The 56,714-nt window shown below is 65.0% G+C and carries 49 protein-coding genes, 2 tRNA genes, 1 pseudogene and 1 riboswitch (2 of these 53 running past the window's edge); of the genes and pseudogenes, 16 read left to right on the forward strand and 36 right to left on the reverse strand.

What is annotated here, in order from left to right:
- From rpsR to rnr, 4 genes are all read right to left on the reverse strand, one after another.
- A protein-coding gene (gene rpsR / locus EJA05_RS25395; RefSeq protein WP_003249563.1) for a 30S ribosomal protein S18 crosses the window boundary here: on the reverse strand, nt 1–190 show its 5' portion. It extends 41 nt beyond the left edge of the window; only the first 190 of its 231 coding nucleotides appear in the window; its start codon is at nt 188–190; its stop codon lies beyond the left edge, outside the window.
- A gap of 28 nt (nt 191–218) precedes the next feature.
- On the reverse strand, nt 219–644 hold the full coding sequence (rpsF, locus tag EJA05_RS25400) for a 30S ribosomal protein S6 (protein WP_110996123.1): 426 nt from the start codon (nt 642–644) through the stop codon (nt 219–221).
- Between the two features lie 328 nt (nt 645–972).
- Nucleotides 973–1,719, reverse strand: a complete 747-nt coding sequence (rlmB, locus tag EJA05_RS25405; protein WP_110996124.1) for a 23S rRNA (guanosine(2251)-2'-O)-methyltransferase RlmB — start codon at nt 1,717–1,719, stop codon at nt 973–975.
- Entirely contained in the window at nt 1,716–4,292 is a 2,577-nt protein-coding gene (gene rnr, locus EJA05_RS25410; protein ID WP_125860650.1) for a ribonuclease R, read from the reverse strand. The genes rlmB and rnr overlap by 4 nt, the downstream gene beginning before the upstream one ends.
- A gap of 271 nt (nt 4,293–4,563) precedes the next feature.
- Between rnr and EJA05_RS25415 the strand changes: the two genes are divergently transcribed.
- The 4 genes from EJA05_RS25415 to EJA05_RS25430 all read left to right on the forward strand — a co-directional run bounded on the left by EJA05_RS25415 (nt 4,564) and on the right by EJA05_RS25430 (nt 7,615).
- A tRNA-Leu gene (locus EJA05_RS25415) sits at nt 4,564–4,650 on the forward strand.
- 86 nt (nt 4,651–4,736) lie between these two features.
- Nucleotides 4,737–4,823: transfer RNA gene (locus EJA05_RS25420), tRNA-Leu, on the forward strand.
- A gap of 213 nt (nt 4,824–5,036) precedes the next feature.
- Complete coding sequence (locus tag EJA05_RS25425; protein WP_125860652.1) at nt 5,037–6,050, forward strand: extracellular solute-binding protein; 1,014 nt, start codon at nt 5,037–5,039, stop codon at nt 6,048–6,050.
- Entirely contained in the window at nt 6,050–7,615 is a 1,566-nt protein-coding gene (locus EJA05_RS25430; RefSeq protein ID WP_125860654.1) for an ABC transporter permease, read from the forward strand. Before EJA05_RS25425 ends, EJA05_RS25430 begins: the two co-directional genes overlap by 1 nt.
- 78 nt (nt 7,616–7,693) lie before the next feature.
- On the opposite strand, the gene EJA05_RS28970 is transcribed toward EJA05_RS25430, so the two are convergent.
- The 13 genes and pseudogenes from EJA05_RS28970 to EJA05_RS25490 form a co-directional block, all read right to left on the reverse strand.
- Nucleotides 7,694–8,578 (reverse strand): methyl-accepting chemotaxis protein, encoded by an 885-nt coding sequence (locus tag EJA05_RS28970; RefSeq protein WP_374045904.1) that lies wholly within the window; start codon nt 8,576–8,578, stop codon nt 7,694–7,696.
- A 21-nt stretch (nt 8,579–8,599) separates the two neighbouring features.
- A pseudogene (locus EJA05_RS28975) lies at nt 8,600–9,292 on the reverse strand (methyl-accepting chemotaxis protein); the annotation flags it as partial.
- 633 nt (nt 9,293–9,925) lie between these two features.
- Nucleotides 9,926–11,218 carry an adenylosuccinate synthase gene (locus EJA05_RS25440; protein ID WP_003249542.1) on the reverse strand — a complete coding sequence of 431 codons (1,293 nt, stop codon included), beginning with the start codon at nt 11,216–11,218 and terminating at the stop codon, nt 9,926–9,928.
- A 56-nt stretch (nt 11,219–11,274) separates the two neighbouring features.
- On the reverse strand, nt 11,275–12,462 hold the full coding sequence (locus EJA05_RS25445; RefSeq protein WP_110996129.1) for an ATP phosphoribosyltransferase regulatory subunit: 1,188 nt from the start codon (nt 12,460–12,462) through the stop codon (nt 11,275–11,277).
- Between the two features lie 281 nt (nt 12,463–12,743).
- The gene (gene hflC, locus EJA05_RS25450) at nt 12,744–13,613 is read right to left on the reverse strand and encodes a protease modulator HflC (RefSeq protein WP_110996130.1); all 870 of its coding nucleotides are present in this window, start codon (nt 13,611–13,613) and stop codon (nt 12,744–12,746) included.
- Nucleotides 13,613–14,803, reverse strand: a complete 1,191-nt coding sequence (hflK, locus tag EJA05_RS25455; protein WP_125860656.1) for an FtsH protease activity modulator HflK — start codon at nt 14,801–14,803, stop codon at nt 13,613–13,615. The genes hflC and hflK overlap by 1 nt, the downstream gene beginning before the upstream one ends.
- Before the next feature lie 96 nt (nt 14,804–14,899).
- Nucleotides 14,900–16,201 carry a ribosome rescue GTPase HflX gene (gene hflX, locus EJA05_RS25460; RefSeq protein WP_125860658.1) on the reverse strand — a complete coding sequence of 434 codons (1,302 nt, stop codon included), beginning with the start codon at nt 16,199–16,201 and terminating at the stop codon, nt 14,900–14,902.
- A gap of 18 nt (nt 16,202–16,219) precedes the next feature.
- Nucleotides 16,220–16,480, reverse strand: coding sequence for an RNA chaperone Hfq (hfq, locus tag EJA05_RS25465; protein WP_110996133.1), 261 nt, complete (start codon nt 16,478–16,480; stop codon nt 16,220–16,222).
- A gap of 93 nt (nt 16,481–16,573) precedes the next feature.
- Nucleotides 16,574–17,545, reverse strand: coding sequence for a tRNA (adenosine(37)-N6)-dimethylallyltransferase MiaA (gene miaA / locus EJA05_RS25470; protein ID WP_125861431.1), 972 nt, complete (start codon nt 17,543–17,545; stop codon nt 16,574–16,576).
- 1 nt (nt 17,546) lies between these two features.
- Nucleotides 17,547–19,448: a DNA mismatch repair endonuclease MutL gene (mutL, locus tag EJA05_RS25475; protein WP_125860660.1), complete on the reverse strand. Its 1,902-nt coding sequence runs from the start codon at nt 19,446–19,448 to the stop codon at nt 17,547–17,549.
- The gene (locus EJA05_RS25480) at nt 19,445–20,878 is read right to left on the reverse strand and encodes an N-acetylmuramoyl-L-alanine amidase (protein ID WP_125465759.1); all 1,434 of its coding nucleotides are present in this window, start codon (nt 20,876–20,878) and stop codon (nt 19,445–19,447) included. Before EJA05_RS25480 ends, mutL begins: the two co-directional genes overlap by 4 nt.
- Before the next feature lie 12 nt (nt 20,879–20,890).
- Nucleotides 20,891–21,355: a tRNA (adenosine(37)-N6)-threonylcarbamoyltransferase complex ATPase subunit type 1 TsaE gene (tsaE, locus tag EJA05_RS25485; protein WP_371923667.1), complete on the reverse strand. Its 465-nt coding sequence runs from the start codon at nt 21,353–21,355 to the stop codon at nt 20,891–20,893.
- Complete coding sequence (locus EJA05_RS25490; RefSeq protein ID WP_125860662.1) at nt 21,352–22,212, reverse strand: NAD(P)H-hydrate dehydratase; 861 nt, start codon at nt 22,210–22,212, stop codon at nt 21,352–21,354. The genes tsaE and EJA05_RS25490 overlap by 4 nt, the downstream gene beginning before the upstream one ends.
- A 65-nt stretch (nt 22,213–22,277) precedes the next feature.
- Here EJA05_RS25490 and queG point away from each other — a divergent pair, with 65 nt between their 5' ends.
- Complete coding sequence (gene queG / locus EJA05_RS25495; RefSeq protein ID WP_125465761.1) at nt 22,278–23,342, forward strand: tRNA epoxyqueuosine(34) reductase QueG; 1,065 nt, start codon at nt 22,278–22,280, stop codon at nt 23,340–23,342.
- Nucleotides 23,343–23,525: 183 nt separating this feature from the next.
- Here queG and EJA05_RS25500 read toward each other — a convergent pair whose 3' ends face one another.
- Together EJA05_RS25500 and orn are read right to left on the reverse strand one after the other, a co-directional pair.
- Nucleotides 23,526–24,137 carry a trimeric intracellular cation channel family protein gene (locus tag EJA05_RS25500; RefSeq protein WP_110996140.1) on the reverse strand — a complete coding sequence of 204 codons (612 nt, stop codon included), beginning with the start codon at nt 24,135–24,137 and terminating at the stop codon, nt 23,526–23,528.
- Between the two features lie 134 nt (nt 24,138–24,271).
- Nucleotides 24,272–24,814, reverse strand: coding sequence for an oligoribonuclease (gene orn, locus EJA05_RS25505; protein WP_110996141.1), 543 nt, complete (start codon nt 24,812–24,814; stop codon nt 24,272–24,274).
- A 108-nt stretch (nt 24,815–24,922) separates the two neighbouring features.
- Between orn and rsgA the strand changes: the two genes are divergently transcribed.
- A complete protein-coding gene (gene rsgA / locus EJA05_RS25510; RefSeq protein WP_125465763.1) occupies nt 24,923–25,954 on the forward strand; it encodes a small ribosomal subunit biogenesis GTPase RsgA in 1,032 nt (343 codons plus the stop codon).
- 201 nt (nt 25,955–26,155) lie between these two features.
- Here rsgA and motB read toward each other — a convergent pair whose 3' ends face one another.
- Both motB and motA read right to left on the reverse strand, forming a co-directional pair.
- Complete coding sequence (gene motB, locus EJA05_RS25515; protein ID WP_125860664.1) at nt 26,156–27,175, reverse strand: flagellar motor protein MotB; 1,020 nt, start codon at nt 27,173–27,175, stop codon at nt 26,156–26,158.
- A gap of 3 nt (nt 27,176–27,178) precedes the next feature.
- Entirely contained in the window at nt 27,179–28,030 is an 852-nt protein-coding gene (gene motA, locus EJA05_RS25520; RefSeq protein WP_125860666.1) for a flagellar motor stator protein MotA, read from the reverse strand.
- A 130-nt stretch (nt 28,031–28,160) separates the two neighbouring features.
- Between motA and EJA05_RS25525 the strand changes: the two genes are divergently transcribed.
- Genes EJA05_RS25525 through asd form a run of 3 tightly spaced genes read left to right on the forward strand, consistent with a single transcriptional unit; the run spans nt 28,161 to nt 31,423 of the window.
- On the forward strand, nt 28,161–29,696 hold the full coding sequence (locus EJA05_RS25525; RefSeq protein WP_125860668.1) for an HDOD domain-containing protein: 1,536 nt from the start codon (nt 28,161–28,163) through the stop codon (nt 29,694–29,696).
- Nucleotides 29,697–29,740: 44 nt separating this feature from the next.
- On the forward strand, nt 29,741–30,550 hold the full coding sequence (locus EJA05_RS25530; RefSeq protein WP_125860670.1) for a rhodanese-like domain-containing protein: 810 nt from the start codon (nt 29,741–29,743) through the stop codon (nt 30,548–30,550).
- Between the two features lie 9 nt (nt 30,551–30,559).
- The gene (gene asd / locus EJA05_RS25535) at nt 30,560–31,423 is read left to right on the forward strand and encodes an archaetidylserine decarboxylase (RefSeq protein WP_110996147.1); all 864 of its coding nucleotides are present in this window, start codon (nt 30,560–30,562) and stop codon (nt 31,421–31,423) included.
- A gap of 62 nt (nt 31,424–31,485) precedes the next feature.
- On the opposite strand, the gene EJA05_RS25540 is transcribed toward asd, so the two are convergent.
- Nucleotides 31,486–32,931, reverse strand: a complete 1,446-nt coding sequence (locus tag EJA05_RS25540; RefSeq protein WP_125860672.1) for a histidine kinase — start codon at nt 32,929–32,931, stop codon at nt 31,486–31,488.
- 135 nt (nt 32,932–33,066) lie between these two features.
- On the opposite strand from EJA05_RS25540, the gene serB reads away from it, so the two are divergent.
- Nucleotides 33,067–34,281 (forward strand): phosphoserine phosphatase SerB, encoded by a 1,215-nt coding sequence (gene serB, locus EJA05_RS25545; RefSeq protein WP_125465768.1) that lies wholly within the window; start codon nt 33,067–33,069, stop codon nt 34,279–34,281.
- A gap of 90 nt (nt 34,282–34,371) precedes the next feature.
- Here the strand turns inward: serB and EJA05_RS25550 are convergent, their stop codons facing one another.
- The 9 genes from EJA05_RS25550 to EJA05_RS25590 all read right to left on the reverse strand — a co-directional run bounded on the left by EJA05_RS25550 (nt 34,372) and on the right by EJA05_RS25590 (nt 43,755).
- Nucleotides 34,372–35,082: a PqiC family protein gene (locus EJA05_RS25550; protein WP_125860674.1), complete on the reverse strand. Its 711-nt coding sequence runs from the start codon at nt 35,080–35,082 to the stop codon at nt 34,372–34,374.
- A gap of 175 nt (nt 35,083–35,257) precedes the next feature.
- Nucleotides 35,258–37,516 carry a DNA topoisomerase IV subunit A gene (gene parC, locus EJA05_RS25555; protein WP_125860676.1) on the reverse strand — a complete coding sequence of 753 codons (2,259 nt, stop codon included), beginning with the start codon at nt 37,514–37,516 and terminating at the stop codon, nt 35,258–35,260.
- 10 nt (nt 37,517–37,526) lie between these two features.
- Nucleotides 37,527–38,045 (reverse strand): retropepsin-like aspartic protease family protein, encoded by a 519-nt coding sequence (locus EJA05_RS25560; protein WP_125860677.1) that lies wholly within the window; start codon nt 38,043–38,045, stop codon nt 37,527–37,529.
- Nucleotides 38,042–39,028 carry an esterase-like activity of phytase family protein gene (locus tag EJA05_RS25565; RefSeq protein ID WP_125860679.1) on the reverse strand — a complete coding sequence of 329 codons (987 nt, stop codon included), beginning with the start codon at nt 39,026–39,028 and terminating at the stop codon, nt 38,042–38,044. Before EJA05_RS25565 ends, EJA05_RS25560 begins: the two co-directional genes overlap by 4 nt.
- On the reverse strand, nt 39,025–40,929 hold the full coding sequence (parE, locus tag EJA05_RS25570) for a DNA topoisomerase IV subunit B (protein WP_110996466.1): 1,905 nt from the start codon (nt 40,927–40,929) through the stop codon (nt 39,025–39,027). The genes EJA05_RS25565 and parE overlap by 4 nt, the downstream gene beginning before the upstream one ends.
- A 35-nt stretch (nt 40,930–40,964) precedes the next feature.
- The gene (locus EJA05_RS25575; RefSeq protein ID WP_125860681.1) at nt 40,965–41,573 is read right to left on the reverse strand and encodes a YqiA/YcfP family alpha/beta fold hydrolase; all 609 of its coding nucleotides are present in this window, start codon (nt 41,571–41,573) and stop codon (nt 40,965–40,967) included.
- 232 nt (nt 41,574–41,805) lie between these two features.
- Nucleotides 41,806–42,609, reverse strand: coding sequence for a 3',5'-cyclic-AMP phosphodiesterase (gene cpdA, locus EJA05_RS25580; protein ID WP_125860683.1), 804 nt, complete (start codon nt 42,607–42,609; stop codon nt 41,806–41,808).
- A gap of 85 nt (nt 42,610–42,694) precedes the next feature.
- The gene (locus tag EJA05_RS25585; protein ID WP_110996469.1) at nt 42,695–43,147 is read right to left on the reverse strand and encodes a DUF1249 domain-containing protein; all 453 of its coding nucleotides are present in this window, start codon (nt 43,145–43,147) and stop codon (nt 42,695–42,697) included.
- A complete protein-coding gene (locus EJA05_RS25590) occupies nt 43,138–43,755 on the reverse strand; it encodes an NUDIX domain-containing protein (RefSeq protein ID WP_125860684.1) in 618 nt (205 codons plus the stop codon). The genes EJA05_RS25585 and EJA05_RS25590 overlap by 10 nt, the downstream gene beginning before the upstream one ends.
- Before the next feature lie 185 nt (nt 43,756–43,940).
- On the opposite strand from EJA05_RS25590, the gene EJA05_RS25595 reads away from it, so the two are divergent.
- On the forward strand, nt 43,941–44,687 hold the full coding sequence (locus EJA05_RS25595) for an RsiV family protein (RefSeq protein ID WP_125860686.1): 747 nt from the start codon (nt 43,941–43,943) through the stop codon (nt 44,685–44,687).
- On the opposite strand, the gene cytX is transcribed toward EJA05_RS25595, so the two are convergent.
- Nucleotides 44,656–45,939, reverse strand: coding sequence for a putative hydroxymethylpyrimidine transporter CytX (cytX, locus tag EJA05_RS25600; protein WP_125465777.1), 1,284 nt, complete (start codon nt 45,937–45,939; stop codon nt 44,656–44,658). The genes EJA05_RS25595 and cytX overlap by 32 nt on opposite strands.
- A 136-nt stretch (nt 45,940–46,075) precedes the next feature.
- Nucleotides 46,076–47,956, reverse strand: coding sequence for a phosphomethylpyrimidine synthase ThiC (gene thiC, locus EJA05_RS25605; RefSeq protein ID WP_110995819.1), 1,881 nt, complete (start codon nt 47,954–47,956; stop codon nt 46,076–46,078).
- A 157-nt stretch (nt 47,957–48,113) separates the two neighbouring features.
- Nucleotides 48,114–48,220: riboswitch (TPP riboswitch) on the reverse strand.
- A gap of 160 nt (nt 48,221–48,380) precedes the next feature.
- On the opposite strand from thiC, the gene EJA05_RS25610 reads away from it, so the two are divergent.
- Entirely contained in the window at nt 48,381–49,814 is a 1,434-nt protein-coding gene (locus tag EJA05_RS25610; RefSeq protein ID WP_125465779.1) for a TolC family outer membrane protein, read from the forward strand.
- Between the two features lie 114 nt (nt 49,815–49,928).
- Here EJA05_RS25610 and waaA read toward each other — a convergent pair whose 3' ends face one another.
- Both waaA and EJA05_RS25620 read right to left on the reverse strand, forming a co-directional pair.
- Nucleotides 49,929–51,200 carry a lipid IV(A) 3-deoxy-D-manno-octulosonic acid transferase gene (waaA, locus tag EJA05_RS25615; protein ID WP_125860688.1) on the reverse strand — a complete coding sequence of 424 codons (1,272 nt, stop codon included), beginning with the start codon at nt 51,198–51,200 and terminating at the stop codon, nt 49,929–49,931.
- Between the two features lie 11 nt (nt 51,201–51,211).
- Nucleotides 51,212–52,102, reverse strand: a complete 891-nt coding sequence (locus EJA05_RS25620) for a LysR family transcriptional regulator (RefSeq protein WP_125860690.1) — start codon at nt 52,100–52,102, stop codon at nt 51,212–51,214.
- Nucleotides 52,103–52,192: 90 nt separating this feature from the next.
- On the opposite strand from EJA05_RS25620, the gene EJA05_RS25625 reads away from it, so the two are divergent.
- The 4 genes from EJA05_RS25625 (at nt 52,193) to EJA05_RS25640 (ending at nt 55,663) form a co-directional block, all read left to right on the forward strand.
- A complete protein-coding gene (locus tag EJA05_RS25625) occupies nt 52,193–52,525 on the forward strand; it encodes a DMT family transporter (protein ID WP_011535981.1) in 333 nt (110 codons plus the stop codon).
- A gap of 150 nt (nt 52,526–52,675) precedes the next feature.
- A complete protein-coding gene (locus EJA05_RS25630; RefSeq protein ID WP_125465782.1) occupies nt 52,676–53,851 on the forward strand; it encodes an NAD(P)/FAD-dependent oxidoreductase in 1,176 nt (391 codons plus the stop codon).
- Nucleotides 53,848–54,660: an aldo/keto reductase gene (locus tag EJA05_RS25635; protein ID WP_125860692.1), complete on the forward strand. Its 813-nt coding sequence runs from the start codon at nt 53,848–53,850 to the stop codon at nt 54,658–54,660. The genes EJA05_RS25630 and EJA05_RS25635 overlap by 4 nt, the downstream gene beginning before the upstream one ends.
- Nucleotides 54,661–54,697: 37 nt before the next feature.
- Nucleotides 54,698–55,663, forward strand: a complete 966-nt coding sequence (locus EJA05_RS25640; protein ID WP_125860694.1) for a metal ABC transporter ATPase — start codon at nt 54,698–54,700, stop codon at nt 55,661–55,663.
- An 86-nt stretch (nt 55,664–55,749) separates the two neighbouring features.
- Here EJA05_RS25640 and hldE read toward each other — a convergent pair whose 3' ends face one another.
- On the reverse strand, nt 55,750–56,714 hold the 3' portion of the coding sequence (gene hldE / locus EJA05_RS25645; RefSeq protein ID WP_110995812.1) for a bifunctional D-glycero-beta-D-manno-heptose-7-phosphate kinase/D-glycero-beta-D-manno-heptose 1-phosphate adenylyltransferase HldE. 457 nt of this gene lie beyond the right edge of the window; 965 of the gene's 1,422 nt are visible here — the last part of the coding sequence; its start codon lies beyond the right edge, outside the window; it ends in the stop codon at nt 55,750–55,752.

A 56,714-nucleotide genomic window follows, 5' to 3' on the forward strand; every position in this document is an offset into this window, starting at 1 on the left:
AGCGGGCGCGCTTGATAGCGGTAGCCAGCTGACGCTGATAACGAGCTTTGGTACCGGTGATGCGGCTTGGAACGATCTTGCCGGTTTCGGATACGTAAGCTTTCAGGGTGTTGAGATCTTTGAAGTCGATCTCTTTCACGTCTTCAGCAGTGAAGCGGCAGAATTTACGACGACGGAAGAAACGTGCCATGTGATTGGCTCCTCAAAAGGTCCGTGGATTACTCGTCAGCGTTATCGCTGTTGTCGCTGTCATTGCTGTCGTCGCCATCGACGCCATCAGCACTGTCAGGACGTTCGCGACGCTCACGGCGCTCGCTGCGGTTCTCTTCTGCCTTGAGCATCTCGGACGGGCCGGTAACGGCTTCGTCACGACGGATGACCAGGTTACGGATCACGGCATCGTTGTAGCGGAAGTTGTCTTCCAGCTCGGCCAGGGCCTTGCCGGTGCACTCAACGTTCAGCATCACGTAGTGAGCCTTGTGAACATTGTTGATTGCGTAGGCCAGTTGACGACGGCCCCAGTCTTCCAGGCGGTGGATCTTGCCACCATCTTCTTCGATCAGCTTGGTGTAACGCTCAACCATGCCGCCGACTTGCTCGCTCTGATCCGGGTGGACCAGGAAGATGATTTCGTAATGACGCATGAATGCTCCTTACGGGTTAGTAGTCTGCCAGCGTATCTGGTCAGACAAGGAGTGAATGACACTGTAAGTCTTGCCCCGGCGTGTAGGCGCATGCGCACCGGCCAGCTGGCAAGGGGCGCAATTGTAGAGAAGGCCAGGGGGACAAGCAAGGTAATTGGCGAATATTTGAACAGCCGGAAACATATTCGCCCGACGGGCAGGTTCCTGCGGGAGCAGACCCGTGAGGCGGGGTTCGTGGGAGCGGGCTTGCCCCGCGATACGATGGCAAACCCACCACCGCCATCGCGGGGCAAGCCCGCTCCCACAAGCCCGCCCTGCAGGTAACGAATCAGCGCTTGGCCTGGCGCTGTCTCACTGCCTCGAACAGGCACACCCCGGTCGCGACCGAGACGTTCAGGCTGCTGACGCTACCGGCCATCGGCAGCTTGACCAGGAAATCACAGTGCTCGCGGGTCAGCCGACGCATGCCCTTGCCTTCGGCACCCATGATCATCACCAGCGGGCCGGTCAGGTCCTGCTGGTAGATCTCCTGCTCGGCCTCACCGGCGGTACCGACCACCCACAGCCCGCGCTGCTGGAGCTTCTCCAGGGTGCGGGCCAGGTTGGTCACGGCCACCAGCGGGATCACTTCGGCGGCGCCACAGGCCACCTTGCGCACCACGGCAGTCAGGCTGGCCGACTTGTCCTTGGGGATCACTACTGCAGTAGCGCCCGCGGCATCGGCGGTGCGCAGGCAGGCGCCGAGGTTGTGCGGGTCGGTGACGCCGTCGAGGACCAGAATCAGCGGCGGGGTTTCAGTGCGCTCGAGCAACTCCTCGAGCATCAATTCACCCCACACCTGGCTCGGGCTCACCTCAGCCACTACGCCCTGGTGCACACCCTCGACCCAGGCATCGAGCTCGCGGCGCTCGGCCTGGCCGACCTGAACGCGGTTTTCCGCGGCCAGGGCCAGCAAGGTCTGCAGACGCGGTTCGCTACGGCCTTCCGACAGCCAGATCTGCTTGACCCGCTTGGGATGGTGCTGCAGCAACGCCTGGACGGCGTGCACGCCGTAGATCTTTTCCAGCTGACTCATGACTTGTTCTTGCCTTTACGTGGCGCGCCGGACTTCGACGGCCCCTTGCGATGCTTGGTCGGTTTACCGGAAGCCGACTTGCTGCCTTTCTCCGACTTGCTGGCGGCGTGCCCGGTGCGCGCATCGCTCATCAGCGCTTTCTTCATCTCGCGGCTCTTGCGCACTTCGGCGTTACGCTGGACAGCGTCTTTCGGGAAGTAGGCTTCGGCGGTTTCGCCCTTGCGGCTGCGCGGCTTGGGCGAGATTTTCGCTTCGCCGGCAGGCGCCGGCTGGGCGGCCGGCTCGGCGGCACCGGCGCGCGTCTTGCGGCCAACCGGCGCGGTGACGGTCTGCTCGGACATCTCGAAGTCGATCTTGCGCTGCTCGAGGTCGACACGCATGACCTTGACCTCGACCGTGTCGCCAAGGCGGAAGCTGCGCCCGGTGCGCTCGCCCGACAGGCGATGATGAACCGGATCGAAGTGGTAGTAGTCACCCGGCAAGGCACTGACATGCACCAGGCCTTCGACATAGATGTCGGTCAGCTCGATGAACAGGCCAAAGCCGGTCACAGCCGTGATCACGCCCGGGAAAATTTCCCCGACACGGTCACGCATGTACTCGCACTTGAGCCAGTTGACCACGTCACGGGTGGCCTCGTCGGCGCGGCGCTCGGTCATCGAGCACTGCTCGCCCATCTGCTCGAGGGCGTTCTCGTCGTACGGGTAGATACGCGCCTTGGGGATGCTCATGGCACCGGCACGCTTGACGTGCGGGGTATCGACCTTGGAGCGGATCACGCTGCGGATCGCCCGGTGCACCAGCAGGTCCGGGTAACGACGGATCGGCGAGGTGAAGTGGGTGTAGGCTTCGTAGTTCAGGCCGAAGTGGCCATTGTTCTCGACGCTGTACACCGCCTGGCTCAGGGAGCGCAGCATGACGGTCTGGATCAGGTGGAAGTCCGGGCGCCCGGCGATGCTCGCCAGCAGGGCCTGGTAGTCCTTCGGCGACGGATCCTTGCCCTTGTGCAGGCTCAGGCCCAGTTCGCCGAGGAAGGCGCGCAGTTTTTCCAGGCGCTCCGGCGGCGGGCCGTCGTGCACGCGGTACAGCGACGGCACATTGTGCTTCTGCAGGAACGCGGCGGTGGCGACGTTGGCCGCCAGCATGCATTCCTCGATCAACTTGTGGGCGTCGTTGCGCACGGTCGGACGAATTTCGTCGATCTTGCGGTCTTCGCCGAAGATGATCCGGGTTTCCTGGGTCTCGAAATCGATCGCGCCACGGGTGTGACGGGCCGCCAGCAGCACCTTGTACAGCGCGTACAGGCTCTTGAGGTCTGGCAGGACAGCACTGTACTCCTCGCGCAGGGCCTTGCCTTCGCGGGTACGGGAATGCTCGAGCATGCTGCTGACCTTGTTGTAGGTCAGGCGCGCATGGGAGTGGATGACCCCCTCGTAGAACTGGTAGTCGACCATCTGGCCGGCCTTGTTGATGGTCATTTCACAGACCATGGCCAGGCGATCGACGTGCGGGTTCAACGAGCACAGGCCGTTGGACAGCTCCTCGGGCAGCATCGGGATGACGCGCTCCGGGAAGTACACCGAGTTGCCGCGCTGCTGTGCTTCGGTATCCAGGGCAGAACCCAGGCGCACGTAGCTGGACACGTCGGCGATCGCCACATAGAGGCGCCAGCCGCCAGAGAACAGGCGCAGCTTGCCCAGCGGCTCGCAGTAGACGGCATCGTCGAAGTCACGGGCGTCTTCACCGTCGATGGTGACGAACGGCAGGTGACGCAGGTCGATGCGCTTCTCTTTGTCCTTTTCTTCGACTTCGGAGCGGAACTTGCGCGCTTCCTTGATCACGTCCTGCGGCCAGACATGGGGAATGTCATAGCTGCGCAGGGCGATATCGATCTCCATGCCCGGGGCCATGTAGTTGCCGATCACCTCGACAACGTCACCTTGCGGCTGGAAGCGCGGGGTGGGCCAGTGGGTGATCTTGATCGAAACGAACTGGCCGATCTTCGCACCACCGTTACGCCCGGCGGTGACCAGCACTTCCTGCTGGATCTTCGGATTGTCCGGCGTCACATAACCGATGCCGCCTTCTTCGAAGTAGCGGCCGACCACGCTCTCGTGGGCACGGGAGATGACTTCAACCAGCACGCCCTCGCGGCGGCCACGGCGGTCGACACCGGAGACCCGGGCAAGGCCGCGGTCACCGTCGAATACCAGGCGCATCTGCGAGGGGCTGAGGAACAGATCCTCACTGCCGTCGTCGGGGATCAGGAAGCCGAAGCCGTCGCGGTGGCCGGAGACACGGCCGCAGATCAGGTCGAGCTTGTCTACCGGGGCATAGGTGCCGCGCCGGGTATAGATAAGCTGGCCATCACGCTCCATGGCGCGCAGGCGGCGACGCAGGGCTTCGATCTGGTCTTCTTCATACAGACCGAACTCTGCCGCCAGTTCTTCGCGGGCAGCCGGTTCGCCACGGTCGGCGAGGCGCTGCAGGATCAGCTCACGGCTGGGAATAGGATTGTCGTATTTTTCCGCTTCGCGAGCGGCCTCGGGATCGAGGGATTGCCAATCGGCCATCAGAAGGGGTTCACCTTGGGGTATATAGATATGAATTCTGGCATAGGCCTATTGAAACCGGAAATGTCAGCCTTGGACAGCCCCAGCACAGCGTCCGCTGCCCAGTAATAGGCCTGCGGAATCAACAAGTTGAATTTTTTGAAATTTTTTTCGCTCGGGGGCTTTACAGCCTCCAGGACCGTCCGTATAGTGCGCACCACAACGACGGACAACCCCGAAGTTGTAGTAGAGATGAACGGCGCTGTAAAGCATCTTGTAATCTCGAATGTGTGCCCAGGTGGCGGAATTGGTAGACGCGCTGGTTTCAGGTATCAGTGACTTAACGGTCGTGGAAGTTCGAGTCTTCTCCTGGGCACCAAGATTTTCAAGTAATAGATGACCAAGGATCTATTACTACTGTGTGAAAGCGAACGATAGTCGCCTCACCAGATGATTCAAAGCTTTGCCCAGGTGGCGGAATTGGTAGACGCGCTGGTTTCAGGTATCAGTGACTTAACGGTCGTGGAAGTTCGAGTCTTCTCCTGGGCACCATATAAAAACCCACTAGCTTGCTAGTGGGTTTTTTCTTGCCTGCGATTTTTGCTTGCCCCCTCTCCCGCCGAAAGTTCTCTAGCGCGCTCGATCTCACAGACACAGCAGGGATCACGGCGAACCCCCATGAATTTCCCGTCATACGCCCATTTGAGAAACGATTTCGTTTACCATTGTTTCCAAATATGTAGCCGTAAGCGAGGAAGTACCCGCATGACGATCCGCCCGCAACCGCTGATGCGCAGCCTGGCCGCTGCAGTGCTGAGCCTGGTGATCGGCGCCCCGGCCGCCCTGGCAGACGCCCCGGCCAGCCTGACCATGTACAACGGTCAGCACAAGGAAATCGGCGAAGCCATTGCCAAGGCCTACGAGGCCAAGACCGGCATCCACATCAATATCCGCAAAGGCAGCAGCAACCAGCTGGCCAGCCAGATCATCGAGGAAGGCGACCGCTCGCCCGCCGACATCATCTATACCGAAGAGTCGCCACCGCTGAACAACCTGGGCGAACTGGGCCTGCTGGCGAAGATCGACGACGCCACCCTGAATATGCTGCCAAAGGAATACGTAGGCGCCAATGGCACCTGGATGGGGGTCACTGCCCGCACCCGCGTGGTGGTGTACAACCCGAAAAAGGTCGACGAGAAAGACCTGCCCACCACAGTGATGGACTTCGCCAACCCCGAGTGGGAAGGCCGGGTCGGTTACGTGCCCACCAGCGGCGCCTTCCAGGAACAGGCCGTGGCCATCCTCAAGATGCACGGGCGCGAAGCCACCGAGGAATGGCTGACCGGCTTGAAAGCGTTCGGCAAGACCTACACCAACAACATGGTGGCCCTGAAGGCCGTGGAAAAAGGCGAAGTCGCCGCCGTGCTGGTGAACAACTACTACTGGTACGCCCTGGAGCGCGAGCGCGGCAAGCTCGATTCCAAGCTGTACTACCTGGCCGATGGCGATGCCGGCAACCTGGTGACCATCTCCGGCGCCGCTGCGGTGAAAGCCAGCAAGCACCCGAAAGAAGCCCAGGCCCTGCTCAACTGGATGGCCAGCGAAGAAGGCCAGCGTGTGATCACCCAGACCACCGCCGAATACCCGCTGCACAAGGGCATGGTCTCGGACCGTGGCCTGAAGCCGTTCGAGGAGCTGCGCCCGCCGAAGATCTCGCCGGCCGACCTGGGCAACGCCGAGGAAGCCATTGAGCTCGAACGTGAGGTTGGTCTGCTCTGATGACCGCCGCCCTGCCCTCGCCCGCCGTCTCCCGCTTCGTCCCCAAGCGCAAGCGCCCGTCTGTCTGGGTGCTGCTGCCGGTGCTGTTCCTGGTGGCGATGAGCCTGCTGCCATTGCTGTATGTCGGGCTCAAGGCCTGGGAAGCCGGCGCTCACGAGGCCCTGCGCCTGCTCTGGCGCCCGTTCGTCTGGGGCCTGCTGCGCAACACCCTGCTGCTGATGGCCGGCGTCACCGCGCTGTGCCTGGTGGTGGGCGTGGCCCTGGCCTGGCTGCTGGAGCGCAGCGACCTGCCGGGCCGGCGCCTGTGGGGCGTGGTGCTGTGCCTGCCGTTCGCCGTGCCGTCGTTCGTCAGCAGCTTCACCTGGGTGTCGCTGAGTTCGGACTTCGAAGGGTTGGGCGGGGCGATCCTGGTGATGGCGCTGTCCAAATACCCGCTGGTGTTCCTGCCGGTGGCCGCCACCCTGCGCAACCTCGACACCGCGCTGGAAGAATCGGCGCGCACCCTGGGTTGCAGCCGCTGGGGGGTGTTTCGCAAGATCACCCTGCCACTGCTCTGGCCGTCGATGCTGGGCGGCGCCTTGTTGATCGCCCTGCACATGCTGGTGGAGTTCGGCGCCCTGTCGATTCTTGGCCTGCAGACCTTCACCACGGCGATCTACCAGCAGTTCGAACTGGAATTCAGCAACGCCAACGCTGCCATGCTTTCGGCAGTGCTGCTGGCGCTGTGCCTGGTGATGCTCTGGCTGGAGCTGCGGGTACGCGGCAAGGCCCGCCATGTGCGGATCGGCCAGGGCGTGGCGCGTCGCGCCCAGCCGGTCAACCTGCGTGGCTGGATGCCACTGGGGCAACTGCTGTGCATGGCGCTCGCGGTGCTGGGCAGCGGTATTCCACTGGCCATGCTTGGCTACTGGCTGAGTGTCGGCTCGTCGGCGGCCTTCCCGGTGGCGGCCATCGGCAAGGCACTGGCCACCTCGCTGTCGGTGTCGCTGGGCGGCGCAGGTTTCTGCGTGCTGCTGGCATTGCCGATCAGCTTCCTGGTGGTGCGCTACAAGGGTCGCCTGGCGATCTGGGCCGAACGCCTGCCGTACCTGCTGCACGCCCTGCCGGGCCTGGTGATCGCGCTGACCCTGGTGTTCTTCGCCCTGCACTACGTGCCGGCGCTGTACCAGACCACTGCCCTGCTGATCCTGGCCTATGCCCTGCTGTTCCTGCCGCTGGCCCAGTCGCCGGTGCGCACGGCACTGAACAAGGCTTCACCGACGCTGGAAGAGGCGGCGCGCACGCTGGGTGCGAGCAGCTTCGCGGCGTTCTGCCGGGTGACCCTGCCGATCATCTTCCCGGCCATGGCGGCGGCATTTGCGCTGGTGTTCCTGGATGCAATGAAGGAGTTGACCGCCACCTTGCTGCTCAGCCCGACCGGGATGACCACGCTGGCAACCGAGGTGTGGGCGCATACCGCCAACGTCGAGTTTGCGGCGGCCGCGCCTTATGCGGCGCTGTTGATCGTGGTGTCGGGGTTGCCGGTGTATCTGTTGACCACACGGATGTATCTGAACAAGGCGTAAGGCCCTTTCGCGGGGCAAGCCCGCTCCCACGCCGCCGTTTGTAGGTCGCGTGGGAGCGGGCTTGCCCCGCGATGCTTTTCAGGCCCGGAACTGCCCCAGGCTCGCGCGCAACTGCGCCGCCAGGTCATCCAGCACCTTGCTGCTGGCCGTGGTCTGCATCACCACCTCGGCTGACCGCTCGGCCTGAGCATGGATGTTCTCCACTCGCCCACGCACCGCCTGCGCGCCATTGGCCTGCTGTTCCGCCGCGCGGGTAGCCAGGCCGATCGCCGCATGCACCTGCTCCACCGCCGCCTGCACCGACTGCTGACGCCGCTCGTTGTCACGCAGCACCAGCAAGCCTTCGCTGGCCTGGCGCCCGGCCTGGCTGATGGTGGCGACCGCCTCCTTGGCACCCTCCTGCAAGGCGGTGATGTGCGACTGGATATCGCCAGTCGAACTCTGCGTCTTGCTCGCCAGCGCCCGCACCTCGTCAGCCACCACGGCGAAGCCACGCCCGGTCTCGCCCGCCCGCGCCGCCTCGATGGCGGCATTGAGCGCCAGCAGGTTGGTCTGCTCGGCAATGCCGTGGATAACCGTCAGCACCACTTCGATCTGCTCGCTTTGCTTGGCCAGCCGCTCGATCACCTGGGAGCCGGTTTCTACTTCACCGGCCAGGTTCTCGATCAGCCGTGCCAGCTGCGTGGACGCACGGCTGTTCTCATCGGTGGCCTGGCGGATATCCACCACCTGCTGCAATGCGGCCTGCATGGCATGGCTTTCGGCCTGGGCCTCGTCGGCCATGCTCGACAGGTCGCGCAGGCTGGCGGCCACTTCATCGCGCTGCAGCGCCGCCGCAGCATCGGCCCCGGCATTGCGCTGGGTCATGCTGCCGATCTCCACGCCAGTGCGCTGGGCCACCTCACCGGCCTCACGCACGATGGGCTGCAGCTTGTCGACGAAGCGGTTGACCGCCGAAGCCATGTCGCCGATCTCGTCGCGGCTGTCGAGGGTCACACGCTTGGTAAGGTCGCCCTCACCCGCAGCCAGGTCGTTGAGCGCGGTAATCAGCAGGCGCAGCTTGCTGAGCACCCGGCGCCCAAGCACCACGGCGACCACCAGCAATACCCCCAGCCCGACCAGCACCAGGCCCAGACCGATCCGCCAGCGCAACTCGCCGGCGGCGTCACGCACGGTCTGCGCAGTATTGGCCTGCATCGCCGTGGCGCTGTTCTGGGCGGTTTCCAGGCGGGCGCGCAGGGCCTTGCCACTGTCGGCGGCGGCGGCCACCAGGCTGTCGCCGACCAACTGCTCACCACTGCCGATCAACGCGGCAAAACGCTGGTCGAGCGCCTTGAGCTCCTGATCGACGCCCGCCGTGGAAACCCCCATCAGCACCTTGCCGATCTCGGCGCCATTGGGGCTGATGGATGCTTCGACGAAGTACACCGACGGGTCCTTGCGCGCCGCATCCAGCACCTTGTCCAGCGCCCGCTCGCCCTGGCCCTTGTCCATCAGTGCCTGGTTGATCGGGTTCTGCCGGTTGAGGTAGCGGGTCAGGTGCTGGCCCTGGGCGTCGTCATAGATCACAAACAGCACGTTGGGATTGCGCTGGGCGCGCCGGGCGAAGTCCGACAACATCGGCACGTCGTTATCCCAGATGGCGCGCGGCGCAACCGACGCCAAGAGTTCGGCCATGTCGTTGGCCGAGTCCTTGAGGTTCTTTTCCAGGGTGGCGCGCAGTTGCTGCTGCTCGCTTTGCAGCCGCTCGGAAAGGCCGGCACTCAGGCGCTGGCGGGTACTGGCAGAGAGGCTGTCGAGCCCGGCGCGTACATCCTGGCCGGCCTGTTCCAGTTCTGCGGCCAGTTTCTGGCTGTCATGCCCCAGGCGCTCGCCCAAATCGGCCTCCAGGGCGGTGACCGTGCTCCGCGTCAGTGCAACGGCGACCAGCACCTGCACCAGAAGAGCGATACCAAGCGCAACAAACACAGGCCGCAACAGGCGGCTTCGTAACAGTGAAAGGATGGCAGACACGTTGTAACCCTCGTGTTTCTGGCGCCATTACTTTGATGGCATCTACGGAAACTTCTTACAGCAAGGGTTGTGCCTGAGGCAGGAGGTATAAACGCCAATTTGAAGAGCGTAGTGAGGCGTTTCTGCAATGTTGCTTGTATTGCACTATCGCTGGCAAGCCGGCTCCCACACACAGCGCATGCCAGAGCCTGTGGGAGCCGGCTTGCCGGCGATGGGGCAACGCCCAACTTGACGATACAAATGAAAACGCCGCACCCCCTTGCGGGAGCGCGGCGTTCGATCAGCCGGAAAGGCTAATCAGGCAAACGGATGACGCAGCACGATGGTCTCGTTGCGGTCCGGGCCAGTCGAGATGATGTCGATCGGCGCGCCGACCAGCTCCTCGATGCGCTTGATGTAATCGCGCGCGGCCTGTGGCAGCTCTTCCAGGGTTTTAACGCCCAGGGTCGACTCGCTCCAGCCTGGCATCTCTTCGTACACCGGCTCCAGGCCGATGTAGCTGTCGGCATCGGAAGGTGCGTCGATGACGGCACCGTTCTCGTTCTTGTAGCCCACGCAGATGTTGATGGTTTCCAGGCCGTCCAGTACGTCCAGCTTGGTCAGGCAGATGCCCGAGATGCTGTTGACGTCGATGGCGCGACGCAGGATTACCGCATCGAACCAGCCGCAACGACGGGCGCGGCCGGTGGTGGAACCGAACTCGTGACCACGCTTGGCCAGGGTGGCGCCGGTTTCGTCGAACAGTTCGGTCGGGAATGGACCGGAACCGACACGGGTGGTGTAGGCCTTGGTGATGCCGAGGATGTAGTCCAGGTACATCGGGCCAACGCCGGAACCTGTGGAAATGCCGCCAGCGGTGGTGTTGGAGCTGGTGACGTACGGGTAGGTACCGTGGTCGATGTCCAGCAGCGAGCCCTGGGCGCCTTCGAACATGATGTCCTTGCCGGCGCGGCGCAGGTTGTGCAGCTCGGCGGTAACGTCGAGCATCATCGGCTTGAGCTGCTCGGCGTAGGCCATGCACTCGTCCAGGGTCTGCTGGAAGTCGATGGCCGGCTCTTTGTAGTAATTCACCAGCTGGAAGTTGTGGTAGTCCAGCAGCTCACCGAGCTTGGCGGCGAAACGCTCGCGGTGGAACAGGTCGCCCACACGCAGGCCGCGGCGTGCGACCTTGTCTTCGTAGGCTGGGCCGATGCCACGGCCGGTGGTGCCGATCTTGGCTTCGCCACGGGCCTTTTCACGGGCCTGATCGAGGGCCACGTGGTACGACAGGATCAGCGGGGCAGCCGGGCTGATGCGCAGACGCTCGCGCACCGGTACGCCCTTCTCTTCCAGCTTGGTGATTTCGCGCATCAGCGCATCCGGGGCCACGACCACGCCGTTGCCGATCAGGCACTGTACGCCTTCACGCAGGATGCCCGACGGAATCAGGTGCAGAACGGTCTTCTCACCGTTGATCACCAGGGTGTGACCCGCGTTGTGGCCACCTTGGTAGCGCACGACGGCGGCAGCATGTTCGGTCAGCAGATCGACGATCTTGCCTTTGCCCTCATCACCCCACTGGGTGCCCAGGACGACGACATTCTTACCCATAACACTTGTCCTCATTCACGCAAACTTGGTTGCCGGCCCATCGCCGGCGAAGAATCTCAATGGGTCAGCGGCAGAACCTGCCAGCGCCCGTCTTGCTGAATCAATTGCCGATCACAATCCGCCTCAAGGGCAGCACTCAGCGGCTGGCCAGGCAGAGCCTGGACCACACGCTGGCCCTCGTTGCGCAACTGGCAGACTTGCTGCCAGAGGGCCGCATCACCGCTGTCGGGCATCCAGATGCCGCCAGCCGGGAGTACGACCTCCGCTCGCCCCAGTGTGACCAGGGTCTTCAAATCCGTGGAGAAACCGGTGGCCGGGCGTGCCCGACCGAAGTCGGCGCCGATGTCGTCGTAACGCCCGCCCTGGGCGATCGATTGACCCTCGCCAGGCACGAACACGGCAAACACCACGCCGGTGTGGTAGTGGTAGCCGCGCAGCTCGCCGAGGTCGAAGTACAGCGGCAGGTCCGGGTAGCGCGAGGCCAGGCGATCAGCGATCGCCAGCAGGTCGTCCAGCGCAGCCAGCACGCTGGCCGGGGCTCGGCCCAGGCGCACACGGGCCTCGGCCAGCACTTCGCGACCACCGCACAACTCGCACAAGGCGCGCAGCATGTTGCCAAGGTCTTGCGGCAGGTTGGCGGTCAGCGCCTGAACTTCATCGACAGCCTTGCGCTGCAGGGCATCGAACAGCTGCTGCTCGACGTCACCCGACAGGTTGGCGGCGCGGGCCAGGCCACGGTAGATGCCGACATGACCGAGGTCCATGTGCACATCCGCCACGTCGGTCAGCTGCAGCGTGGCGAGCATCAGGCTGATGACTTCGACATCGCTGGTAGGGCTGGCGTCGCCGTACAACTCGGCGCCCAACTGGATCGGGCTGCGCGAGGTGGACAGCGCGCGTGGCTGGGCGTGCAGCACGCTACCGGCATAGCACAGGCGGCTCGGGCCTTCGCGGCGCAGGGTGTGAGCATCGATACGCGCCACCTGCGGGGTGAAGTCGGCGCGGAAACCCATCAGGCGGCCGGACTGCGGATCGACAACCTTGAAGGTGCGCTCGTCCAGGTCCGCACCGGCACCGGTCAGCAGCGACTCCAGGTATTCGATATGGGGGGTGACCACCAGCTCGTAACCCCAGCTCTGGAACAGGTCCAACACCTGCCGACGCGCGATCTCGATGCGCGCAGCCTCAGGTGGCAGTACTTCCTCGATGCCATCTGGCAGAAGCCAGCGGTCTACCGTTGCCATTACGCCATTTCCCCTTTGGTCCGGGCGGCCACCCTGCGGGCTAGCCTTGAGTGAAACGGGCCCTGGCGGACAGCAGCGGGCAGGACCGAACCCAGCGCAGCCACCGTTACCAACACCCTTGAATACCTTGCGCCGGGGCCGTTTCATCGGCCAATCAACCTTACAGACGCAAAAAAGCCGGGAATTTCCCGGCTGCCGCATCATACACCCCTTTTCATTCAGGATGCACCCCGCCAGGCATTTTAGCTGCCGGGCGGGGCGCGCCCATCATGAGAGCAACCTCAGGGCTTGCTCTTGTCCAGGAAACGGAAGAACTCGTTCTTCGGGTCCAGGACCAGCACGTCGCTCTTGCTGGAGAAGCTCTCGCGGTAGGCCTGCAGGCTACGGTAGAACGCGTAGAAATCGGCGTCCTGGGTGTAGGCCTTGGCATAGATGGCAGCCGACTGGGCATCGCCATCACCACGGGTCTCTTCCGCCTCACGATACGCTTCGGCCAGCAGCACGCGGCGCTGACGATCGGCGTCGGCACGGATGCCTTCGGCCAGCTCGTTACCCTTGGCGCGGTGCTCGCGGGCTTCACGCTCACGCTCGGTGCTCATGCGGTCGAACACGCTGCGGTTGACTTCCTTGGGCAGGTCGATGGCCTTGACGCGAACGTCGACCACTTCGATACCCAACTCCTTGCTGGCCATGCGGTTCAGCGAGGCGGTGATGTCAGCCATCAGTGCGTCACGCTCACCCGACACCACTTCGTGCAGGGTGCGCTTACCGAACTGGTCACGCAGGCCGCTTTCCAGACGACGCGACAGGCGCTCGTCGGCGATCTGCTTCATACCCGAGGTAGCGGTATAGAAGCGCTCGGCGTCCTTGACGCGCCACTTGGCGTAGGCGTCGACCATCACTGCTTTCTTCTCCAGCGTCAGGAAACGCTGGGTCGGGGCGTCGAGGGTCATCAGGCGGGCGTCGAACTTGCGCACCTGGTTCACGTACGGCACCTTCACATGCAGGCCAGGCTGGACATCGGCCTTGACCACGCGACCGAACTGCAGCAATACCGCGCGTTCGGTTTGCGAAACGATGTAGAAGCAGTTCCAGGCGACGATCGCCAGCACCACGGCGCCAATCAGGGCGAACAGCGATTTATTGCTCATCAGCGGCTCTCCCTGGAACGCAGCGGCGGTTGTTGCTGTTGCAGGTCCTGCGCGGCGCGCGCGGCTGCGTCGTTAGCCGACGAGGTCGATGCACCGGCGGATGGAGCTGCAGCGCTGTTGCGGCCGCTTTCGACCATCTTGTCCAGCGGCAGGTAGAGCAGGTTGTTCTGCCCATCCTTGGTTGCCACCAGGACTTTGCTGGAGTTGCTGTACACCTCCTGCATGGTCTCGAGGTACAGGCGCTGACGGGTAACCTCTGGCGCCTTGCGGTACTCGGCGACCAGCTTGGTGAAGCGATCGGCCTCACCCTTGGCGCGGGCGATGACTTCATCGCGGTAGCCGTTGGCGTCCTCGATGATGCGCTGCGCCTGACCACGGGCTTCCGGTACCACGCCGTTGGCGTAGGATTCGGCCTGGTTGCGGGCACGCTGCTCGTCCTCACGGGCACGGATCACGTCGTCGAAGGCCTCTTGCACTTCACGCGGGGCTGCCGCGCTCTGCACGTTGACCTGGGTCACGGTGATACCGGTCCGGTAGGTGTCGAGGAAACGCTGCAGACGCTCACGGATGTCCACGGCCATCTGCTCACGGCCTTCGGTCAGCACCTGGTCCATCGAGGTGGAACCCACCACGTGGCGCAGGGCGCTGTCGGTCGCATGCTGCAGGCTGACTTCCGGCTGGTCGACGTTGAGCACGAAGTCCTGCAGGTTGCTGATGCGGTACTGCACGGTCAGCGGCACTTCGACGATGTTCTCGTCTTCGGTGAGCATCTGGCCCTGCTTGGTGTAGGCCCGCTCACGGGTCACGTTTTCCATGTACTTGCGGTCGATCGGCGGGAAATAGATATTCAAGCCGGGGCCGACGGTCTCGTAGTACTTGCCGAAGCGCAGCACGACTGCCTGCTCCTGCTCGTCCACCACGTACACGGCGTTGTACAGCCAGATTGCCGCCAGCACCGCCAGGCCTACGCCCAGCAGGCCCAGGCCGCCACCTTTGCCGATATTGCGGTCGCTGTTGCCACCGCGCTTCTTGCCACTGCCGAACATGCCGTTCAGGCTGTCCTGCAGCTTGCGGAAGGCCTCGTCCAGATCCGGTGGACCTTTCTTGTCGCCACCGCCGCCACCGCCACCGCGACGACCGCCCCAGGGATCCTGATTGTTCGAGTTGCCACCCGGCTCGTTCCAAGCCATAGCGCTCTCCATCTGATAAAGCAAAGACGCGCCCACGGCGCGCCGTCCAATGCTACAGAATGCCTGTCACTGCTGCCCGGCGACCTCGACGAGCATTTATTGCAAAGTGTGTTGCTCGACAAACACTTGCGGCTCCATGCCTTCGCGGCTGACCAGGCGATTCAACTCGACCCTGGGCAGTCGCACGCTCAGCAGGCTGCGCCCTTCTTCATCATGCTCTTCACTCTGCACGGCACCCAACGCGAAGAATTGCGCGCGCAAGCGGGCAAATCGCTGCTCCAGGCACAGGGTTCCGACATAAAGATCATCCCCCAGCAATTCGGCAACTGCCTGGCCAACCAGCTCCAGGCCTCGTCCATCACGTGCCGATACCCAGACCCGCTGCGGCTTGCCGTCGGCATCGCGCTGGATCTGCGGCTCGACATCTTCGAGCAGGTCGAGTTTGTTATACACCTCGAGGATCGGCAAGCCTTCAGCGCCAATCTCGCCCAGCACCGCCAAGACCTGCTCGATCTGCTCCATGCGCTCGGGCTCATGGGCGTCGATCACGTGCAGCAGCAGGTCGGAGTTGCTCGACTCTTCGAGCGTAGCCCGAAATGCCTCGACCAGCTTGTGCGGCAGATGGCGGATGAAACCCACGGTGTCGGCCAGCACGATCGGCCCAAGGTCGGCCAGTTCAAGCCGGCGCAGCGTAGGGTCGAGGGTGGCGAACAGCTGGTCCGCGGCATAGACCTCGGACTGTGTGAGGGCGTTGAACAGGGTCGACTTGCCGGCGTTGGTGTAACCCACCAGCGACACGGACGGGATGTCGGCACGCTTGCGCCCGCGACGGGCCTGCTCGCGCTGGCTGCGCACCTTCTCGAGGCGGCCCTTGATCTGGCGCAGGCGCACCCGCAACAGACGGCGGTCGGTTTCCAGCTGGGTTTCACCCGGGCCGCGCAGGCCGATACCGCCCTTTTGCCGCTCGAGGTGAGTCCAGCCGCGTACCAGCCGCGTGCTCATGTGCTCGAGCTGGGCCAGTTCGACCTGCAGCTTGCCTTCGTGAGTACGCGCCCGTTGGGCAAAGATATCGAGAATCAGCCCGGTACGGTCCAGCACGCGACACTCGAAGACACGTTCGAGGTTACGTTCCTGGCTGGGCGTGAGGGTGTGATTGAAAATCACCAGGTCAACTTCTTCGGTTTTGACCAGGTCGCGCAATTCCTCGACCTTGCCGCTACCGATCAGAAACTTGGCGGTGGGCTGATGCCGTGACACTGTCGCCAGTGTAACGATCTCGGCTCCGGCCGACAGCGCCAGCTCCTGAAACTCCTGCGGGTCTTCGCGCGCCTCAGGGTTCTGACCTTCCAAGTGAACGAGCAGCGCTCGCTCACCACCACCGTGGCGCTCAAAGAACAATGCAGGCTCCTACTATTTTCAAGCGTTGCCTTGCTCGCTGTCGCCATGCTCGCCATCGGTCGGGCTAGGCAGACGAACTGGACGGGCAGGTACGACAGTCGAAATCGCGTGCTTGTAGACCATCTGGCTGACGGTGTTTTTCAGCAGCACGACGAACTGGTCGAACGATTCAATCTGGCCCTGCAACTTGATCCCGTTGACCAGATAGATCGAAACCGGGACCTTTTCTTTTCTCAAGGTGTTCAAGTAAGGGTCTTGTAGCGAATGCCCTTTTGACATATGCCGCACTCCTGTAAGGATCAATAGTAAAAAACAAGAAAATTCAGTAATTGCTGCCGCCTTTCGCAAGAATAGACGGCAATAAGCAGGGACTCAGCTCAATATGGAGACGGCCCCAAGGTATTTCAAGGTGCGGGACAGATTGTCGCAGGCCAGGCTATCCAGCCAGTGCACGTCGGACCAACCGCGCAACCAGGTGAATTGGCGCTTGGCCAACTGACGCGTGGCAATGATACCGCGTTCACGCATCTCATTCTCAGTTAGCTGGCCGTCCAGGTAATCCCAGACCTGCCGATACCCCACTGCCCGTATAGACGGCAGCCCGGCGTGCAAGTCACTTCTGGCTCGCAGCGATCGGACCTCGTCGACGAAGCCCTGTTCCAGCATCTGCGAAAATCGTAACGCAATTCGCTCATGCAAAATGTGACGATCTGTAGGCGCTATGGCCAGGCTGGCGACAGTATAGGGCAAATGCCCGCTCACGCCTGCGTCTGCGCCGCGACTTTCGGCGAATTGTCGCTGGCGGTGGGCGGTCATGCTTTCGCCGCTCACCCGGTACACCTCAAGCGCGCGAATCAGGCGCTGCGGGTCATTCGGATGGATGCGCGCCGCCGACTCGGGGTCCACCTCGGCCAGCTGGCGATGCAACTCGGCCAGGCCCAACTCGCCGGCCTGGGCCTCAAGCTCGGCGCGCACCCCTGCATCGGCCGGCGGCATGTCGGCCAGGCCGTCGACCAAAGCCTTGTAATAAAGCATGGTGCCGCCGACCAGCAGCGGGATCTTGCCGCGCGCGGTGATCTCGGCCATGGCCTCGAGCGCATCGGTGCAGAACTGCTTCGCCGAATAGCTCTCGGCCGGGTCGAGGATATCGATCAGCCGATGCGGATGGGCGGCCAGCACCTCTTTCGAAGGTTTGGCAGTACCGATATCCATGCCGCGATAGACCAGCGCCGAATCGACACTGATCAGCTCGCACGGCAGCACCTTGGTCAGCTCGATGGCCAGGTCGGTCTTGCCGGCCGCCGTCGGGCCCATGAGGAATATCGCCGGGGGTTTCATGCTCATTTCATCGCCCCCGCAGGAACAGCTTGTCCAGGTCATCCAGGCCCATCTGGGTCCAGGTCGGCCGGCCGTGGTTGCACTGGCCGCTGCGCTCGGTGTTCTCCATGTCGCGCAGCAGGGCGTTCATTTCCGGGATCGCCAGGCGCCGGTTGGCGCGCACCGCACCGTGGCAGGCCATGGTCCCGAGCAATTCGTTCAGGTGCGCCTGGATGCGGTCGCTGCTGCCGTACTCCATCAGGTCGGCGAGTACGTCCTGCACCAGGCGGTTGGCCTCGGCCTGCTTGAGCAGCGCCGGGATCTGCCGGATCGCCAGGGTTTCCGGGCCCAGGCGCTGCAGTTCGAAGCCCAGGCGCTGGAACCACTGGGCGTGCTCTTCGGCGCAGTCGGCCTCGCGCTGGCTCAGCGCCAGCGACTCCGGCACCAGCAGCGGCTGGCCGCTCAGGCCTTCGCTGGCCATGGCCACCTTGAGGCGCTCGTACATGATCCGCTCGTGGGCGGCATGCATGTCCACCAGCACCAGGCCGATGGCGTTCTCGGCCAGGATGTAGATGCCTTTGAGCTGGGCCAGGGCATAGCCCAGTGGGGGGATATCACCCTGGCTGTCCGGCAAGGCTCCCGGCGTGGCCATGGCGTTGTCCAGCGGCGCATAGAACTCGCGGTAGACCGCCTGGGCCTCACCGGCAGCGAGCGGCTGGGACGGGCGCGGGGTGTATTGGTACTGATAACCCGCACCCGCGCCGCCCGAGGAGAACGACTGACGCGCCTCGCCCTGGGGCTGTTCCAGTACCGGCGATGCCAGGCGCATTTCGCCCTGGGGGCCGAATTCCCCGGCCTGCTGACCGCTCGGGCGAATCAGCTCGGCGGTTGCCGCGGGGGCCGCGAGCTGGTCCTCGGGCCGCACATCAGCCAGGGCCCGGTGCAGAGTGCCATAGAGAAAATCGTGGACCATCCGCCCTTCGCGGAAGCGCACTTCGTGCTTGGTCGGGTGCACGTTGACGTCGACGCCGGTCGGGTCGAGTTCGAGGAACAGCACGAAGGTCGGGTGCCGGCCGTTGAACAGCACGTCGCGGTAAGCCTGGCGCACCGCGTGGGCGACCAGCTTGTCGCGCACCGCGCGGCCATTGACGAAGAAGTACTGCAGGTCTGCCTGGCTGCGGGAAAACGTCGGCAGGCCAACCCAGCCCCACAAGCGCAGGCCGTTGCGCTCGACGTCGATCGGCAAGGCCTGCTCGAGGAAGCCCGGGCCACAGATGGTACCCACACGCCGCGCCCGGGCCATCTCGTCGGCAGCCTCGTGCAGGCTGAAGATGGTCTTGCCGTTGTGGCGCAGGTGGAAGCCCACGTCGAAGCGCGCCAGCGCCAGGCGCCGGATGACTTCCTGCAGGTGATCGAACTCGGTCTTCTCGGCCTTGAGGAACTTGCGCCGGGCCGGGGTATTGAAGAACAGGTCACGCACCTCCACCGAGGTACCGACCGGGTGCGCGGCTGGCTGCACGCGCGGGAGCATGTCGCGGCCTTCGGTCTCTACCTGCCAGGCTTCGCCGGCGTCGGCAGTGCGCGATGTCAGGGTCAGGCGGGCCACCGAGCTGATCGAGGCCAGGGCCTCACCGCGAAAGCCCAGGCTGAGCACGCCTTCGAGGTCTTCCAGCTCACGGATCTTGCTGGTGGCGTGACGCGCCAGGGCCAGCGGCAGGTCGTCCGGGGCAATGCCGCTACCGTTGTCACGTACCCGCAGCAGCTTCACGCCGCCCTGCTCGACCTCGACTTCGATGCGCCGGGCGCCGGAGTCGAGGCTGTTCTCCAGCAACTCCTTGGCCACCGAGGCCGGGCGCTCGACGACCTCACCCGCGGCGATCTGGTTGGCCAGCCGCGGGCTGAGCAGCTGGATGCGCGAACCGCCATTCATTGTTGCGACGCCAGGGTAGTGCCCGGAATGTCGAGGTGCTGGCCGACTTTCAGCTCATCGGTCTTCAGGCCGTTGCTGCTGCGCAGGCTGGCAACGCTGACCTGGTAGCGCACGGCGATCATCGCCAGGGTTTCGCCGGGGCGCACGGTGTGATCGCGCGGGCCCTGGGCAATCTTGCCGCTGTCACGCAGCCAGGCGATGTAGGTGCCCGGTGGCGGGTTCTGCTGGAAGAACTGGCGCACGCCGGTATGGATCGAACGGGCCAGCGCCTGCTGGTGGCTGCGCGTGGCCAGTTTGGCCGCCTCATTGGCATTGGAGATGAACCCGGTTTCAACGAGGATCGATGGAATGTCCGGCGACTTCAGCACCATGAACCCAGCCTGCTCGACGCGCTGCTTGTGCAGGGGCGTGACCCGGCCCATGTTGCCCAGCACCTTTTGCCCGACGTTGAGGCTGGAGCTGAGGGTGGCGGTCATCGACAGGTCGAGCAGTACCCCGGCGAGCATGCGGTCCTTGTCATCGAGGCTGACGTTGCCGGCGCCGCCGATCAGGTCGGAACGGTTTTCCGTATCGGCCAGCCAGCGCGCGGTCTCGGAGGTGGCGCCGCGGTCGGACAGGGCGAATACCGAGGCACCAAAGGCGGCTTTGGACGGCGCGGCATCGGCGTGAATCGAGACGAACAGGTCAGCGCCCTTCTTGCGGGCGATCTCGGTGCGTTTGCGCAACGGGATAAAGTAGTCGCCGGTACGGGTCAGCTCGGCGCGGTAACCTTTCTCGCTGTTGATCTGACGCTGCAGTTCCTTGGCAATGTCGAGCACGATGTCTTTCTCGTGCTGCCCGCGCGAGCCCGAAGCGCCCGGGTCTTCGCCACCGTGGCCGGCGTCGATGGCCACGACGATGTCGCGCTTGCCGGCAGGCGCCGGTGGCAGCTTGATCGCGGGTTGCACCGGGGTCACCGGCACCGCCGGCGTGGTCGCAGGGGGCTGCACCGCTGGGGGCGGTGTCGGGTTGCTGGCGGCGATGGCGTCGGCTTCCTGATCGTACAGGTCGACCACCAGGCGGTTGCCGTACTGGGCATTCGGCGCCAGGGTGAAGCTCTTGGGCGATACGGCCTTTTTAAGGTCGATCACCACGCGCAGGTCGGTGGGCGTGCGCTGGGCCGAGCGCATGCTGTTGATCGGCGTGTTCGAGGTGGCCACGTTCAGCGGCCCACCCAGGGTGGCACCGTTGATATCGATGACCAGGCGATCCGGCGCGGTCAGGGTGAAGACGCTGTGCTGTACAGGCCCGGACAGGTCGAAGACCAGCCGCGTGTTGTCCGGCGCACGCCACAGGCGCACGCTCTTGACTTGAGTGACAGCCGCCAGAGCGTCAACGGTCACCGTTGTCAGCAGCAGCCCAACGACAGCGACCAGTGCGCGTATGCGCATACCTTTCCCCACTTACTGTTTGATTTTCTTGGCCAGATCGGCACACCAGGCTTCGCCGCGTGCCCCCTGCGGCGACAGGTTCAGCGAGCGCCCGCCCGCTTGCGGGCTTATGGTAATGGTCAGGTCGGGCTTTGGCAAAACGCCCGCACCTTTATCGGGCCACTCGAACAGGCACAGGGCGTCGCCCTCGAAGTAATCGCGAATCCCCATGAATTCAAGCTCTTCCGGATCGACCAGGCGATACAGGTCGAAGTGAAACGCGCGAATGTCGCCGATCTCGTAGGGTTCGACCACGGTGAAGGTCGGGCTCTTGACCGGGCCGGTGTGGCCCAGGCCACGGATCAGGCCGCGTGACAGGGTGGTCTTGCCGGCGCCCAGGTCGCCCTCGAGAAAGATCACGCCATGACCGCCGGTCACTTCAGCCAGCTTCGCGCCGAAGTCGACGGTGGCCTCTTCATCGGCCAAAAACAGGGTTATGCCAGACACGCTGAATGTTCCTCCAACAATTCTCTAATGACCGCAACCAGATCGCTGGCTGCCAGGCCTCTTCCCTCAACCCCCAGCCGCTCGCCGGCACGGGCATGCAGCCACACCCCCAGGCAGGCTGCCTGCCAAGCGTCCAGCCCTTGGGCCAGCAACGCCGCCAGCACCCCGGTGAGCACATCGCCCAACCCCGCGCCGGCCATGGCCGGATGACCGTGATCGCACAGCGCCAGCCGCCCGGCAGGGTCAGCCACCAGCGTACCGGCGCCCTTGAGCACACAGACGCTGGCATATTTGCGCGCCAGCTTACGCGCGGCACCGGGCCGGTCGGCCTGCACCGCTTCGGTGGAGATCCCCAGCAGGCGCGCCGCCTCCCCCGGGTGCGGGGTCAGCACGCTGGCGCTGGGCAGCGCCAGCGGCGATCGCGCCAGCAGGTTGAGCGCATCGGCATCCCAGACTTGCGGCAGGTGCGTATTGGCCACCGCCGACAACAGGCTGCGCCCCCAGGCCGCCTGCCCCAGCCCTGGTCCGACCACCAGCACCGAGGCACGCTCCAGCGGCCCCATCAACTGATTGGCCGAACTCACGCCCAGCCACATGGCCTCGGGCAGACGGGCCAGCCCGGCAGCGGCATGTTCAGGGCGCGTGGCCACACTGACCAGGCCGGCGCCACAACGCAGCGCGGCTTGCGCACTGAGCATCACCGCCCCGCCGGTGCCCAGGTCGCCACCGACCACCAGCACGTGGCCGAAGTCAGCCTTGTGGGCGCCAGCAGCACGCGGCGGCAGGCCGGCCAGGGTCAGCCGATTGAGCAGTTGCGGGGTATTACCGGGGTGTTTGGTCTGAGGCATGGGGTCAAAGGCTCCGATGTCTGGCAGAATTATACGCACCTACACCCGTAATGCCTTGCCCATCCATGCCCGCCACGCTCCCAGACATCAACACATTGGCCCAATCGATCAAGGATTGGGGCCAGGAACTCGGTTTTGCCCACGTCGGCATCGCCGGCGTGGACCTTGGCGAGCACGAACAGCACCTGCAGCGCTGGCTCGCGGCCGGCTACCAAGGCGAGATGGAGTACATGGGCGAGCACGGCACCAAGCGTTCGCGCCCCGCCGAGCTGATCCCCGGCACCCTGCGGGTGATATCGCTGCGCATGGACTACCTGCCGGGCGACACGCAGATGGCGCAACGCCTGGCCCAGCCGGAAAAAGCCTATATCGCGCGCTACGCCCTGGGCCGCGACTACCACAAGCTGGTACGCAAGCGCGTGCAGCACTTCGCCGACCGCATCCAGGAAGCCATCGGCCCGTTCGGCTACCGCGCCTTCGTCGACAGCGCCCCGGTGCTGGAGAAAGCCCTGGCGCAGGAGGCCGGCCTGGGCTGGATCGGCAAGAACACCTTGCTGCTCAACCGCAAGGCCGGCAGCTACTTCTTCCTCGCCGAACTGTTCGTCGACCTGCCGCTGCCGATCGACGGCGTGCAGGGCAGCGACCACTGTGGCCGTTGCCAGGCCTGCCTGGACATCTGCCCGACCCAGGCCTTCGTCGGCCCTTACCAGCTCGATGCACGGCGCTGCATTTCCTACCTGACCATCGAGCTGCGCCACGCCATTCCCGTGGAGCTGCGCCCACTGATCGGCAACCGGGTGTTCGGCTGCGACGACTGCCAGCTGGTCTGCCCATGGAACCGCTTTGCCAAGACCACCACCGAGGATGACTTCATGCCGCGGCGCGGCCTGGACAACGTCGAGTTGGCCGAGCTGTTCCTGTGGGATGAAAAGCGCTTTCTCGGCAGCACCGAAGGCTCGCCGTTGCGGCGTGCGGGGTATGAGCGGTTTTCGCGCAACCTGGCGGTGGGGCTGGGCAACGCGCCCACCACGATCCCGGTTGTAGAGGCGCTGAAAGCGCGGCGCAATGACCCGTCGGCGTTAGTGCGCGAGCACGTGGAATGGGCGCTGGGGCGGCACGGCGTCCTGTAGGCAATCATTCAGCCTTTCGGCGTGCGCAATCGCACAACGTGAAAGCGTCGGTACGTGGGAGCGGCGGTGCGCCGATGCGACTTGCCCCGCGATCTCGGCGAAGCCGGTGCATCCAATCGCGGGGCAAGCCCGCTCCCACGAGCAGCCGAACAGCTCCTGCATCCCGCAGGAGCCGCGCACCATTCACTGCTGGTCGTTGTAGTGGAACTTGGGCATTTCCCAGTGGAAACGGATCGCCAGCAAGCGCACCAGGAACCCGCCAAACAGGGTCAGCAGCATCGCCTGCTCCGCCGGCACCTTGAAGTACACGCAGCCCAGGTAGAACCACGCCGCCGCGAACGACACGCTGGCGTACAGCTCGCGCCGGAACACCAACGGGATGTCGTTGCAGAAGATATCCCGCAGGATGCCGCCGAACACCCCGGTGATCACCCCGCTGATCGAGGCGACCAGGAAGCCCTGCCCCATCTCCAGTGCGGTCATGCAGCCGATCAGGGTGAACGCCACCAGCCCCAGGGCATCGAGCACCAGGAACAATGAGCGCAGATGGCGCATCAAGGGTGCGATGAAGATGGTCACCAGCGCGGCAAAACTGGTCAGCACCAGGTATTCCGGGTGTTTTACCCAGGTCAGCGGGTAGTGCCCGAGCAGCACGTCACGCACCGAACCGCCACCCAGGGCGGTAACGCAGGCAATCAGCACCACACCGAACCAGTCCATGCCGCGACGGCCGGCAGACAGGGCGCCAGTCATGGCTTCGGCGGTAATGGCGATGAGGTAGAGCATCAACAACATGGTGCAGTTCCAAAAACAGTGGAAAGCTGCAAGCCCCAAGCTGCAAGCAATGCGCGGCGCCTGGGCTGTCGCGCCCGGGCGAACACGGCATTGCCTGGCTTGGGGCTTGTAGCTTGAGGCTTGAGGCTTGAGGCTTAGACTTTGATGAAGTGCTCGCGGTAGTGACGCAGTTCGGCGATCGACTCGCGAATGTCGTCCAGGGCCAGGTGGGTGCTGCCCTTCTTGAAGCTGTCACGCACGTTCGGCGCCCAGCGCGCGGCCAGCTCCTTGAGCGTGGAGACGTCGAGGTTGCGGTAGTGGAAGTAGTTTTCCAGCCCGCGCATGTGCCGGTACAGGAAGCGGCGATCCTGGCAGATGCTGTTGCCGCAGATCGGCGACTTGCCCTTGGGCACCCACTGCTCCAGGAAGGCGATGGTCTGCGCCTCGGCCTCGGCCATGCTGATCTTGCTCTCGCGCACGCGCTGGGTCAGGCCCGAGCCGCCGTGGGTGCGGGTGTTCCACTCGTCCATGCGTGCCAGCACTTCATCGCTGTGATGAATGGCGATCACCGGGCCTTCGGCCAGGGTGTTCAGCTCGCTGTCGGTGACGATGGTGGCCATCTCGATGATGACGTCGCTGTCCGGGTCCAGGCCGGTCATTTCCAGGTCGATCCAGATCAGGTTCTGTGGGTTCTGCATGAAAGTGCTCCTCGAATAGGCCGTCATATTAGCCCAGCAAGGCGGTGCGTGGGCGGGCCATGCTAAACTGCCGCGGTTTTCTCACTGCCCCGCCGATACGGAACCTTCATGGCCAAACGCCAGCTCAACCGCCGCCAGAACTGGCGCATCGAAAAGATCCAGGGTGAACGCGCCGCCCGCGCCGCCAAACGCGAGCAGCATGCACTGCAAGAGCTCGAAGGTGGCGACCTGGGGCCGGAGCAGTTGGGCCTGGTGATCGCCCACTTCGGTGTGCAGGTCGAGGTCGAGGCCCAGGACGGCGACGACGCCGGCCAGGTATTCCGCTGCCACCTGCGGGCCAACCTGCCGGCGCTGGTCACCGGCGATCGCGTGGTATGGCGCGCCGGCAACCAGGGCATCGGCGTGATCGTCGCCCAGATGCCGCGCAGCACCGAGCTGTGCCGGCCGAACAATCATGGCCAGCTCAAACCGGTGGCGGCCAACGTAGACCTGATCGTCATCGTCTTCGCACCCGCGCCGGAACCGCACCCCAACCTGATCGATCGCTACCTGGTGGCCGCCGAGCATGCCGGTATCCGCCCACTGCTGCTGCTCAACAAGGCCGACCTGATCAACGACGAAAACGCCCCTACGCTCAACGCCATGCTCGAGGTGTATCGCGGGCTCGGCTACCCGTTGCTGGAAGTGTCGGCCCACCAGGGCGATGGCATGCAGCGCCTGCAACAGACGCTGGATGGCCATATCAGTGTGTTCGTCGGCCAGTCGGGGGTGGGCAAGTCGTCGCTGGTCAACAGCCTGCTGCCTGACGCCGGCACCCGCGTCGGCGACCTGTCCGAATGGTCGGGCCAGGGCACCCACACCACCACCACCGCGCGGCTCTATCACTTCCCTAACGGCGGCGATCTGATCGACTCCCCGGGTATCCGTGAGTTCGGCCTGGGCCATGTCAGCCGTGACGATGTGGAAGATGGCTTCATCGAGTTCCGCGAGCTGATCGGCCATTGCCGCTTCCGCGACTGCAAGCACGACCGCGAACCGGGCTGTGCATTGCTCAAGGCACTGGACGAGGGCAGCGTGACGCAGCAGCGGATGAACAGCTACCGCTCGATCATCGCCAGCCTGCCGCAAGACAGCTACTGAGGCTGCGGCAGCGCGCTGGGTTCACAAGCCCTGTGGGAGCGGGTTCACCCGCGAAGCAGGCGACGCGATGCATGGCACCGGCTTCGCCGGTGTTCGCGGCGGTTCGACGCCTCGATAAACCCGCTCCCACAGGTCCTTCACAAAGCAAAACGCCCGTGACTGCGTACGCAATCACGGGCGTTTTGCCTGGCAGCAACCGGCTTACTGGTTCTTCTGCTCGTCCATCTTCAACACACCATCCTCGAAGATGTTCAGCTTTTGCCGCAACTCGCGAGGCTGCATCGGGTCCTGCGGCGCCGGAGCGGCGGCGCCTGGCGCACCCTGGGCCGGCGGCGTCGCTTGCGGCTGGGCCTCAGGCGCACCCTGCTCACCCTGCTCACCCTCGATGGTGCGCTGGGCCTTCTTGGTCAGGACGATGATGTCGATACGGCGGTTGACCGGGTTGAACGGATTCTTGCGGTCGAACAGCGACGACGACGCATACCCCACCACACGCGCCACCTGCTCATCCGGGTAACCACCCGCGACCAGCGCACGACGCGCAGCGTTGGCACGGTTGGCCGACAGCTCCCAGTTGCCGTAGTCGCCAGTGCCGGAATACGGCTTGGCATCGGTGTGGCCACTGATGCTGATCTTGTTCGGCACTGCCTTGATGGTGTCGGCCATGGCCAGCAGGATGTCTTCGAAGTACGGCTGCAACCGCGCACTGCCAATGTCGAACATCGGCCGGTTCTCGGCGTCCATGATCTGGATGCGCAGGCCGTCCTGGGTGATCTCGAACAGGATCTGGTCCTTGAACTTCTGCAGTTGCGGGTTTTCCTCGACCTTGTTCTGCAGCTCCTGCAGCAGCAGCTCCAGGCGCTCGCGCTCGACCTGCTCGGCCATGGTCTCGACCTTGTCCTTGTCCAGCTGGATGCTGGTATCAGGCGTCGGCTCGGACTTGGTCTCGGGGTTGATGGTCTTCTCGGGTGCCAGCTGTGGCGAGCCACCCAGGTCGATGATGTACGGCGTGCCGCTTTCGGAGAAGCCGATCGGGTCCTTGAAGTAGCCGGCAATGGCGATCTTCTGCTCGGGCGTGGCGGTGGAAAGCAGCCACAGCACGAGGAAGAACGCCATCATCGCCGTGGCGAAGTCGGCGAAGGCGATCTTCCAGGCGCCGCCATGGTGGCCTCCACCGAAGCGCTTTACGCGCTTGATGATGATGGGCTGATTGTTTTCCATGGCTTAGCGACCGCGGACCGCTTGTTCCAGCTCGGCGAAGCTTGGACGGTGCTTGGGGTACAGCACCTTGCGCCCGAACTCGACAGCCAGCGAAGGCGGCATGCCCGAGGCGGAAGCGACCAGCGAAGCCTTGATCGACTCGTACAGGTTGAGCTCTTCCTTGGCATCGTGCTCCAGGCACTTGGCCAGCGGGCCGAAGAAGCCGTAGGCGGCCAGAATACCGAAGAAGGTACCGACCAGCGCCGCACCTACGTGCAGACCGATCGACGCCTGGTCGCCGTCGCCCAGCGACGCCATGGTCACCACGATACCCAGTACCGCTGCGACGATACCGAAGCCGGGCATGCCGTCAGCGATGCCGTTCACCGCGTGGGACGGGTGCTCCAGCTCTTCCTTCATGCTCAGCAGTTCCATGTCGAACAGGCCTTCGAGCTCGTGGGGAGCCATGTTGCCGGTGGACATGATGCGCAGGTAGTCGCAGATATAGGCGGTCATGCGTTCATCGCCCAGTACGGCGGGGTACTTGGCGAAGATCGGGCTGGCGGCGGCGTCTTCGATGTCACCTTCGATGGCCATCATGCCTTCGCGGCGACTCTTGTTGAGGATCTCGTATACCAGGCCCAGCACTTCCAGGTAGAAAGTATGGGTGAATCGGCTGCCGAACATCTTCAGCGACTTCTTGACCACATGCATGGTCATGTAGCCAGGGTTGGCCTGAAGAAACGCACCGAACGCGGCGCCGCCGATGATCAGCACTTCGAACGGCTGAATCAGCGCCGCGATCTTGCCGTGGGAAAGCACGTAGCCGCCGAGCACGCTCGCGAATACGACGATGATGCCGATAATTTTAGCCATAGGTTCAAAGCACTTGCTGTCGTGGTCAGGGTCGGGGACGGGAGCTTTAAAACTCTTCTTCTACTTATCGGCACAACTGCGCCAGACTATAGCCACTCATCGCGAAAAGCCAGTTCGGACTGATGTCAAAATGCCAATTGAAACCAAGGTGCCAAGTAAGGTTCCCGCGACGCTAGAGGCCTGGGTAAAGCTGCTCGACGGGGTGCGCCTGCCGGTGCCGAAAGAGAGCCACGACCAGGTGGTCAAGGCCATCGCCGACAGCCGTCGCTCGCTGCGCGAGATCGCCGAACTGCTGCAGGACAGCCCCGCCCTGGTGCTGTGCGTGATGCGCGAGGCCAACCATCCGGCCAGCCCCAGCCAGGCCGACCCCGCCGAAAGCCTGGAAGTTGCCCTGAATCGCCTGGGCCTTGAACGTACCAGTCAGTTGCTGGCACGCCTGCCCACCCTGCCCGGCGACGACATCCCGCCGGTGCTGCGCCAGTTCTTGCTGATCAGCCAGCATGCCGCGCAACAAGCCAACGGGCTGTTCGCCAGCCGCCTGGCGCGGCTGTGGCAGGACATCCACTGGGGCAGCCTGCTGTTCCTTTCGCCGCTGTGGCCGCTGGCCCTGGCCTACCCGAAGCTGCTGGACGCCTGGGAGCTGCGGGTTATCCACAAGGGCGAGGACGCCGCCCAGGTCGAACATGAACTGTTCGGCGTGCGCATCATGTCGCTGTGCCAGGCCGTGGCCGAGCACTGGCGCCTGCCTGGCTGGGTCACCCAGGGCTATCGCCTGCTGATCGACGAGCGCGAGCAACTGGCCCAGGTACTGGCCATCGCCCGCGAACCCGAGCCCCTGGCACAACAGCAGCGCCTGGACGAGGAGCCGGCCCTGCGCCGCTGGTTCAACCAGCCGCCCAACACCGTCTTGCTCGCCAATGGCCTAGCGCTGGCGGCCCAGGTCGGTTGGGACAATCCGCACCTGCTGCGCTGGCAGCTGCTGACCGCGCTGTACCTGCAGACTTCGCTGGAAGATGTGCAGCAGCAGGTCCACCAACAGGCCGCCGCCAGCGCCCGCCACCATGCGCGCCACGCCCTGTTCCACCCGGCCGAAGCGCTGATCTGGCCCTGGCATCAGCGCCGCCCGCACCCGGACATGCTCACCCCGCCGCCGCCCAGCGCCGAAACGCTGGCGCACTGGCGCACGCTGTGCCAGGAACTGCTGGCCCAGCCAAGCCCGTTCTCCAACACCGTGCACCTGGCCACGCAGGCGCGCGAGGCGCTGCTGGCGTGCGGTATGCAGCGCATCATGCTGCTGAGCCTGGACAAGGCCAGCGACTACCTGCGCGTGCAACAGACCGCCGGCCTGCCCAAGGAAGCTGACGCCATGGCGCTGGCGATCGGGCAGAACAAACTGCTGCAAAAACTGATGAGCAAAGCCGGGCAACTGCGCCTGACGCCCGACAACCACGCCCAGTTCGCCGCCCTGCTGCCGGCCCCGCTGCGGGCGTTCTTCCGCAGCGAGCACCTGCTGCTGCGCTCACTGGCCGTCGGCGAGCAGGTGCTGATGCTGGCGGTGGTCGACCAGGGCGGCAAGCCGCTGGCCGATGTCAGCGTGCAAGCCTTCGGCAAGACCGCGCAATGCATCGAGCGCGCCCTGGCCGTGTTTGCCAACCGCAATGCCTGAGCCTTGCGCTACAATCGCTGCTCTTTCCACCCTGGAGACCGTGGATGACTGACTTTTCCGGCTTGCCCCTGGTGATTGAAGCCAAGGACCTGCTACCGCGCCTGGCTTCGCCACAGCTGATCCTGGTCGACCTGAGCAGTGCCAATCGCTACGTCAGCGGGCACATCCCAGGGGCCCGCTTCGTCGAGGGCAAACGCACCCAGCTGGGCCAACCACCAGCACCCGGCCTGCTGCCGGCACTGGGCGACCTGGAGAAACTGTTCAGCGAGCTCGGCCACCGCGACGATGCCGTCTATGTGGTCTACGACGATGAAGGGGGCGGCTGGGCCGGGCGCTTCATCTGGCTGCTCGACGTGATCGGCCACCCGCACTACCACTACCTCAACGGCGGCATCCAGGCCTGGCCGGCAGACAAGCTGTCCACCGAGGCGCCGGCACCTGCCAGCACCCCGGTGCGCCTGCAGTTGCACAGCGAGCCGACGGCCACCCGCGAATACCTGCAAAGCCGCCTGGGCGCCGACGACCTGGTGGTCTGGGACGCCCGCGGCCCGCAGGAGTTCAGCGGCGAAAAAGTCCTGGCCGCCAAGGGTGGGCACATCCCCGGCGCGATCAACTTCGAGTGGACCGCCGGCATGGACCTGAACGACCACCTGCGCATCCGCAAGGACATCAGGGAAGTGCTCGAACAACTGGGCATCACCCCAGACAAGGAAGTGATCACCCACTGCCAGACCCACCGCCGCTCCGGTTTCACCTACCTGGTGGCCAAGGCCCTCGGTTACCCACGCATCAAGGCTTACGCCGGCTCGTGGAGCGAATGGGGCAACCACCCCGACACGCCCGTAGAAGTTTAAGGACGCTCAATGAAATCCCGTTTGTTCATCATCAGCCAGCACCTGCTGCCGCACCACTTGCTGTCGCGCCTGGCCGGCTGCGTCGCCGAATGCCGCGCGCGCTGGTTCAAGAATGCCTTCACCGCCTGGTTCGCCAAGCGCTACCAGGTCAACATGTCCGAAGCGCTGGTCGAAGACTTGACTGCCTACGAGCACTTCAATGCCTTCTTCACCCGCGCCCTCAAGCCCGGCGCCCGCCCGCTGGACGAGACCCCCGGCGCCATCCTCTGCCCGGCCGACGGCGCGGTCAGCCAGCTAGGTCCGATCGAGCATGGCCGCATCTTCCAGGCCAAGGGCCACAGCTTCAGCGCCCTGGAGCTGCTGGGCGGCGACCCGGCCCTGGCCGCACCCTTCATGGGCGGCGAGTTCGCCACCATCTACCTGTCGCCCAAGGACTACCACCGCGTGCACATGCCGCTGGCCGGCACCCTGCGCGAGATGGTCTACGTGCCGGGCCGGCTGTTCTCGGTCAACCAGACCACCGCAGAGAACGTCCCCGAGCTGTTCGCCCGCAACGAGCGCGTGGTCTGCCTGTTCGACACCGAGCGTGGGCCGATGGCCGTGGTACTGGTTGGCGCGATGATCGTCGCCTCGATCGAGACCGTCTGGGCCGGCCTGGTCACGCCACCGAAGCGCGAGCTCAAGACCTTCCGCTACGACGAAGCCAGCCGCGCGCCGATCCACCTGGAGAAAGGCGCCGAACTTGGGCGCTTCAAGCTGGGCTCCACGGCGATCGTGCTGTTCGGGCCAGAGCAGGTGAAGTGGGCAGAAAACCTCGGCGCAGCGTCTGCCGTGCGCATGGGTGAGCTGCTGGCGCAGCCAGCCCAGGCCTGATCCGCCGCCGCAATGAAAAAGGCCCTGCATCTGCAGGGCCTTTTCTTTTGGTGCATGGCGTATCAGGCGCGGCGTTCGTGCATCCGTGCCAGCTGGCGCTCCAGCATCGACGGGTACGGCTCCATCAACCGCTCCACGCAGCTCGCGCCCTCAGGGCTGGCGATCGGGCGGATGCGCGCACGCTGGCGCACCAGCGCATCGTCGCTGATGCGCCGCTCTACCAGCAGCAGGTTGCGGCTGTGCTGCGACAGCGCCAGGGCGTCCTGGGCCTGTTCGGTCATCAGCAGATCAACCTGGTCCAGGCCCTGCAGGTCATCGGCCAGCACCAGGCCCAGTTGCAGTTGCAGGGTGATGCCGCTGTCGGCCACTTCGATCTGCAGGGCATGGCCCAAGGCACGCAGCAGCTCACCACAGCAGATGGCGTTGGTCAGGTAGTCCTCGCCACAGTCGCGGCTGTGGAACAGCAGCAGGGTGCCGCCGTCGCTCAGCGTGTGCACTTCGCCTTCATACAGCGAGGCAGCCTGGTCGAGGCAGTCGTTGTAGCGTTCCAGCAGCTCGGCCAGGCGGGTGCGCGGCAGGCGGCGCAGTTGCTCCTGGGAGCCCAGCTGGACGGCCAGCACGGCGCTGCTCTGGGGCTCGTTCGACTCGACGGCAATCGGCTTGGCCGGGGCGGTTTCTTCGTCCATCAGGCCGGCAAAGGCCTCGTCATCGTCGTCAGCCTCATGCACGGCGGGCTTGGCGCGCGGGGCGGCCTTTGGCGCTACCGGCGCGTCGTCGAAGTCGTCTTCTTCCTCGACCTCTGGCTCCGGCGGCGGTGGCGGTGCGAGGCGGGCGTGCAGCTGGCGGGCCAGGTCGCCGATTTCGTCCTGGCGGTCGATGGCCGGGGTGTAGGGGTGCGGGTCGCGCAGCCAGACCCGCAGTTGCAGCAGCGGGGTGGAGATGAAACGGCCCAGGCGCAGGCTCAGGGTGAGGGCCAGCGCCAGCAGGATGGCGGCAAGGATGCCCATGCTCTGCAGGCTGATCAGCATCGGCTGCTGGAACTGGCCCATGTCCAGGCTGATGCGCAGTTGGCCGGCGGTCACGTCCTGGAAGGTGATCTTGGTCTGGTACACCCCTTCTGCCTCGCCCAGCAGGCTGTTACGCGGGCGCTGGCCGGCCTCGGCGAGGATGCGGTTGTCCACGCTGTAGATGGCGGCGTGCGCCACCAGTGGGTTCTTCACCAGGTTGCCGAGCAGCACATTGAGGCTGAGGATGTCGTTGGACACCAGCAGTTCGGTGGCGGAGGTGGCGGTCTGCGTGGTCAGGCTCTGACCAACGGCATCGGCCTGCTCATGCATGGCCTGCTTGAACTGCAAACCCATCACGCAGGCATAGATCACCAGGGCCAGGGCCACCAGGAAGATGTTATGGCTGGCGATACGCAGGGCCAGGGGGATTCGGCGCTGGCTGAGGGCTCGGTAGATCATCAGGAAGAAGTTGTCGGTTTTGACGGGCGTGGGCCGGTTCACAGAGCGCGGCTCTTAATGGCGAGAAAGTGCTGCGCAGTATAGCGAGCAGAGTTTTGTCGGCAAAGTATCGTTGGCGCCCGATGGTCACGGAAAATCGGTAGAATGCGCATTTTTCATCGAAGTCGGAGCCCGGTCTTGCGCGAAATCGTCCTGATCAACATCACTGGTGAAGACCGTCCAGGTCTTACCGCTGCCATCACCGGCGTCCTGCTCCAGGGCGGTGTGAACATCCTCGACATCGGTTTGGCGGTGATGCACGGCACGCTGTCGTTCGGCATCCTGGTCGACATTCCCGACAACGAGGTCGCCACCGGGCTGCTGCAAAGCGTGCAATCGAAGGCCCACGAGCTGAACCTGCAAGCGCGTTACACGCCGATCTCCGAAGCCGATTACCAGCACTGGGCCGACAGCCAGGGCGAGGCGCGCCATATCATCACCCTGCTCAGCCGCCGGGTCACTCCGGAGCAGTTGCAGCGGGTCAGCGCAATCATCAGCCAGTACGGCCTGACCATCGAGCGCATCGAGCGCCTGTCCGCCCGTGTGGCGCTGGATGCCGATGCCGCTAACGGCAAGGCCGCGCTGGAGATTTCCGCGCGTGGCGAACCAACCGATGCCCAGGCCCTGCGTGCCGACTTCTTTGCCCTGTGCGAAGCACTGAACATCGACATCGCCTTCCAGCGCGACGACCTGTTCCGCCGCAACCGCCGCCTGGCCGTGTTCGACATGGACTCCACGCTGATCGAGGCCGAAGTGATCGATGAGCTGGCCAAGGCCGCTGGCGTGGGCGAGCAGGTGGCGGAGATCACTGAGCGTGCCATGCGTGGCGAGCTGGATTTTCGCGCCAGCTTCAAGGAGCGCATGGCGCTGCTCAAGGGCCTGGACGTTGGCGTACTCGACCAGATCGGCGCGTCGCTGCGCTTGACCGAGGGTGCCGAACACCTGTTCGCCGAACTCAAGCGCCTGGGCTACAAGACCGCCATTCTCTCCGGTGGCTTCACCTACTTCGCCAAGCAGGTGCAGGCACGCCTGGGCATCGACTACGTGTTTGCCAACGAGCTGGAAGTGGTCGATGGCAAAGTCACCGGCGTGGCCGTCGAGCCGATCGTCGACGCCCAGCGCAAGGCTGAACTGCTGCAACAGCTGGCCAATCAGGAAGGGCTGCAGCTGGAGCAGACCATCGCCGTGGGCGATGGCGCCAACGACCTGCCAATGCTGTCGCTGGCCGGGCTGGGTGTGGCGTTCCGCGCCAAGCCGCTGGTGCGCCAGTCGGCCAAGCAGGCAATCTCCACGCTGGGTCTGGATGGCGTGCTGTACCTGCTGGGCCTGCGCGATCGCGACGCCCGCAGCTGATGATTGGCTGAACCCCTTCGCCGGCGTGCCGGCGAAGACCGAGGCAATAAAAAAGCCCGCATCGCTGCGGGCTTTTTCATGTCTGGCGGATCAGAACCGATAAACTTCCATATCGGTGCGGATCGGTGAAGCCATCGGGATCTTCGACTTCTCCGGCTCCTTCTTCACCTGTACCGGCGCCGCCTGCTTGCGGGGCGCTTCCTCGGCGATGGCCGGCTGGTTGGCCAATGGTTTGACCGTGTTGCTGAGCTGCTCGGCGAGCTTCTGCAACAACTGACCCTGGGCCTGCACCTGGGCCGATTCGCTGCCTTGGTGCGGCTGCTCAAGGTGAACGATGCGGTTGTCGCGCACTTGGCCACGACGGTCCAGTACACGCCATTGCGCATCCAGGATCGCCGGCTGGTTCTTGCCTGAATCCAGGCGGGTGATGGTCAGTAGCACCTGCACGTCCGGGGTGAAACCGGCACTGGCGGGCGCCAGCACCACGCGCTGGCTGTCCAGACGCCAGGCCAGCTGACGCACCAGCAACTGATCGATGTCCGACGAAAGGCTACCGGCCCAACGCCCGTCGGTCGCCGCAGTCAGGCTGCCGTCGGCCTGGCGCTGCAGGAAGGTTTCGCGTTGCAGGTAGTCAGCCACCGAAACAGGGCCAAGCACCACCGCCATGCCTGCCGCCTGCGAAGGCTGGCCAGGGTCACCGCTGTCGAGCTGATACAAGGCGACCGGCTGATGCATGCTGCACCCGCTCAGGCCCAGCAGCCCAGTCATCAACAGCGCAAATGGAAGGCGCAGAAATTTCATTCATCCCATCCAGGCGGTCGCCTCAAGACTGACCGCAGTGATACTCACGTAAATTCATCCGGGCACTCGGCCACGCCGGCGCCACAAGTGCACTATCATCCGCGAAATAGCGGCCCGACTCCAGCATTTCCGCCTGCAACGGCGCCGAAAGCGCCGCTGCAGACGTGCTACCCGCTTATGCCGGGGTTTCCACCAGCAGTGCATCGACACGCTGGAAACCACGTGGCAATTTGCTACCACGGCGACCGCGCTCACCCTTGTAATGCTCGAGGTCATCCGGTTTCAGAGACAGGGTACGCTTGCCAGCCTGCAATACAAGGGTCGCCCCCTCGCTGACCACCGCAAGATCGGTGACATATTCTTCACGGCTGGCCACCCGGTCGCCCGGCACGCCGATGATCTTGTTGCCCTTGCCCTTGCCCAGCTGCGGCAGGTCAGCAACCTTGAACACCAGCAGGCGCCCTTCGGTGGTCACTGCCGCCAGCCAATCCTGCTCGCGGTCGGCCACCGGGCGCGGGGTCATGACCTTGGCACCGTTTGGCAGGCTCAGCAGGCCCTTGCCGGCCTTGTTCTTGGCCTGCAGGTCCTCACCCTTGACCACGAAGCCGTAGCCGGCGTCGGACGCCACCACGTACAGGGCATCGTCGTCCGGCAGCAGCACGCACTCGAAGGTAGCGCCTGGCGGCGGTGTCAGGCGGCCGGTCAACGGCTCGCCCTGGCCACGGGCGGACGGCAGGCTGTGGGCAGCCAGCGAATAGCTGCGCCCGGTGGAGTCGATCAATACGGCAAACTGGTTGGAGCGCCCGGCGGCGGCAGCCTTGAAGCCATCGCCGGCCTTGTACGAAAGCCCCGTGGCATCGATGTCGTGGCCCTTGGCGCAGCGCACCCAGCCCTTCTCCGACAGCACCACGGTGACTGGCTCGGTCGGCATCAGCTCGTTTTCCGACAGGGCCTTGGCTTCGGCCCGCTCGACGATCGGCGAGCGACGGTCGTCGCCGTAGGTTTCGGCATCTTCGATCAGTTCACTGCGTACCAGCTTGCGCAGCTTGGCATCGCTGCCCAGCAGCGTGGTCAGGCGCTTCTGCTCCTTGAGCAGGTCGTCGGTTTCGCCACGGATCTTCATCTCCTCCAGGCGCGCCAACTGACGCAGGCGCGTTTCGAGGATGTAGTCGGCCTGGATCTCGGTCAGCTCGAAACGCTCGATCAGCGCCTGCTTCGGGTGCTCTTCGGTGCGGATGATGTGGATCACTTCATCCAGGTTGAGGAACGCCTTGAGCAAGCCTTCCAACAGGTGCAGGCGGCGCTCGACCTTGTCCAGGCGGTGCTGCAGCCGGCGACGAACGGTACCGATGCGGAACTCCAGCCACTCCAGCCAACAAGGCACGCAGCTCTTGAGCTGCGGACGGCCGTCGAGGCCGATGATGTTGACGTTGACCCGGTAGGTGCTCTCAAGGTCGGTGGTGGCGAACAGGTGCTGCATCAGCTCGGCGGCATCGACGCGGTTGGAGCGCGGGATGATGACGATGCGGCAGGGGTTCTCGTGGTCCGACTCGTCGCGCAGATCAGCGACCATCGGCAGTTTCTTGGCCTGCATCTGCGCGGCGATCTGCTCCAGCACCTTGGCGCCGGAGACCTGGTGCGGCAGCGCGGTGACGACGATATCGCCGTCTTCGACGCGGTACACCGCACGCATGCGGATCGAGCCCTTGCCGCTCTCGTACATCTTGAGGATGTCGGCGCGCGGGGTGACGATCTCGGCCTCGGTCGGGTAGTCCGGCCCCTGGATGTGTTCGCACAGCTGCTCAAGCGTGGCCTTGGGCTCGTCGAGCAGGCGCACGCAGGCACTGGCCACTTCGCGCAGGTTGTGCGGCGGCACATCGGTGGCCATGCCCACGGCGATGCCGGTGGTACCGTTGAGCAGGATATTCGGCAGGCGCGCCGGCAATACCGCCGGCTCCTGCAGGGTGCCGTCGAAGTTCGGCACCCAGTCGGCCGTGCCCTGGCCCAGCTCGCTGAGCAGCACTTCGGAATAACGCGACAGACGCGCCTCGGTGTAACGCATGGCGGCGAACGACTTCGGATCGTCCGGCGCACCCCAGTTACCCTGGCCGTCGACCAGGGTGTAGCGGTAGCTGAACGGCTGGGCCATCAGCACCATGGCTTCGTAGCAGGCCGAATCGCCGTGAGGGTGGAACTTGCCGAGCACGTCACCGACGGTACGCGCCGACTTCTTGTGCTTGGAATCGGCATCGAGCCCCAACTCGCTCATGGCATAGACGATACGGCGCTGCACCGGCTTGAGGCCGTCGCCGATGTGCGGCAGCGCGCGGTCCATGATCACGTACATGGAGTAGTTGAGGTAGGCCTGTTCGGTGAATTCAGCCAGGGAACGGCGTTCGACACCGTCCAGGCTGAGTTCGAGTGAGTCGCTCATGCGGGCCTCGTCATTTCAGGTTCTGGCGCAGCAGCATGGTGCCGCCGCGCTGGGTAAATTCAAGTTGTTTGAGGGCGCTCATGCCCAGCAGCACGGCCTGGCCGTCGAGGCCGGGCACTACCAGGGCGCGCACGTCGCGCAGGTGGATATCGCCCAGCAGCAGGCTGTCGATACGGGTGCGGTAACCTTCCGTGCGGCCATTGGCGGTGCTCAGCGTCACGGGTGCGCCACGGGCCAGATCGAGGTCGCGGGCCAGCGCCTCGGGGATGGCCACGTCGGTGGCCCCGGTGTCGAGCATGAAATGCACCACCCGGCCATTGATCGCGCCATCGGCGACAAAATGCCCCTGGCCGTTGCTCAGCAGGCGCACTTCGACGAAACCATCGCCCTGGGTGCTCTGCACTTCGCTGTTCGGGTTTTCCTGGCGCGCTTCCCACTCGCCGAAAAAACGCGTGGCGAGGAACATCGCCGCCGCCCAGGCCAGCACCATCAGCACCCTGCCCGCACGTTTGCCCGGTGCCTGGCTCATGGTTTGCCGCTCCAGCCGCCCTGTGGCGCGGCGAAGCGCCAGACGATCGGCCGCGCTTCACCATCGGCGCGCACGCCGTTGTTGTTGTCCACGCCAATCCAGGCGCCGTCCTTGTCGATCACCAGCGCTTCGGCAAGGCCGTAGGGTTGATCGTACTGACGGGGCGCCAGCAACGCGTCGGCGGCAAACGACCAGCAGCGCTCGACCGCACCGCTGTCGGCATCACGCCGGCAAATGCGGTAGGCATTGCGCTCCAGGGTGAACAGCTTGCCGTCGAACAGCGCCAGGTCGGCGAAGTCCCGCGACAGGGCGCGCGCGCCCGGGAACTGGGCTGGCTGCATCTCGACGCCGGCCTCGCTGAACATCACGCAACTGCGCCCGCAGGCCCATACCGATTGCTGGCGCCGCACCGAAAGCAGGCCACGGCGCTCGCGCTCGGCGGCCAGCCACAGGCGGTCGCCCGCCGGATTGACCGCCAGGCCTTCGAACAACGCATTGAAGTGCAGCAGCATGCCGCTGGCACGGGCCTGGCGGACCATCGATTGATCGATTTTCAACCAGTTCGGTTCACCCGAGGCTGGCAATTGCAGCACCGCCGCGTGCGCTTCGCTGACGACATAGAAGTTACCCGCCTGATCACAGGCGATCCCTTCGAAATCCAGCGCTCCGCCACGGATGAACGATGCGGCCCAGTTGCGCGACTTCAGCCCCCACGGCAGGCCGGTGTCCGGTGCCGCGGGCGGGGTGAACACCAGCGCTTCGGCGCGCCAGGTGCTATCGCCCTGGTCGAGGCGATAGATGCGGTCGTCGTCGCGGTCGGACACCGCCCACAGCGCCCCGCGGCACACCGCCAGGCCGGACAGGTTACCGCCACGCATGCCTTCGACCGGGTGCTCGCGGGTGAGCTTGAGCTCCGGCCAGTCCTGCGCCAGGGCCGGCAACATCGACAACGCCAGGCAAAGTGCCAGGAGCGGACGAATCAAACCAGGACCTCGGCCAGGTTGCCTTTGGTCTCCAGCCAGTTCTTGCGGTCACCGGCGCGCTTCTTGGCCAGCAGCATGTCCATGATCTCGGTGGTACCGGCCAGGTCGTCGAGCGTGAGCTGGACCAGGCGCCGGGTGTTCGGGTCCATGGTGGTTTCGCGCAGCTGCGGCGGGTTCATCTCGCCCAGCCCCTTGAATCGGGTGACCTGCGGCTTGCCGCGCTTCTTCTCGGCGACCAGACGATCAAGGATGCCATCACGCTCGGCTTCGTCGAGGGCGTAGTAGATCTCCTTGCCCAAGTCGATGCGGTACAACGGCGGCATGGCCACGTAGACGTGACCGGCCTCGACCAGCGGGCGGAAATGCTGGACGAACAGCGCACACAGCAAGGTGGCGATGTGCAGGCCGTCGGAGTCGGCGTCGGCGAGAATGCAGATCTTGCCGTAGCGCAGCTGGGTCAGGTCGGTGGCACCCGGATCGACGCCGATGGCCACGGCGATGTTGTGCACTTCCTGGCTGGCCAGCACTTCACCGCCATCGACCTCCCAGGTGTTGAGGATCTTGCCGCGCAGCGGCAGGATCGCCTGGAACTCCTTGTCCCGCGCCTGCTTGGCCGAACCACCGGCGGAGTCACCCTCGACCAGGAACAGCTCGGCGCGCATCGGGTCTTGGCCTGCGCAGTCAGCCAGCTTGCCCGGCAGCGCCGGCCCCTGGGTGACGCGCTTGCGCTCGACCTTCTTGCTCGCCTTCAGGCGGCGGCCGGCATTGCTGATGGCAAGCTCCGCCAGTTGCATGCCCAACTCGGGGTGGGCGTTGAGCCACAGGCTGAACGCGTCCTTGACCACGCCAGAGACGAACGCCGCCGCCTCGCGGGACGACAGGCGCTCTTTGGTCTGGCCGGAGAACTGCGGTTCCTGCATCTTCATCGACAAGACGAAGCTGATGCGCTCCCAGACGTCCTCCGGGGCCAGTTTGACCCCACGCGGCAGCAGGTTGCGGAACTCGCAGAACTCGCGCATGGCATCCAGCAGGCCCTGGCGCAGGCCGTTGACGTGGGTGCCGCCCTGGGCGGTGGGGATCAGGTTGACGTAGCTTTCCTGGATGCTGTCGCCGCCCTCCGGCAGCCACAGCAGGGCCCAGTCGACCGCTTCCTTGTTACCGGCCAGGCTGCCGCAGAACGGCTCGTCGGGCAGGCGCAGGTATTCGCTGACCGAGTCGACCAGGTAGGAACGCAGGCCGTCCTCGTAGTGCCACTCGACCTTCTCGCCGGTGCCCTTGTCTTCGAAGCTGATCGACAGCCCCGGGCACAGCACGGCCTTGGCCTTGAGCACATGCTTGAGGCGGCTGATGGAGAACTTGGGCGAGTCGAAGTACTTGGGATCAGGCGTGAAATACACGCTGGTGCCGGTGTTGCGCTTGCCGACGGTGCCGACCACCTCCAGCTCGCTGGCCTTGAAGCCGTCGGCAAAGGTCATCTGGTACTCGTTGCCATCGCGCTTCACGCGTACCCGCACCTGGGTGGACAGGGCGTTGACCACCGAAATACCGACGCCGTGCAAACCGCCGGAGAACTGGTAGTTCTTGTTGGAGAACTTGCCGCCGGCATGCAGCTTGGTGAGGATCAGTTCGACACCGGACACGCCCTCTTCGGGGTGGATGTCCACCGGCATGCCGCGGCCGTCGTCGCACACTTCCAGCGAGTGGTCGGCGTGCAGGATCACCTGCACCGAACGGGCGTGGCCAGCCAGGGCTTCGTCGACACTGTTGTCGATGACTTCCTGGGCCAGGTGGTTCGGCCGGCTGGTGTCGGTGTACATGCCCGGGCGTTTGCGGACCGGGTCAAGGCCCGAGAGGACTTCGATGGCGTCTGCGTTATAGGCGCTAGCGCTGGGATTGGCCATGGGGTCTCGTCGTCAGTCAGGTGAATGCAAAAAGCTCAAAGTACAGAAAAGTCCAACGCCGCATACTGCCCACGGGCAATACCGGCAAAGCTCAGCAGCGCCGGGAGCTGTTCGGCGAAGCCTTGGTAGCTGTGGTCGCCGCCGGCCTGGATGCGCAGGGCACAGGCTCGGTAATAGCGCTCGGCCTGGCGATAGTCCAGCGTTTCATCGGCGGTCTGCAACCACACTTGATAGCGGCTGGCATCTAGCGGGGCTGGCACTTCCAGCTCGGCCAAGGCCTGCACATGGTCGTGGGTCAGCTCCCAGGCTTCGTCGGTATACAGGTTGCGCTGGGTGCCGAGATAACCATCGAACAACCGGTGCGGGGCGACCGCCGGGTTGATCAGCAGGGCCTTGAGGCCGTGGCGCTCGGCCAAGTGGGTGGCATAGTAGCCGCCCAGCGAGCTGCCGACCAGCAAGGGCGCGCCGAGCTCGCTGATAGCCGCCTCCAGCTGTGCGATGGCTTGCCGCGGATGGTGATGCAGGGCTGGGACGCGCAGTTGCTCAGCCAGGCCGATCTGCTGCATGACCGCCTCGAGTTGGCGGGCCTTCTTCGACAGCGGCGAGCTGTTGAAGCCATGGATATAAAGGATGGAACCCGACATGCTGCCCCCGGACGCAAAGACGCGCAGTGTAGCCTGTTCGAGGAGCATTGGTTCAGTGCAGGGATTTTCGCAACACATTCTTCAAAATGCGCGCTGCGGCTTGTGATTCAACACGGACACTGTGGGAGCGGCTTTAGCCGCGAACACCGGCAGAGCCGGTGCCATCCACCGCGTCGCTTGCTTCGCGGCTAAAGCCGCTCCCACAGGATTGGCCCCCATCTCCCGCCTGGGCTCAGTAGCCCGGGCTGTCGAAATCCAGCTTCACCACAAAATCCCGCGCCCGCTCCACCCCGGTCTCCAACCGCCCGTCGGCATGCAGGCGCAACCAGCGGTACCCCGGCTGCTCTTCACTCACCTGGAAGTCCTCGCTGCCCGGCGCGAACTGAATGCAGGTCGAGGGCGTGGCCAGCAAGCGCACACCCTCGCGCACCTGGTCCCATTCCTGGTGAACATGCCCCCAAAGCAGCGCTTTCACCTGTGGATAAGCTTTTACCCGCAGCAGAAGCTGGTCAGCATTACGCAACCCGATTGGCGCCATCCACGCACAACCGATATCCACCGGCTGGTGGTGGCAGCACACCAGGCAATGACGCTCACCGGCAGTGGCCAACGCCTGATCCAGCGTGGCCAGCTGGTCTTCGGCCAGCAGCCCGAACGTGGCACCGACCACCGCCGAATCGAGCATCACGATGCGCCAGGCGCCGATATCGGTCACCGCCGTGATCAGTTCCGGCGCCACCTTGGCCATTACCTGGGCTTCGTCATGATTGCCCGGCAACCAGCGTGCCGGCGCACCGAACCCGGCGGTCAGCCCGCGGAATGCTTCATAGGAGGCCACACTGGCATCCTGGGACAGATCCCCCGTGCACAGCAAAAGGTCTATGCGCGGCTGTTCACGGCGCACCTGCGCCACCACATGTTCAAGGCTGTCGCGGGTATTGAGCCCCAGCAGCGTCCCAGCGGGAGCGGCGAACAGATGGGCATCGGTCAGTTGCACCACATGAACGGGTGACTCTGCGAAAAGTGCTTGCGGCAACGGCCGTCTCCTCGAACGGATTCAGCACGGATTATGGCGATGGATGGCTTTGGAGCAAATACTCGAAGCCGACGGGCGTCACATTTCAGCGCACGGTCGCCAGTTCGTGACCACAGGCCAGGCAGTGGCTGAGCCATTCGCCGAGGAACAGGTTGAGCTGGGCCTTCTCGTCGGGCTGGTGCATCGCCGTGTTGGGGTACGGGTAGATGCTGTGCAGGCGGCGGGTATGCTCGGCGCTGACCACTTCGGCCATCCGCGCGTCGTGATACACCTGCACCTCGAGCTCGGGCACCGGCAACCACGGCAGGCTGTGCTCCTGACGCACCCGCAGGGTGGTGGTATAGGGGCAGGCCAACAGCACTTCGAGCACCAGCACGCCGAGCATCTGGTCGCCCTGGGTCATGCCGATGCGCCGCGAGCTTTGCGTGGTGCGCATCTCCGGCAGCAGGCGCATAAGGCGGGCGTAGTTGGCCTCGCAGGCCGTCTGCAGCCCGACCAGGTCGACTCGATAACGCTCGCGCAGCAGGTTCACTTCCACATACCTCGTACTTCGTCACGGTTGAGCGCCAGCCATTGCAGGCCGATGATCGTCGCGGCATTGCAGATGCGCCCGTCGCGCACCGCCTGCAGCGCATCCTCGAACGCCCACACCCGCACGCGGATATCCTCGCTCTCTTCTTCCAGGCCATGCAGGCCACCGGCCCCTTCACTGACGCAACGGCCGAGGAACAGATGAACGTATTCATCGCTGCCGCCCGGGGACGGGAAGTAGCAGGTCATCGGCCACAGCGCGCTGAAGGTAAGGCCAGCTTCTTCATCGGCCTCGCGATGGGCGACTTCTTCCGGCTGTTCGTCCTTGTCGATCAGGCCGGCCACCATCTCGATCAGCCACGGATTGGCCACCTTGCCTATGGCGCCCACCCGGAACTGCTCGATCAGCACGACTTCGTCGCGCTGCGGGTCGTAGGGCAACACGCAGACCGCGTCATGGCGCACGAACAGCTCGCGGGTGAACTCACGGCTCATGCCCCCGGCGAACAGTTCATGGCGCAGGTGCAGCTTGTCGAGCTTGTAGAAGCCCTTGAACAACTGCTCGCGCTTCGCGATCTCGACTTGGCTGGGCAGCGAATTCAACGTGTCCGTCATGCAAACTCCTCATTACCTCGTTTACCGCATCGCGCAATCCTACTCTGCGCGCCGCCCGGTTTCATCCCTTTGTGGCGACCGTTCGGGCACTCGGGACAGGCGCTACGCTCTCTGTTAGCTTAGTGGCGAACTGAAGGCCGCGCAGGCGGTCCAAGGCCGATCATCACCGTTGTGCAAGGATCATCATGACGCTAGTCAAACTGACTTCCGTGGCCGTGCTGGCAGTCGCCCTGAGCGCCTGCCAGAGCCTGTTCACGCCCAACTACCGGGCACCGCTCGAGGTCAAGCGCGACGCCTGGGAGCACGTAAAACCCGGCTGCAGCGAGAGCGACTGCCCGCTGGTGAACATCGACACCGTGCACTTCCCGGCGCTGCCCAAGCTCGACGCCATCGTTGAAAAACGCCTGCTGCAACTGACCGAGGACAACCAGCGCGGTACCCCGCCAGCCTCGCTGCAGGCCTATGAGCAGCAGTACCTGGCCCGCGCCGACAAGCGCAACAGCAGCTACCTGCAAGCCAAGGTACGCGAGCAGCATGACGGGCTGGTGATCATCGAGCTGTCCAGCTACCTCGACAGCGGCGGCGCCCACGGCATGCCCGGGCGTGGCTTCATCAACTACTCGCGCAAGCTGGACAAGGTGCTGACCCTGGACGACATGCTGGTGCCCGGCCAGAAAGAGACCTTCTGGAAGACCGTCGAGGAGTCCCACCGCGCCTGGCAGATCAGCACCGGCGTGGACAAGGACCCCGAGTTCGTCAAGACCTGGCCGTTCAAGCAGTCGCCGCACATTGCCCTGACCTACGGCGCGGTGATCGTCAAGTACGAGGTTTATGCCATCGCGCCCTACTCCATGGGCCACGTCGAGCTGAAGATCCCCTACCCGCGCCTCAACGGCGTGATCAGGCCTGAGCTGTTTCCCGGCCGCGGCTGATCGACAGCAGCCCGTGCAACACCCCTGCCAGCAGCAGTGCCGGCAGGGTCGCCCCTAGCTCCGGTGCCTGATTGGCCATGACATGGTAGGCCACCACGCCCACCGCCCAGGCCAGCAGCGCTTGCCAATGCAGCCCGTCGACCAGCGCCGGCAGGCGCCGACGGCGGACCACGAAGTGGTCCACCAGCACCACGCCGAACAGCGGCGCGAACACCGAGCCGATCAACAGCAGGAAGTTCTGGTACTGGGCCAAGGGCGCCAGCAGTGCGATCAGGGTGCACAGCACGCCGATGGCCAGCGCCAGGTGCTCGACCTTCATTTTCACCAGCAGGCCGGTTGAAACCGCTGCCGAGTGAATATCGGCAAAGGCATTCTCCGACTCATCGAGCAAGATCAGCAGCAGCGGAATACCCAGCCCGGCGCCAGCCAGGGCCAGCAGCAGTGCATTCACCTCGCCGCTCGGGGCGAAGGCCAGGGTGTAGGCCACGCCCAGGCTCATCAGCCAGGCATTGCCAATGAAGAAGCCCAGCGCGGTACCGCCGAACACCCGGCTGGCGCGCTTGCCGAAACGCGAATAGTCGGCGATCAACGGCAGCCACGACAGCGGCATGGCGATGACGATATCGAAGCCCAGCGCCAGCGACAGCGACCCGTCACCTGGGCGGCGCCACAGCTCGGCCAGGTCCGCCTTGGCGAACAGGTTCCAGGTCAGCCACAGGCAAGCGCCGAGCAGCAGCCAGATCCCCCACTTGCGCAGCACCTTGCGCACGAACGCCAGGGGCCCGCTGACCGCCAGCAGGGTGGCCAGGGCGCCAAAGCACAACGTCCACAGCAGCGGGCTGTTCCAGCCACTGTCCTCGCCGAAGGTGCGCGCGCCCAGCAGGCTCGCGGCATCGCGCATGACGATGATCTCGAACGAGCCCCAGCCCACCAGTTGCAGCAGGTTGAGCAGTGCCGGCAGGCGCGCGCCGTGGCGGCCCAGCGACAGCCGCAAGGTGGCCATGGCCGACAGGCCGGTGTCGCTGCCGATCACCCCGGCCGCCGCCAGCAGCAACACGCCCACCGCCGTGCCCAGGGTGATCGCCAGGATCGACCCGGCCAGGCCCAGGCCCGTGGCCAGCAGCCCGCCGACCTGCAGGACCATCAGGCCGATACCGAGGGAGAACCACAGCGAGAACAGGTCGCGGGCGCCGAACTGGCGGTGATGGAGGGGGACCGGGTGGTCGGGGGAGAAGTGGCTGGGTGTGGTCATGCTCGCGGCGCTCGGCAAAGGATTGGGTTGCTCCAATCGCTGGCAAGCCAGCTCCCACAAGGGCCTGATGCGGTCCCTGTGGGAGCTGGCTTGCCAGCGATGCGGTGCGCGAAGCGCACCGCCGTGGATCTGTGGATCAGACCTTCTGGTACAGCTGGCTGCCTTCCTGGCGGAACCGCTCGGCCTGCTCGCGCATGCCCTGCTCGGCCGTCACATCGACGGTGTCGATCTTCGCGGCATACTCACGCACTTCCTGGGTGATCTTCATCGAGCAGAACTTCGGCCCGCACATCGAGCAGAAGTGCGCGACCTTGGCCGACTCCTTGGGCAGCGTCTCATCGTGGAACGAGCGCGCGGTGTCCGGGTCCAGGCCGAGGTTGAACTGGTCTTCCCAGCGGAACTCGAAGCGTGCCTTGGACAGCGCGTTGTCACGGATCTGCGCGCCCGGGTGGCCCTTGGCAAGGTCGGCGGCGTGCGCGGCGATCTTGTAGGTGATGATGCCGGTCTTGACGTCATCCTTGTTCGGCAGGCCCAGGTGCTCCTTGGGCGTGACGTAGCAGAGCATGGCGCAACCGAACCAGCCGATCATCGCCGCACCGATGCCCGAAGTGATGTGGTCGTAACCCGGTGCGATGTCGGTGGTCAGCGGGCCGAGGGTGTAGAACGGCGCCTCGTCGCAGCACTCCAGCTGCTTGTCCATGTTCTCCTTGATCAGCTGCATCGGCACGTGGCCCGGGCCTTCGATCATGCATTGCACATCGTGCTTCCAGGCGATCTTGGTCAGCTCGCCGAGGGTTTCCAGCTCACCGAACTGGGCGGCGTCGTTGGCGTCGGCGATCGAGCCCGGACGCAGGCCGTCGCCCAGCGAGAAGCTGACGTCGTAGGCCTTCATGATTTCGCAGATCTCGTCGAAGTGCGTGTACAGGAAGTTCTCTTTGTGGTGCGCCAGGCACCACTTGGCCATGATCGAACCGCCGCGGCTGACGATGCCGGTGACCCGCTTGGCGGTCAGCGGCACGTAGCGCAGCAACACGCCGGCGTGGATGGTGAAGTAGTCCACGCCCTGCTCGGCCTGCTCGATCAGGGTGTCGCGGAACAGCTCCCAGGTCAGGTCTTCGGCAACGCCATTGACCTTTTCCAGGGCCTGGTAGATCGGCACGGTGCCGATCGGTACCGGCGAATTGCGGATGATCCACTCGCGGGTTTCGTGAATGTGCTTGCCGGTGGACAGGTCCATGACCGTGTCCGAACCCCAGCGGATGCCCCAGGTCAGCTTGGCCACTTCTTCCTCGATCGAGGAGCCCAGAGCGCTGTTGCCGATGTTGCCGTTGATCTTCACCAGGAAGTTGCGGCCGATGATCATCGGCTCGAGTTCGGTGTGGTTGATGTTGGCCGGGATGATCGCGCGGCCACGGGCGATTTCTTCGCGGACGAACTCGGGGGTGATCTCTTTCGGGATGTTGGCACCGAAGCTGTGGCCGGCGTGCTGCTGGCTCAACAGGCCGGCGGCGCGGGCTTCCTGCAGCTTCATGTTCTCGCGGATGGCAACGTATTCCATCTCGGCGGTGATGATGCCCTGGCGGGCGTAGTGCATCTGCGAAACGTTGGCGCCGGGCTTGGCGCGGCGCGGGTTGCGCACATGGGCAAAGCGCAGCTTGGTCAGCTCGGCATCGTTCAGGCGCTGCTGGCCGAAGTTCGAGCTCAGGCCTTCGAGGCGCTCGGTGTCGCCACGGGCGTCGATCCACGCCGAGCGCACATCGCCCAGGCCCTTGCGCACGTCGATGACAACGTTGGGGTCGGTGTACGGGCCGGAAGTGTCATACACCAGCACCGGGGCGTTCTTTTCGCCGCCGAAGTCGGTGGGGGTGTCGTGCAGGCTGATTTCACGCATGGGCACGCGGATGTCGGGGCGCGAACCTTCGACGTAGACCTTGCGCGAATTGGGCAGGGGTTGTACGGACTGTTGGTCGACTTGGGCCGACTCGCTCAGGCTGATAATTTTTTCTTGTTTGCTCATCACAGGCTCTCCAGACAGCTTCCTAGCGGGCGGAATGTCGGGGTGAACCTGAAAGGCGCGGACGCACTCGTGGTGACGAGTGCAGTGCCGGATATGGGGTGCCATGAGCTGCATGCAGCTGTGACGATCCCGGACCTGGCACAAGAGGCTCCCGGGAAGTGAGAGCAATCTTGTTCCCTACGCAGGCGCTAACCTGATCAGGTTCAACGGGATCCGCAACTTTGCGATCTCAGCCTTTGCATCAAGGCACCCCGACAAGAACCTGCGCAGTCTAAGCTGGAGTGGTCGGCAAAGCCAAGCAGGTATTTGGGGGCATGACAAATGGCACAAACAGTGGATTGTTGATGCCGGCGCGTGGCACTACACTGGCGCACCGCTCGATACCCGACAGTACAGTAATTAAATCTTGATCAAGGATTGCCCTATGCTGCGCAAACTCTCACTGGCGATTGCCGTGTCTTGTGCGACCCACGGAGTGGCGTGGGCAGTGGATACGCCCACCACGGTCAAGACCGACCTGGTCAGCGTCTACCAGGAAGCGGTCGACAACAACGCCGACCTGGCCGCCGCCCGCGCCGACTACGGCGCCCGCCGCGAAGTGGTGCCGCAGGCCCGCGCCGGCCTGCTGCCCAACCTGTCGGCCGGTGCCGAAATGATGAACACCCGCACCAAGATCGACGACCCGTCGATCACCTCCAACCGCAGCGGCAATTCCTGGAGCGCCACCCTGGCCCAGCCGATCTTCCGCGCCGATCGCTGGTTCCAGCTGCAAGCCGCCGAAGCCGTCAACGAGCAGGCCGCGCTGGAGCTGTCGGCCACCGAGCAGAACCTGATCCTGCAAACCGCCGAGAACTACTTCAGCGTGCTGCGCGCCCAGGACAACCTGGCCTCGACCAAAGCCGAGGAAGCCGCGTTCAAGCGCCAGCTGGACCAGTCCAACGAGCGTTTCGACGTCGGCCTCTCGGACAAGACCGACGTGCTGCAATCCCAGGCCAGCTACGACACCGCCCGGGCCAACCGGATCATCGCCGAGCGCCAGGTGCAGGACGCCTTCGAGGCACTGATCACCCTGACCAACCGCCAGTACAGCTCGATCCAGGGCGTGGTCCACACCCTGCCGATACAGGTGCCGACCCCCAACGACGCCAAGGCCTGGGTCGAAACCGCCGGGCGCCAGAACCTCAACCTGCTGGCCACCAACCACGCGGTCGATGCCGCCGAAGAGACACTGCGCCAGCGCAAGGCCGGCCACGCGCCGACCCTCGATGCGGTGGCCAAGTACCAGAAGGGCGACAACGACAGCCTGGGCTTCACCAATCCCTCGCAGAACGGCATCCGTTACGGTGGCGATGTGGAGCAGACCAGCGTCGGCCTGCAGTTGAACATTCCGATCTACAGCGGCGGGCTGACCAGCTCGCAAGTGCGCGAGGCTTACCAGCGCCTGAGCCAGAGCGAGCAGCAGCGCGAGAGCCTGCGCCGCCAGGTGGTGGAGAACACCCGCAACCTGCACCGCGCGGTGAACACCGACGTGGAGCAGGTGCAGGCGCGCAAGCAGTCGATCATCTCCAACCAGAGTGCGCTGGAGGCCACCGAAATCGGCTACCAGGTGGGTACCCGCAACATCGTCGACGTGCTGGATGCCCAACGCCAGCTGTACACCTCGGTGCGCGACTACAACAACAGCCGCTATGACTACATCCTCGACAACCTGCGCCTGAAGCAGGCGGCGGGGACGTTGAGCCCGCAGGATCTGCAGGACCTGGGGCGGTACCTGAAGGCCGACTACAACCCGGACAAGGACTTCCTGCCACCGGACCTGGCGGCGGCGGCGGCGAAGAACTTCGAACGCAGGCCTTGATATCGGCGCTGGCCCCTTCGCGGGTAAACCCGCTCCCACAGGTACATCGCAAGGCTCAAGGCCAGTGGTGTACCTGTGGGAGCGGGTTTACCCGCGAAGAGGCCAGTGAGCCTGTCAGCGAATGAACTGCGCCAACCCATCCAGCAACCGCTGCAACGCGCCCTGATTGGCCTGCATCACCGCCCTGCCCGCCTCGCCCATGCGTCGGGCATCCTGCGGCAGTTCGACCAAGCGGCGCACCGCGCCGGCCAGCCCCTCGGCATCGTCCACCTGCTGCAACGCCCCCGCCTCACGCAGCATCGCGCTGATCTCGAGGAAGTTGAATACATGTGGCCCCATCAGCACCGGCAACGCCAGCGCTGCGGGCTCCAGCGGGTTGTGCCCGCCGGTGGCCACCAGGCTGCCACCGACAAAGGCAATGTCGGCCAGGGCATAGAGGAACAGCAGCTCGCCCATGGTGTCGCCCAGCAACACCTGGGTCTGGGCCTGAACCGCCTCCCCGGTGGAACGGCGCACCGTGGCGAACCCGGCGCTGCACAGGGCATGTACCGCATTGAACCGCTCGGGGTGGCGCGGCACCAGGATCAGCAGCGCATCGCCGTGCACCTGGAGCAGTTGCCGATGCGCCTCGAGGATCAGCGCATCCTCACCGTCATGGGTGCTGGCGGCGATCCACACCGGGCGCTGCGTCGCCCCCCATTGCTCGCGCAACGCCCGGGCGCGGGGCAGCAGTTGCTCATCGAGCTTAAGGTCGAACTTGATCGAACCCGTCACCTGCACGCATTCGCTGCGCGCGCCAAGGCTGCGAAAGCGCTCGGCCTCGGTCTCGGTCTGCACGGCGATCAGGCTCATTTCCTCGAGCATCGGCCGGGTCAGGCCGGCAAAGCGGGCATAACCACGCGCCGAGCGCTCGGACAACCGCGCATTGGCCAGCGCCACCGGGATGCCGCGCTTGGCGCACTGGTGGATATGGTTCGGCCACAGCTCGGTTTCCATGATGATGCCCAGCTTCGGGCGCACATGGTCGAGGAAGCGCCCGGCCGCCCATGGCAGGTCATAGGGCAGGTAGCAGTGCTGGACCCGCGGCTCGCCTTCGAACATCGCGCGGATGCGCTCCGACCCGGTCGGGGTCATGCAGGTCAGGGTGATCGGCAGGTCCGGATACTGCTTGAGCAGCGCGCGAACCAAAGGCGCGGCGGCGATGCTCTCGCCCACCGACACCGCATGCACCCAGATCCCGCCCTGCTTCAGCGGCGGTAGCTTGCAGGCGAAGCGCTCATTGATGCGCGCACGATACGCCGGCGCCTTGCGCCCGCGCAGGAACAGGCGCAGCGCGACCAGCGGCAGGCCCAGGTGAAACAGCAGGGAGTAGAGGGTTCTGTTCATGGCGGCGGAGTTTACCCGATCGCACGCAGGTGCACGGCAAAACGCTCGGCCAACCATTGCGCCGCCGGCCCCAGCGGCTCGTCACGGCGCCAGGCCAGCTCGGCCACCAGCGCGGGCGGGCGCCACTCGCTGTCCAGCTCGACCATTTGTGCCTGGTAGGTGGGGTACTGCACCACGTGGCGCGGCAACCAGGCCCAGCCCAGGCCGCGCATCAGCAGTTCGGCCATGGCGTAGAAGCTGTCGGCACGCCAGACCTGCGGGCTGATCGCCTCGCCGCCTGGGTAACCGCTCTGCTGTGGGGTGATCAGCAACTGGCGATGACGTGCCAGTTGCTGGCGGCTGACCTTGCCCTGCCCTGCCAACGGGTGGCCGATGGCGCACACGGTGACCATCTCGACGCTGCCCAGGGCGCGCCGCTCCAGCGAGGAGGGAATGCTTTCGTGGTGGAAGAACAGGCCCAGATCGGCACGTCGCTCCACCAGCTTGCGCGCCACATCGCCCTGGGCGCCGCTGGCCAGCTGCACCTCCAGGAAGGGGTAGTGGGCGGCCAGTTCGTCGAGGCTGTCGATCACCGGCTGATAGGGCATCGCCTCATCCTGGGCCACCCGCAGCAAGGCTTCCTGGCCGCGCATCAGGGCCAGCGCCCGGCCATCCAGGCGCTCGCACTGGCGCAGCAGTTCACGGGCATCTTCCAGCAGTGCCGCGCCGCTTTCGGTCAGGCGTGGCTGGCGGCCACTGCTGCGCTCGAACAGGGTCACGCCCAGGTCCGTCTCAAGCAGGGCAATGGCGGTGCTCACCGCCGATTGCGCCTTGCGCTGCTCGCGCGCCACGGCGGAGAACGAGCGCAGTTCGGCGGTGCGCACGAACAGGCGCAGTTGCTCCAGGTTCCAGTGTTCGGTCATGGCCAACCTATCTCCATTACAGATAGGTAATGACTTTACCCCATCCCAGCTTCCCCTAGAATGCCCGACCAGCAACGGAGGAAACGAACCATGAACGCCTATACCTATCTCGCCATCGCCATCTGCGCCGAAGTCATCGCCACTGCTTCCATGAAAGCGGTCAAGGGCTTGAGCACGCCGCTGCCGCTGCTGCTGATGATCTGTGGCTATGGCGTGGCGTTCTGGATGCTCACCCTGGTGGTGCGCAGCATCCCGGTGGGCATCGCCTACGCCATCTGGTCGGGGCTGGGCATCGTGCTGATCAGCGTCGCCGCGCTGGTGATCTATGGGCAGAAGCTGGATGTGCCGGCAATGCTGGGCATGGCCATGATCGTCGGCGGGGTGGTGGTGATCCAGGTATTCTCGAACACTGCCGGGCACTGAGGCCCGTCGCATTTTTTGCGTGGGAGCGGGCTTGCCCCGCGATGACGATAGCGGGGTGCCTACCTGATCGCGGGGCAAGCCCGCTCCCACGACCAGCGCCCTCGCACAGCCTGTATACTGCGCACCTGTCCCAGCTTTAGAGGTGCCCGCATGCCATCCGCCATTTCCACCGACGTGCTGATCGTCGGTGCCGGGGTCGCCGGCCTCTGGCTCAATGCCCGCCTGCGCAAGCAGGGTTATTCGACTGTGCTGGTGGAGCGCGCCAGCCTGGGCGGCGAGCAGACCATCAAGTCGCAAGGCATCATCCACGGCGGCACCAAGTACGCCCTGCACGGCGCCCTGACCGGCGCCTCCGAGGCCATCGCCGACATGCCGCGCCGCTGGCGCGAAGCCCTCGCCGGCACCGGCGAGCTGGACCTGACCGGCACCCGCCTGCTGTCCGATGCCCACTACCTCTGGTCCCCCGGCACCCTGGCCGGCAACCTCACCAGCTTCTTCGCCAGCAAGGCCGTGCGCGGCCGGGTCGACCAGGTCAAGGGCGAGCAATTGCCGCCGGCCCTGCAGGACCGCGCCTTCAAGGGCAAGGTGTACCGCCTGGCCGAACTGGTCATCGACGTCCCCAGCCTGCTGGCCAACCTGGCGCAGCTGGCCGGTGACAGCCTGCTGGCCGGCGAGCGCATCGAACCGCTGCGCGAGGGCGACGAACTGGTCGGGCTGAACGTCGATGGCCGCGAAATCCGCGCCCAGCGCATCGTCCTCAGTGCCGGTGGCGGCACCGAGGACCTGCTGCACGCCCTCGGCCTGAACCAGCCGACCATGCAGCGCCGCCCGCTGCACATGGTTCTGGCCAAAGGCCCGAACCTCAAGCCGCTGTATGCCCACTGCCTGGGCGGCGGGCCCAAGCCGCGCATCACCGTCACCACCCACCCGGCGGCCGACGGCCAGTGGGTGTGGTACCTCGGTGGCGACCTCGCCGAAGCCGACGGCGTCGCCCGCGAACCGGCCGCGCAGATTGCTGCCGCGCAAAAAGAAGTCGCCGGCCTGTTGCCCTGGGTCGATCAGAGCCTGATCCGCTGGGCCACGCTGCGCATCGACCGTGCCGAACCTGGGCAATCAGGCCTGGTGCGCCCGGACAACGCCTTCCTCGCCGAGCAGCAGCGCCTGCTGGTGGGCTGGCCGACCAAACTGGCCCTGGCGCCGGACCTGACCGACCGAGTGCTGGCCAGCCTCGAGCGCGACGGCATCCGCCCGGCCGCCCGCCCCGACCTCACCGACCTGCCGCGCCCGCCACTGGGCGTGCCGGCCTGGGAGCAACTGCTGCCATGAGCCTGCCGACCCTGCACGACCATCACCGCGCACTGGGCAGCACCGGCCTGCGCGTTTCGCCACTGGGCCTGGGCACGGTCAAGCTCGGCCGCGACCAAGGCGTGAAATACCCCAACGGTTTCACCATCCCCGACGACAACGCCGCTGCCCTGCTGCTCGCGCAAGCCCGCGAGCTGGGCATCAACCTGCTCGATACCGCGCCCGCCTATGGCCGCAGCGAAGAGCGCCTGGGCCCGCTGCTGCGTGGCCAGCGCGACGAATGGGTGATCGTCAGCAAGGTCGGTGAAGAATTCGACGACGGCCAATCGCGCTTCGACTTCAGCGCCGCGCACACCCGCCGCTCGGTGGAGCGCAGCCTCAAGCGCCTGGAAACCGACCGCATCGAGCTGGTGCTGGTGCACTCCGACGGCAACGACCTGGCGATCCTCGAGCACGAAGCGGTTTATGAAACCCTTGCCGCACTCAAGCAGGAGGGCAAGATTCTCGGCTATGGTTTCTCTGGCAAAACCGTTGCCGGTGGCCTGAAAGCCCTGGAACAGGGCGATTGCGCCATGGTCACCTACAACCTCAACGAGCAGGCGGAGCGCCCGGTGCTGGACTACGCTGCCGAGCACGGCAAGGCCATCCTGGTGAAGAAAGCCCTGGCCAGTGGTCATGTCTGCCTGGCCCCCGGGGTCGACCCGGTGCAGGCCAGCTTCGAGCTGCTGTTTGCCCACCCGGGTGTGAACAGTGCCATCGTCGGCACCATCAACCCGCTGCACCTGGCCCACAACGTGGCCACAGTCGCCCGCATCCTGGGCCGGCCCTGAGCCACCCGGGCGGGGGCCCAACGCAAGGAGGAGCCTCGTGCCGCGTACGCTGATCCGCAAGAACCCGAGCAACTTCAAGACCCTGCCGCTGCACGTCGAGGCCACCCCCGATGGCCTGACCTACCAGAGCATCGGCATGCCGCTGAACTTCGCCCAGACCCTGCAGCGGCGCAAGGCGATCCAGCTGGGCAACCCCGAACGCTTCGTGGTCGAGCTGGCCAACCTGGGCGTCTCGGTGCGCCTCACGCTGAACTGGCAGGGCCGCGACTATTGGGTGCTGGTGCGCCAGCGCCGCCAGGACCGCGGCGATGTGGTGCTCAAGCTGATTTCTGGCTATGTGCCCGCCCACGAGTTGAACCTGCCGCTACTCACCGCCATTCAGGAAGTGGCCGAGGAATGCCTGCTGGAAACCCCCGAGGGCTGGCTGGGCGGGCGCTTCAACGATACCTGGCTGCCGGCCCCCTATGCCGCCGCCCTGCACTACCGCGAAGCGCCGCCCTTCGTGCTCTCGCCCGAATCCGGCGCCGCCCGCCCGGTGCACTGTGCCAACCTGATGCTGCTGGAACGGCCACGGGCCTACGTGCACCTGCCGACGGCCTCGCTGCAGTTGATCTATGACCTGCGCCTGCAGGTACCCAGGGACGCCAAGCCGCTGAGCCTGTTCCACGTCGATGAACGGCTGGAAGGTGATCAACTGGTGGCGCGGCTGAACCGCAAGCGCCCGGACCTGTACCTGATGCCCTTGAAGGATGGCCAGCCGCTGCCTGAGCTCTACACCCTGAAGAAGGACCAGCTGCTGCCGGCGAGTACGCGTGGGGTGTGGCTGGCAGAAAGCTTTGCGCGCCAGGAGGGTTGGGTGGTGCGCGATGAGCGGGTGCGCTGGCGGGATTGGCTGAAGCAACAGGGGCTGGCGGAGCAGCGCAAGCCGGAAACGCACCTGCAGCGCTTCAGTGACAAGGCCCGTGAATTGCTCGAGCGAGCGCGGGGAACACTGCACAAATAGTCGCGGGAGCAACTGCCTTGCGCTGGCCCCCTGTAGGAGCGGCCTTGTGCCGCTCCTACAGGGGGCGTGCCGGCAATGGGCCGGTTTCAGTGCTTGCGGATCTTCTCGACGATGGCGGTGGTCGAGCTGTTCTCGACCAGCCCCAGCACCTTCACCGTACCGCCGTAGGCCTTGACGATATCGGCGCCGACCACCTGGTCGATGCCATAGTCGCCGCCCTTGACCAACACATCCGGCTTCACCTGGCGCAGCAGGTTCTCCGGGGTGTCTTCAGGGAAGCTGATCACCCAGTCCACCGCACCCAGCCCGGCCAGTACGGCCATGCGCCGGTCGACGCTGTTGATCGGCCGTCCCGGGCCTTTCAAACGACTGACCGAGGCATCGTCGTTGATCGCGACAATCAGCCTGTCGCCTTGGGCGCGCGCTTGCTCCAGGTAGGTCACGTGGCCGGCATGGAGGATGTCGAAGCAGCCATTGGTGAAGACGATCTTCTCGTTGTGCGCACGGGCATCGTCGATCGCCAGCAGCAACTGCTCCAGGCCCAGCACACCACGCTCGGAACCTTCTTCGCGCTGGATGGCCCGGCGCAGTTCCGGGGCACTGATGGCCGCCGTACCGAGCTTGCCCACCACGATGCCGGCGGCCAGGTTGGCCAAGGCGACGGCGTGGGGCAGCTCTTCACCGGCAGCGATGGCGGCGGCCAGGGTGGAGATCACGGTATCGCCGGCACCGGTGACATCGAACACTTCACGGGCCCGGGCCGGCAGATGCAAGGCCGGGTGACCGGTGCGCAGCAGGGTCATGCCGTGCTCGCCACGGGTCACCAGCAGCGCCCCCAGGTCGAGCTCGTCGAGCAGGGTGAGGCCCTTGGCGACCAGTTCGGCCTCGTCGGCACAACGGCCGACGATCGCCTCGAACTCGCTCAGGTTGGGCGTGATCAAGCTGGCGCCACGGTAGATGGAGAAATCCTTGCCCTTGGGGTCGGCCAGCACCGGAATGCCTTTGGCCCGGGCGGCCTGGATCAACGCCTGGTGGTTCTTCAGCGCGCCCT

This window comes from Pseudomonas oryziphila, assembly GCF_003940825.1.
Lineage (GTDB): Bacteria > Pseudomonadota > Gammaproteobacteria > Pseudomonadales > Pseudomonadaceae > Aquipseudomonas > Aquipseudomonas sichuanensis.

What these genes read in the sequence shown, in the direction of transcription:
- cytX (WP_125465777.1), bottom strand. Translation starts at nt 45,939, where the DNA reads ATGACCACACCCAGCCACTTCTCCCCCGACCACCCGGTCCCCCTCCAT.
- rlmB (WP_110996124.1), bottom strand. Translation starts at nt 1,719, where the DNA reads ATGAGTCAGCTGGAAAAGATCTACGGCGTGCACGCCGTCCAGGCGTTG.
- rnr (WP_125860650.1), bottom strand. Translation starts at nt 4,292, where the DNA reads ATGGCCGATTGGCAATCCCTCGATCCCGAGGCCGCTCGCGAAGCGGAA.
- EJA05_RS25590 (WP_125860684.1), bottom strand. Translation starts at nt 43,755, where the DNA reads ATGACGGACACGTTGAATTCGCTGCCCAGCCAAGTCGAGATCGCGAAG.
- EJA05_RS25490 (WP_125860662.1), bottom strand. Translation starts at nt 22,212, where the DNA reads ATGCCTCAGACCAAACACCCCGGTAATACCCCGCAACTGCTCAATCGG.
- asd (WP_110996147.1), top strand. Translation starts at nt 30,560, where the DNA reads ATGAAATCCCGTTTGTTCATCATCAGCCAGCACCTGCTGCCGCACCAC.
- hflC (WP_110996130.1), bottom strand. Translation starts at nt 13,613, where the DNA reads ATGAGCAATAAATCGCTGTTCGCCCTGATTGGCGCCGTGGTGCTGGCG.
- EJA05_RS25625 (WP_011535981.1), top strand. Translation starts at nt 52,193, where the DNA reads ATGAACGCCTATACCTATCTCGCCATCGCCATCTGCGCCGAAGTCATC.
- EJA05_RS25430 (WP_125860654.1), top strand. Translation starts at nt 6,050, where the DNA reads ATGACCGCCGCCCTGCCCTCGCCCGCCGTCTCCCGCTTCGTCCCCAAG.
- rpsF (WP_110996123.1), bottom strand. Translation starts at nt 644, where the DNA reads ATGCGTCATTACGAAATCATCTTCCTGGTCCACCCGGATCAGAGCGAG.
- EJA05_RS25635 (WP_125860692.1), top strand. Translation starts at nt 53,848, where the DNA reads ATGAGCCTGCCGACCCTGCACGACCATCACCGCGCACTGGGCAGCACC.
- EJA05_RS25480 (WP_125465759.1), bottom strand. Translation starts at nt 20,878, where the DNA reads ATGCGCATACGCGCACTGGTCGCTGTCGTTGGGCTGCTGCTGACAACG.
- EJA05_RS25595 (WP_125860686.1), top strand. Translation starts at nt 43,941, where the DNA reads ATGACGCTAGTCAAACTGACTTCCGTGGCCGTGCTGGCAGTCGCCCTG.
- hfq (WP_110996133.1), bottom strand. Translation starts at nt 16,480, where the DNA reads ATGTCAAAAGGGCATTCGCTACAAGACCCTTACTTGAACACCTTGAGA.
- waaA (WP_125860688.1), bottom strand. Translation starts at nt 51,200, where the DNA reads ATGAACAGAACCCTCTACTCCCTGCTGTTTCACCTGGGCCTGCCGCTG.
- EJA05_RS25425 (WP_125860652.1), top strand. Translation starts at nt 5,037, where the DNA reads ATGACGATCCGCCCGCAACCGCTGATGCGCAGCCTGGCCGCTGCAGTG.
- parE (WP_110996466.1), bottom strand. Translation starts at nt 40,929, where the DNA reads ATGGCCAATCCCAGCGCTAGCGCCTATAACGCAGACGCCATCGAAGTC.
- EJA05_RS28970 (WP_374045904.1), bottom strand. Translation starts at nt 8,578, where the DNA reads ATGGCTTCGGCGGTCAACCGCTTCGTCGACAAGCTGCAGCCCATCGTG.
- parC (WP_125860676.1), bottom strand. Translation starts at nt 37,516, where the DNA reads ATGAGCGACTCACTCGAACTCAGCCTGGACGGTGTCGAACGCCGTTCC.
- motB (WP_125860664.1), bottom strand. Translation starts at nt 27,175, where the DNA reads ATGGAAAACAATCAGCCCATCATCATCAAGCGCGTAAAGCGCTTCGGT.
- motA (WP_125860666.1), bottom strand. Translation starts at nt 28,030, where the DNA reads ATGGCTAAAATTATCGGCATCATCGTCGTATTCGCGAGCGTGCTCGGC.
- rsgA (WP_125465763.1), top strand. Translation starts at nt 24,923, where the DNA reads ATGGCCAAACGCCAGCTCAACCGCCGCCAGAACTGGCGCATCGAAAAG.
- EJA05_RS25530 (WP_125860670.1), top strand. Translation starts at nt 29,741, where the DNA reads ATGACTGACTTTTCCGGCTTGCCCCTGGTGATTGAAGCCAAGGACCTG.
- miaA (WP_125861431.1), bottom strand. Translation starts at nt 17,545, where the DNA reads ATGAGCATGAAACCCCCGGCGATATTCCTCATGGGCCCGACGGCGGCC.
- EJA05_RS25610 (WP_125465779.1), top strand. Translation starts at nt 48,381, where the DNA reads ATGCTGCGCAAACTCTCACTGGCGATTGCCGTGTCTTGTGCGACCCAC.
- EJA05_RS25445 (WP_110996129.1), bottom strand. Translation starts at nt 12,462, where the DNA reads ATGGCAACGGTAGACCGCTGGCTTCTGCCAGATGGCATCGAGGAAGTA.
- EJA05_RS25500 (WP_110996140.1), bottom strand. Translation starts at nt 24,137, where the DNA reads ATGTTGTTGATGCTCTACCTCATCGCCATTACCGCCGAAGCCATGACT.
- EJA05_RS25560 (WP_125860677.1), bottom strand. Translation starts at nt 38,045, where the DNA reads ATGAGCCAGGCACCGGGCAAACGTGCGGGCAGGGTGCTGATGGTGCTG.
- queG (WP_125465761.1), top strand. Translation starts at nt 22,278, where the DNA reads ATGCCCGCCACGCTCCCAGACATCAACACATTGGCCCAATCGATCAAG.
- orn (WP_110996141.1), bottom strand. Translation starts at nt 24,814, where the DNA reads ATGCAGAACCCACAGAACCTGATCTGGATCGACCTGGAAATGACCGGC.
- EJA05_RS25575 (WP_125860681.1), bottom strand. Translation starts at nt 41,573, where the DNA reads ATGTCGGGTTCCATCCTTTATATCCATGGCTTCAACAGCTCGCCGCTG.
- mutL (WP_125860660.1), bottom strand. Translation starts at nt 19,448, where the DNA reads ATGAATGGCGGTTCGCGCATCCAGCTGCTCAGCCCGCGGCTGGCCAAC.
- EJA05_RS25630 (WP_125465782.1), top strand. Translation starts at nt 52,676, where the DNA reads ATGCCATCCGCCATTTCCACCGACGTGCTGATCGTCGGTGCCGGGGTC.
- thiC (WP_110995819.1), bottom strand. Translation starts at nt 47,956, where the DNA reads ATGAGCAAACAAGAAAAAATTATCAGCCTGAGCGAGTCGGCCCAAGTC.
- EJA05_RS25440 (WP_003249542.1), bottom strand. Translation starts at nt 11,218, where the DNA reads ATGGGTAAGAATGTCGTCGTCCTGGGCACCCAGTGGGGTGATGAGGGC.
- EJA05_RS25525 (WP_125860668.1), top strand. Translation starts at nt 28,161, where the DNA reads ATGCCAATTGAAACCAAGGTGCCAAGTAAGGTTCCCGCGACGCTAGAG.
- EJA05_RS25620 (WP_125860690.1), bottom strand. Translation starts at nt 52,102, where the DNA reads ATGACCGAACACTGGAACCTGGAGCAACTGCGCCTGTTCGTGCGCACC.
- EJA05_RS25550 (WP_125860674.1), bottom strand. Translation starts at nt 35,082, where the DNA reads ATGAAATTTCTGCGCCTTCCATTTGCGCTGTTGATGACTGGGCTGCTG.
- hflK (WP_125860656.1), bottom strand. Translation starts at nt 14,803, where the DNA reads ATGGCTTGGAACGAGCCGGGTGGCAACTCGAACAATCAGGATCCCTGG.